This is a genomic window from Lentzea aerocolonigenes (assembly GCF_000955955.1).
GTDB classification, from domain to species: Bacteria; Actinomycetota; Actinomycetes; order Mycobacteriales; family Pseudonocardiaceae; genus Lentzea; species Lentzea aerocolonigenes_A.
This window is the reverse complement of record NZ_JYJG01000010.1, coordinates 1-48,638: the sequence shown is the minus strand read 5'-3', so window position 1 is coordinate 48,638 and position 48,638 is coordinate 1. Positions and strand designations below refer to the sequence as shown.

At 69.0% G+C, this 48,638-nt stretch carries 46 protein-coding genes; 8 read left to right on the top strand and 38 right to left on the bottom strand.

Annotated elements, in window-relative coordinates; all coding sequences use genetic code 11:
• The 8 genes from UK23_RS03535 to guaB all read right to left on the bottom strand — a co-directional run.
• A partial coding sequence (locus UK23_RS03535; RefSeq protein WP_052684325.1) for an FAD-binding oxidoreductase occupies positions 1 to 1,112 on the bottom strand: 1,112 nt, incomplete at its 3' end.
• 46 nt (positions 1,113 to 1,158) lie between these two features.
• Positions 1,159 to 2,412 (bottom strand): FAD-dependent monooxygenase, encoded by a 1,254-nt coding sequence (locus UK23_RS03530; RefSeq protein WP_045309874.1) that lies wholly within the window; start codon positions 2,410 to 2,412, stop codon positions 1,159 to 1,161.
• Complete coding sequence (locus UK23_RS03525; protein WP_045309873.1) at positions 2,409 to 3,380, bottom strand: MBL fold metallo-hydrolase; 972 nt, start codon at positions 3,378 to 3,380, stop codon at positions 2,409 to 2,411. Before UK23_RS03525 ends, UK23_RS03530 begins: the two co-directional genes overlap by 4 nt.
• A gap of 12 nt (positions 3,381 to 3,392) precedes the next feature.
• On the bottom strand, positions 3,393 to 5,069 hold the full coding sequence (locus tag UK23_RS03520) for an FAD-dependent oxidoreductase (RefSeq protein ID WP_045309872.1): 1,677 nt from the start codon (positions 5,067 to 5,069) through the stop codon (positions 3,393 to 3,395).
• Positions 5,070 to 5,224: 155 nt separating this feature from the next.
• Complete coding sequence (locus UK23_RS03515; RefSeq protein ID WP_045309871.1) at positions 5,225 to 5,470, bottom strand: hypothetical protein; 246 nt, start codon at positions 5,468 to 5,470, stop codon at positions 5,225 to 5,227.
• A 111-nt stretch (positions 5,471 to 5,581) separates the two neighbouring features.
• Complete coding sequence (locus UK23_RS03510; RefSeq protein WP_045309870.1) at positions 5,582 to 5,905, bottom strand: hypothetical protein; 324 nt, start codon at positions 5,903 to 5,905, stop codon at positions 5,582 to 5,584.
• Positions 5,906 to 5,964: 59 nt separating this feature from the next.
• Positions 5,965 to 7,098 (bottom strand): GuaB3 family IMP dehydrogenase-related protein, encoded by a 1,134-nt coding sequence (locus tag UK23_RS03505; RefSeq protein WP_045309869.1) that lies wholly within the window; start codon positions 7,096 to 7,098, stop codon positions 5,965 to 5,967.
• A 121-nt stretch (positions 7,099 to 7,219) separates the two neighbouring features.
• Entirely contained in the window at positions 7,220 to 8,731 is a 1,512-nt protein-coding gene (gene guaB / locus UK23_RS03500; RefSeq protein ID WP_045309868.1) for an IMP dehydrogenase, read from the bottom strand.
• 143 nt (positions 8,732 to 8,874) lie between these two features.
• Between guaB and UK23_RS03495 the strand changes: the two genes are divergently transcribed.
• From UK23_RS03495 to UK23_RS48200, 3 genes are all read left to right on the top strand, one after another.
• Positions 8,875 to 9,258, top strand: coding sequence for a DUF5319 domain-containing protein (locus UK23_RS03495; RefSeq protein ID WP_045309867.1), 384 nt, complete (start codon positions 8,875 to 8,877; stop codon positions 9,256 to 9,258).
• 51 nt (positions 9,259 to 9,309) lie between these two features.
• On the top strand, positions 9,310 to 10,032 hold the full coding sequence (locus UK23_RS48205) for a helix-turn-helix domain-containing protein (protein WP_052684324.1): 723 nt from the start codon (positions 9,310 to 9,312) through the stop codon (positions 10,030 to 10,032).
• Positions 10,033 to 10,100: 68 nt separating this feature from the next.
• Positions 10,101 to 10,838 (top strand): hypothetical protein, encoded by a 738-nt coding sequence (locus UK23_RS48200; protein ID WP_156212709.1) that lies wholly within the window; start codon positions 10,101 to 10,103, stop codon positions 10,836 to 10,838.
• Positions 10,839 to 10,906: 68 nt separating this feature from the next.
• Here UK23_RS48200 and UK23_RS03480 read toward each other — a convergent pair whose 3' ends face one another.
• From UK23_RS03480 to UK23_RS03460, 5 genes are all read right to left on the bottom strand, one after another.
• Positions 10,907 to 11,713, bottom strand: coding sequence for an anti-sigma-D factor RsdA (locus UK23_RS03480; protein WP_231114358.1), 807 nt, complete (start codon positions 11,711 to 11,713; stop codon positions 10,907 to 10,909).
• Between the two features lie 93 nt (positions 11,714 to 11,806).
• Positions 11,807 to 12,379: a sigma-70 family RNA polymerase sigma factor gene (locus tag UK23_RS03475; RefSeq protein WP_030471987.1), complete on the bottom strand. Its 573-nt coding sequence runs from the start codon at positions 12,377 to 12,379 to the stop codon at positions 11,807 to 11,809.
• Between the two features lie 307 nt (positions 12,380 to 12,686).
• Positions 12,687 to 13,283: a response regulator transcription factor gene (locus UK23_RS03470; protein WP_030471988.1), complete on the bottom strand. Its 597-nt coding sequence runs from the start codon at positions 13,281 to 13,283 to the stop codon at positions 12,687 to 12,689.
• A gap of 81 nt (positions 13,284 to 13,364) precedes the next feature.
• A complete protein-coding gene (locus tag UK23_RS03465) occupies positions 13,365 to 14,258 on the bottom strand; it encodes a tetratricopeptide repeat protein (RefSeq protein WP_045309866.1) in 894 nt (297 codons plus the stop codon).
• Positions 14,259 to 14,270: 12 nt separating this feature from the next.
• Entirely contained in the window at positions 14,271 to 15,209 is a 939-nt protein-coding gene (locus UK23_RS03460; RefSeq protein ID WP_045309881.1) for a MerR family transcriptional regulator, read from the bottom strand.
• A 180-nt stretch (positions 15,210 to 15,389) separates the two neighbouring features.
• Here UK23_RS03460 and UK23_RS03455 point away from each other — a divergent pair, with 180 nt between their 5' ends.
• Complete coding sequence (locus UK23_RS03455; protein WP_045309865.1) at positions 15,390 to 15,686, top strand: WhiB family transcriptional regulator; 297 nt, start codon at positions 15,390 to 15,392, stop codon at positions 15,684 to 15,686.
• Between the two features lie 54 nt (positions 15,687 to 15,740).
• On the opposite strand, the gene groL is transcribed toward UK23_RS03455, so the two are convergent.
• Together groL and groES are read right to left on the bottom strand one after the other, a co-directional pair.
• Positions 15,741 to 17,363: a chaperonin GroEL gene (groL, locus tag UK23_RS03450; RefSeq protein ID WP_045309864.1), complete on the bottom strand. Its 1,623-nt coding sequence runs from the start codon at positions 17,361 to 17,363 to the stop codon at positions 15,741 to 15,743.
• An 80-nt stretch (positions 17,364 to 17,443) separates the two neighbouring features.
• Entirely contained in the window at positions 17,444 to 17,737 is a 294-nt protein-coding gene (groES, locus tag UK23_RS03445) for a co-chaperone GroES (RefSeq protein WP_030478362.1), read from the bottom strand.
• Between the two features lie 172 nt (positions 17,738 to 17,909).
• Here groES and UK23_RS03440 point away from each other — a divergent pair, with 172 nt between their 5' ends.
• The gene (locus tag UK23_RS03440; RefSeq protein WP_045309863.1) at positions 17,910 to 19,415 is read left to right on the top strand and encodes an alkaline phosphatase D family protein; all 1,506 of its coding nucleotides are present in this window, start codon (positions 17,910 to 17,912) and stop codon (positions 19,413 to 19,415) included.
• A gap of 392 nt (positions 19,416 to 19,807) precedes the next feature.
• Here the strand turns inward: UK23_RS03440 and tsaD are convergent, their stop codons facing one another.
• The 3 genes from tsaD to tsaB are packed head-to-tail and all read right to left on the bottom strand — an operon-like array spanning position 19,808 to position 21,991.
• Positions 19,808 to 20,863, bottom strand: a complete 1,056-nt coding sequence (gene tsaD / locus UK23_RS03435) for a tRNA (adenosine(37)-N6)-threonylcarbamoyltransferase complex transferase subunit TsaD (protein WP_045309862.1) — start codon at positions 20,861 to 20,863, stop codon at positions 19,808 to 19,810.
• Positions 20,856 to 21,314: a ribosomal protein S18-alanine N-acetyltransferase gene (rimI, locus tag UK23_RS03430; RefSeq protein ID WP_045309861.1), complete on the bottom strand. Its 459-nt coding sequence runs from the start codon at positions 21,312 to 21,314 to the stop codon at positions 20,856 to 20,858. The genes tsaD and rimI overlap by 8 nt, the downstream gene beginning before the upstream one ends.
• Complete coding sequence (tsaB, locus tag UK23_RS03425; protein ID WP_045309860.1) at positions 21,311 to 21,991, bottom strand: tRNA (adenosine(37)-N6)-threonylcarbamoyltransferase complex dimerization subunit type 1 TsaB; 681 nt, start codon at positions 21,989 to 21,991, stop codon at positions 21,311 to 21,313. Before tsaB ends, rimI begins: the two co-directional genes overlap by 4 nt.
• A 74-nt stretch (positions 21,992 to 22,065) precedes the next feature.
• Between tsaB and UK23_RS03420 the strand changes: the two genes are divergently transcribed.
• Positions 22,066 to 23,415, top strand: coding sequence for an acyl-CoA synthetase (locus UK23_RS03420; RefSeq protein ID WP_045309859.1), 1,350 nt, complete (start codon positions 22,066 to 22,068; stop codon positions 23,413 to 23,415).
• A 56-nt stretch (positions 23,416 to 23,471) separates the two neighbouring features.
• Here the strand turns inward: UK23_RS03420 and UK23_RS03415 are convergent, their stop codons facing one another.
• From UK23_RS03415 to glmS, 6 genes are all read right to left on the bottom strand, one after another.
• On the bottom strand, positions 23,472 to 23,819 hold the full coding sequence (locus UK23_RS03415) for a hypothetical protein (RefSeq protein WP_045309858.1): 348 nt from the start codon (positions 23,817 to 23,819) through the stop codon (positions 23,472 to 23,474).
• 63 nt (positions 23,820 to 23,882) lie between these two features.
• On the bottom strand, positions 23,883 to 24,344 hold the full coding sequence (gene tsaE, locus UK23_RS03410) for a tRNA (adenosine(37)-N6)-threonylcarbamoyltransferase complex ATPase subunit type 1 TsaE (RefSeq protein ID WP_045309880.1): 462 nt from the start codon (positions 24,342 to 24,344) through the stop codon (positions 23,883 to 23,885).
• Entirely contained in the window at positions 24,341 to 25,438 is a 1,098-nt protein-coding gene (locus UK23_RS03405; RefSeq protein WP_045309857.1) for an alpha/beta fold hydrolase, read from the bottom strand. The genes tsaE and UK23_RS03405 overlap by 4 nt, the downstream gene beginning before the upstream one ends.
• Positions 25,435 to 26,520 (bottom strand): alanine racemase, encoded by a 1,086-nt coding sequence (alr, locus tag UK23_RS53560; RefSeq protein ID WP_045309856.1) that lies wholly within the window; start codon positions 26,518 to 26,520, stop codon positions 25,435 to 25,437. Before alr ends, UK23_RS03405 begins: the two co-directional genes overlap by 4 nt.
• 50 nt (positions 26,521 to 26,570) lie before the next feature.
• Positions 26,571 to 27,953: a bifunctional ADP-dependent NAD(P)H-hydrate dehydratase/NAD(P)H-hydrate epimerase gene (locus UK23_RS03395; protein WP_045309855.1), complete on the bottom strand. Its 1,383-nt coding sequence runs from the start codon at positions 27,951 to 27,953 to the stop codon at positions 26,571 to 26,573.
• Entirely contained in the window at positions 27,954 to 29,813 is a 1,860-nt protein-coding gene (gene glmS, locus UK23_RS03390) for a glutamine--fructose-6-phosphate transaminase (isomerizing) (protein WP_045309854.1), read from the bottom strand. It lies immediately after the preceding gene.
• A gap of 134 nt (positions 29,814 to 29,947) precedes the next feature.
• Here glmS and UK23_RS03385 point away from each other — a divergent pair, with 134 nt between their 5' ends.
• The gene (locus UK23_RS03385) at positions 29,948 to 30,775 is read left to right on the top strand and encodes a dienelactone hydrolase family protein (RefSeq protein ID WP_045309853.1); all 828 of its coding nucleotides are present in this window, start codon (positions 29,948 to 29,950) and stop codon (positions 30,773 to 30,775) included.
• A 10-nt stretch (positions 30,776 to 30,785) separates the two neighbouring features.
• Entirely contained in the window at positions 30,786 to 31,457 is a 672-nt protein-coding gene (locus tag UK23_RS51225; protein WP_156212703.1) for a hypothetical protein, read from the top strand.
• Positions 31,458 to 31,504: 47 nt separating this feature from the next.
• Here UK23_RS51225 and UK23_RS03375 read toward each other — a convergent pair whose 3' ends face one another.
• The 14 genes from UK23_RS03375 to UK23_RS03310 form a co-directional block, all read right to left on the bottom strand.
• Complete coding sequence (locus UK23_RS03375; RefSeq protein WP_045309851.1) at positions 31,505 to 31,993, bottom strand: hypothetical protein; 489 nt, start codon at positions 31,991 to 31,993, stop codon at positions 31,505 to 31,507.
• Complete coding sequence (locus UK23_RS03370) at positions 31,990 to 34,758, bottom strand: WXG100 family type VII secretion target (protein ID WP_045309850.1); 2,769 nt, start codon at positions 34,756 to 34,758, stop codon at positions 31,990 to 31,992. The genes UK23_RS03375 and UK23_RS03370 overlap by 4 nt, the downstream gene beginning before the upstream one ends.
• A gap of 2 nt (positions 34,759 to 34,760) precedes the next feature.
• Complete coding sequence (locus UK23_RS03365) at positions 34,761 to 35,054, bottom strand: type VII secretion target (protein WP_196777593.1); 294 nt, start codon at positions 35,052 to 35,054, stop codon at positions 34,761 to 34,763.
• A gap of 174 nt (positions 35,055 to 35,228) precedes the next feature.
• A complete protein-coding gene (locus UK23_RS03360) occupies positions 35,229 to 35,486 on the bottom strand; it encodes a hypothetical protein (protein ID WP_196777592.1) in 258 nt (85 codons plus the stop codon).
• Between the two features lie 22 nt (positions 35,487 to 35,508).
• Positions 35,509 to 36,843 (bottom strand): phosphoglucosamine mutase, encoded by a 1,335-nt coding sequence (glmM, locus tag UK23_RS03355; protein WP_045309848.1) that lies wholly within the window; start codon positions 36,841 to 36,843, stop codon positions 35,509 to 35,511.
• 110 nt (positions 36,844 to 36,953) lie between these two features.
• Positions 36,954 to 37,499, bottom strand: coding sequence for a 30S ribosomal protein S9 (gene rpsI, locus UK23_RS03350; RefSeq protein WP_052684326.1), 546 nt, complete (start codon positions 37,497 to 37,499; stop codon positions 36,954 to 36,956).
• Between the two features lie 26 nt (positions 37,500 to 37,525).
• On the bottom strand, positions 37,526 to 37,969 hold the full coding sequence (rplM, locus tag UK23_RS03345) for a 50S ribosomal protein L13 (protein ID WP_045309847.1): 444 nt from the start codon (positions 37,967 to 37,969) through the stop codon (positions 37,526 to 37,528).
• Positions 37,970 to 38,226: 257 nt separating this feature from the next.
• A complete protein-coding gene (locus UK23_RS03340) occupies positions 38,227 to 38,517 on the bottom strand; it encodes a WXG100 family type VII secretion target (protein WP_045309846.1) in 291 nt (96 codons plus the stop codon).
• A 51-nt stretch (positions 38,518 to 38,568) separates the two neighbouring features.
• Positions 38,569 to 38,880 (bottom strand): WXG100 family type VII secretion target, encoded by a 312-nt coding sequence (locus tag UK23_RS03335; protein ID WP_045309845.1) that lies wholly within the window; start codon positions 38,878 to 38,880, stop codon positions 38,569 to 38,571.
• Positions 38,881 to 39,026: 146 nt separating this feature from the next.
• Positions 39,027 to 39,425 carry a hypothetical protein gene (locus UK23_RS48195; protein ID WP_052684321.1) on the bottom strand — a complete coding sequence of 133 codons (399 nt, stop codon included), beginning with the start codon at positions 39,423 to 39,425 and terminating at the stop codon, positions 39,027 to 39,029.
• A gap of 21 nt (positions 39,426 to 39,446) precedes the next feature.
• On the bottom strand, positions 39,447 to 41,261 hold the full coding sequence (locus UK23_RS03325) for a type VII secretion-associated protein (protein WP_045309844.1): 1,815 nt from the start codon (positions 41,259 to 41,261) through the stop codon (positions 39,447 to 39,449).
• A gap of 87 nt (positions 41,262 to 41,348) precedes the next feature.
• A complete protein-coding gene (locus UK23_RS48190; protein ID WP_052684320.1) occupies positions 41,349 to 44,003 on the bottom strand; it encodes an AfsR/SARP family transcriptional regulator in 2,655 nt (884 codons plus the stop codon).
• 3 nt (positions 44,004 to 44,006) lie between these two features.
• The gene (locus UK23_RS03315; protein ID WP_052684319.1) at positions 44,007 to 46,835 is read right to left on the bottom strand and encodes an AfsR/SARP family transcriptional regulator; all 2,829 of its coding nucleotides are present in this window, start codon (positions 46,833 to 46,835) and stop codon (positions 44,007 to 44,009) included.
• A partial coding sequence (locus tag UK23_RS03310; protein ID WP_045309843.1) for a tetratricopeptide repeat protein occupies positions 46,832 to 48,638 on the bottom strand: 1,807 nt, incomplete at its 5' end. The genes UK23_RS03310 and UK23_RS03315, both read right to left, overlap by 4 nt.

Genomic DNA, 48,638 nt, shown 5'->3' with positions numbered 1-48,638 from the left:
ACCCTGCTGAGCGCGCCGCCCCACGAGTCGAGCTGCAGGAAACCGTCGCGCTGGCCGTCCACCAGTTCGGCGATCCGCTTGCCACGGACGCGGTGGCGCAGCATCCGGGACGACGCGACGAACGCCGTGCCGGGGTCGTCCGCAGGGCCCGCGAAGAAGCGCATGGCCTCCAGGTAGGTCATCTCCCGCACCGTCCGCTCACCGCCGGGCGGCATGCGGTCGAGCAGCCTGTGCAGGTCCTTCGCCTGGCCGACGTAGGTGCCGTCGAACCCGATCGTGGACAGCGCGCCCGTCGCCGTGATGCCGCAGCCGGACCACAGCTCGTCCGGGGTCGTGGCGATCCACTCCTGCCAGGCGTCGAACACGTCGGCCGTCGCGCCTGCCGGGTACTGGAGGCTGAACACCGCGAGGTCCGGCGCGGGATCGGTGCGGAACGTGAACGACGTGACGATGCCGAAGTTGCCGCCGCCGCCACCGCGCAGCGCCCAGAACAGGTCGGGCTCCTCATGCGCTGACACCGTGCGGTGGCAGCCGTCCGGCGTGACGATCCTGGCGCTGGTCAGGTGGTCGCAGGTCAGGCCGTACTTGCGGCCGATCACGCCGATGCCGCCGCCGAGCGTGAGCCCGCCGATGCCGACCGTGCCGCACGAGCCGGCGGGCAGTGCCCGGCCCGCGCCGCCGATCCCCTCGTAGACGTCGATCAGCCTGGCGCCGGCACCGACCCGCGCGGAACTGCCGTCGACCCGCACGTCCGCCATGCCTCCGAGGTCGGCGACAAGGCCGTGTTCCGGCACCGAGTAGCCCGCGTAGCTGTGCTTTCCGCTGCGCGCGGCGATCGGGATGCGTTCGTGCGACGCGAAGTCCAGGCACGCCTGGACGTCCTGAGGACTGACGCACCGCGCGATCGCGGCCGGCCTGCGGTTCGCGTAGACGTGGTTGTACGGCAACCGGAGCTGGTCGTAGCCCGCGTCCTGCGGCAGCACGAGCCGGTCACCGAGGCGTTTGCGCAGCTTGGCCCAGTTCGTGTCCGCGACGGCCGTGCCCGAGCTCATCCCCAGACCCGTGACGGCGAGCGCGGTCCCCTGCAAGAAAGTTCGCCTGTTGATCCCCATGGCAGAAACACCCCCGGCTCCGATCGTGGGTTGTCCTGCGCCGAGATCACCACCCGAGTGCGCGTCGCTTCACCCGATCGTCGCAACGCCGTGCGGCAACGTGCCCATCCGGTCTGATCAGCCGGCCGTCTCTGATCTGGAAGCCGGGACCGGCGGTGCGGGAGTTCGGGACGAGCTCGCCGCCGTCCGTGGTGAGCGGGGAGTTCTCGTACGTCGACGGCGTGAAGGGCTTGCCCGAGTCGATGCCTTCGCCGGACTCGAGCGCTTTCTGCCGGTGGATGCGCTCTTCTTCGTTGCCCGGCACCAGGAATCGCATGGTGTCGCCGGTGATGCGGAGGTTCTCGTCGGCGGCTCGCCCGCGTTCGGCGTCGTAGGAGTCGAGGAGATTCGGGCCCGCCTCGCCGTTGCGGTCGGCGGCGATCTTCCACGCGGCGTTGTCGGCGTCGCAGATCCCCGAGTTCAGGCCGCGGGCGCCGAACGGGCTCATCACGTGCGCGGCGTCGCCCGCGAGCAGGATCCTGCCCTTCCTGAACGTACCGGCGCGGCGCTGGTGGAAGCGGTAGGTCGACTGCCAGACCACCTCGTACGGCTTGTCGCCGACGATCGCGCGGATGCGGTCGTCGGTGAGCTCGACGTCCTCCGCGACCTGCCAGTCGATCCGCCAGACGCCGTTCGGTTGCGGGTGCAGGAGAACCTGACGGCCTGGGTTCCACGGCGGGTCGAAGTAGAAGCGGCGTTCCGGTGTCTCGAAGTCCAGGTCAACGCGAACGTCGGCGATGATGAACCTGTCGTCGAACGACAAGCCCTCGAACGGGATGTTCAGCAGCTGCCTGACCGTCGAGTGCACGCCGTCGGCCGCGATGCAGTGGCTGGCTTGCAGATCCTTTGTGGACACTCCTTCGTCGTCCTGGGTCAGGCTTTCGAGCGCGTGGCCGTAGCGGAGCTCGATGAGCGGTTCCTGGCGGACGCGTTCTTCCAGCAGCTGCTCGACGACGGTCTGCGGGGTGTTCACGAACGGCGGGAAACCCTCGGCCTCCGGGAAGGTCAGGGTCAGCACCTCGCGGTCGCGGTAGTAGGTGCGGCCGGTGTACCAGGTGACGCCCGCGTCGGCGACGGCCTGGCCGACGCCGATCCGTTCGAGGATCTCCAGGACGTCGCGCTGCACGCAGATCGATCGGCTGCCCTGTTGTTGCCTGCCGGTGGCTTTCTCCAGGATCACGCTCGGCACGCCGGCTTTCGCGAGGAACAGCGCGGCGGTCATCCCCACCGGCCCGGCGCCGACGACGAGCACCGGTTTCATTGCAGGGCGTCCCAGACCGCGCGGTCGCGTTCCGCGGTCCAGATGTCCGGCCAGTCCTTGCCGTCGCACTCGTCCCAGTAGCGCTTCACGTCGAACGGCAGGCAGTGCTCGAAGATCGGCCAGCGTCCGTAGCGGGGTTCGAGGGTCTCGTGCGCGAGTTCGAAGGCCTGCTTGAGCGTGCCTCCCTCGGCGTGCACTCCGCCGACCGTGCGGCGCAGCTCGTTGAGGAAGTGCCTGCTCTGCTCGATCGCGGCCTCGACCTCCAAGCGGTCACGGGCGACCTTGCCGCGTCCGCCGACGAGCACCTCCACGCCGAGGTCCGCGATCTCGTCCAAAGTGGACGTCGCCCACTCGTCGTGGAACGCGTCGCCGGTGTAGAGCGCGGCCTGCGACTCGACCAGATCACCGGCGAAGAGGATGCGTTGCTGCGGCAGCCACGCCACGATGTCGCCGGCCGTGTGCCCGCGGCCGAGGTGCTGCAGCAACAGGTCGCCGCGGTCCTCGCCGAGCGGGATGCTCATGCGGTCCGAGAACGTGAGCGTCGGCCAGGTCAGCCCCGGGATCTCCTCCGGCTGCTCGAAGAGCCGCGGCATGCGGCCGAACTCGCTCTCCCAGTCCTGCTGCCCGCGTTCGGCGATCAGCACCCGCGTCATCTCGTGCGCGACGATCTCCTGGGCGTCGAACGCGCTGGCACCGAGCGTGCGGACGGCGTGGTAGTGGCTGAGCACGAGATACCGGACGGGCTTGTCCGTGTGCTTTCTGAGCTGTGCGAGCCACCGTCGTGCTGCCGCCGGGGTGGCGCGGGCTTCGAAGCAGATCAGGAAGTCCTCGGCCTCGATCGCCCCGACGTTGGGGTCGCCTTCGGCGGTCAGGGTGTAGACGCCGTCGGCGAGCTCGACGAACACCTCGTCCTTCGGGGCGAGGTCGGCGCTGGAGGCGAAAGGCTTCTTCGGCGGCTTTTTGGCCATGCCTCCACCGTGTCAGGAGGCCTTCACGATCGGCAACCGCAATGCGGCTGGAGCTTGATCGGGAACCGCCGGGTTCTTCGGCTTCGCCGGGTTGATGCGCTTGTACTTCTGGCCCTGCTCCGGCCGTTCGTCCTGTTCGCCCTTGTTCGGCCACAGCGAGAACGCCCGCTCGGCCTGCGCGGCGATGGTGAGGCTCGGGTTCACGCCGAGGTTGGCACTGATCGCCGCACCGTCCACAACGGACAGTCCGGGGTAGTTGAAGACCCGGTGGTACGGGTCGATCACGCCTTCTTCTTCACTGGCCGCGATCGCACAGCCGCCGATGAAGTGCGCGGTCAGCGGGATGTTGAACAGCTCACCCCACGTACCACCCGCCATGCCGTCGATGTGCTTGGCGGCCAGCAGGTTCGCCTCGTGTCCGGCCGGGATGAACGCCGGGTTGGGCTCACCGTGCCCCTGCTTGCTGGTGAGCTTTCCGCGTTTGAGGAACGTGGTGATGGAGTTGTCGAGGCTCTGCATGACCAGCAGGATCACGGTCCGCTCGCTCCACCGGTGCACGCTCAGCAGCCTCAGCAACCTCAACGGGTGCCTGACCGCCTGCTTGATGAACTGCAGCCACCGCGGGGTGCTCATCGCGCCGTCCGTGGCGAGGGTTTGCAGCAGCCCCATGGCGTTGCTGCCCTTGCCGTACCGGACCGGCTCGATGTGCGTGATCTCGTCGGGGTGGATGGAGCTGGTGATCGCGACGCCCTTGGTGAAGTCGTTCTGCGGGTCGACGGTGTACCGCGCGGCCCCGATGATCGACTCGGAGTTGGTGCGGGTGAGCTCGCCGAGCTTGCCCGAGATCTTCGGCAAGGTGGTCGCCTTCGCCTTGTGCAGCAGCTGCTGGGTGCCCCAGGTGCCGGCGGCGATGACGACCTGGTCCGCGGTGAAGGTCCTGGTGGCCCGTCCACCGGTCATCTTGGTGTCGACGGTCCACTTGCCGTCTGTTTGCTGCAGCTGGGTGACCGTGGTGAGCGGGAAGACCTTCGCGCCGAGCTTCTCCGCGAGGTACAGGTAGTTCTTGACCAGCGTGTTCTTGGCTCCGACCCGGCAGCCGGACATGCAGCTGCCGCACTCGGTGCAGCCCGTGCGCTGCGGCCCGGCGCCACCGAAGTACGGGTCGTCGGCGGGCTTTCCCGGCTCGCCGAAGAACACCCCGACGGGCGTGGCGTGGTAGCTGTCCTCGACGCCCATGTCCTTCGCGACCTTCTGCATGACGACGTCGCTCGGGGTCGTCGTGGGGTTCGTGACGACACCCAGCATGCGGCTCGCCTGGTCGTAGAACGGCTCCAGCTCGTCCTGCCAGTCGGTGATGTGCGCCCACTGCCGGTCCTCGTAGAACGGCTTGAGCGGCCGGTACAGCGTGTTGGCGTAGACGAGGCTGCCCCCGCCGACGCCCGCGCCGGCCAGCACCATGACGTTGCGCAGGAGGTGGATGCGCTGGATGCCGAAGCACTTGAGCTGCGGCGCCCACAGGTACTTCCGCAGGTTCCAGCTGGTCTTGGCGAACTCGTCGTCGGCGAACCTGCGACCTGCCTCCAGGACAGCGACGCGGTAGCCCTTCTCGGTCAGGCGGAGCGCGGCCACGCTGCCACCGAACCCGGAGCCGACGATGACGACATCGAAGTTACCGGCGAGTTCACCCATGAACCGGAGAGTAGGCGTTACTTCCGGTAACGCCTAGTCCCGATTTGGTTCAGAGCTGATCAATGCGGTCCACAAGTCGACCGCCCGCTCCAGACTCAGCGCGCCGCCACTGTCCGAAGGCGGCCGGCACATCGTCGAAAGACGTGCGGCCTGACTCACAACACCAGGCCTTCGATCACCCAGACCATGAACGCGACGGCCAGCGCGGTGATCACCAGACCGCCGCAGACGAACAGCGCCAGCGCCTTCCAGCCGATGCCGCCAACGCCTTCCTCCGCCGCTTCGTCAGCCTCTTCCAGCTTCACGAGCTCTTCGACGTCCTGGACCTCGGCGTCCGTGTCGATCGTGTCCACATCCGTGCTGCTGGTGCTGTTGTCGCCGAACAGGGAGTCCAAGTCCATGCCTTTCAGGACGCGTGAGTGGCCGAGCCGGTTGCAAGATCATCTCTGAGCCCGGGCGGCTACCGGAAGGCTCAGGAAAACCCGATCCGACGAGCGGCACGACCCCCAACCCTAAGGGGACTCCAGCGTCTCGGTTCGCCGCGGTTGGGCGTTGAACCACAGGCGGGACTCCGGGAGGTACTGCAGCACGATCGCGGGGACGACGACCAGCAGTGGCCACAGGGCCAGGCAGAAGATGCCGCCCATCACGGACAGCACCAAGCGACGGTCGCGGCCGCGCTTCAGCTGGCGGTTGAAGAGCAGCAGCACGCCGCCGTAGATCGCGATCAGGATGTTGGCCAGGCGGATGTCCTGGTACAGCGAGCCCAGCACGATCACGAGGCCCAACGCGAGCCAGAGCACCCAGGCGATGGTGACGACGAGAGGACGCTTCATGCGCGCCACCGTGCACCGGCGGCCCTTGCACTTCGATTGCGGCAAGGGCCGTCGGTGGATCAGCCGCGGATGGTCAGGCCGACCTTCTGGAACTCCTTGAGGTCCGAGTAGCCGGTCTTGGCCATGGCCCGCTTGAGGGCGCCGAACAGGTTCGTCACGCCGCGCGGGTCCGAGGACGGGCCGAACAGCAGCTTGCGGAGGTCGAGCTCCTGGTCGACCGCGTCGGCGACGAGGCTGCGCGGCACGGACGGGTGCGCGGAGGACGCCGTCCAGTACAGGCCCTGGCCCGGTGCCTCGGTCGCGGCGGCGAGGGGCTCGCCCAGCATCACGGCGTCGGCACCGCAGGCGATGGACTTCGCCACGTCGCCAGAGGTCGTGATGCCACCGTCGGCGATGACGTGCACGTAGCGGCCGCCGGTCTCGTCGAGGTAGTCGCGGCGGGCGGCCGCGGCGTCGGCGATCGCGGTGGCCATCGGCACGCCGATGCCCAGGACCGAGTCGGTGGTGGTGACGCCCGGCGTGTAGCCGTACCCGACGATCACGCCCGCCGCGCCGGTGCGCATCAGGTGCATGGCGGTGCGGTAGTCGCCGACACCGCCGGCGATCACCGGGATGTCGAGGTCCGCGATGAACGACTTCAGGTTCAGCGGCTCGCCGTCGCGCGACACGTGCTCGGCCGAGATGATCGTGCCCTGCACGACCAGGATCTCGACGCCCGCGGCCAGCAGGTCCGGCGTGAGCTCGGCTGCGCGCTGCGGGCTGACGCGGACCGCCACGGTGACACCCGACTCGCGGACCTGCTTGATCGCCTCGGCGACCAGGTCCATCCGCAACGGGGCGGCGTGCAGCTCCTGCAGCACCTTCACGGCCGCGGCCGGGTCGTCGTTGTCCTCGGTGGCCTGGACCAGGCGGAACAGCGCCTCGTCCACGTCACCGTGCCGCGCCCAGAGACCCTCGGCGTTGAGCACGCCGAGACCGCCCAGCTCACCGACCGCGACCGCGACGCCCGGCGACACGATCGCGTCGGTCGGGTGGGTGATCAGCGGGATGTCGAAGCGGTAGGCATCGATCTGCCACGTCGTGGAGACGTCCTTCGACGACCTCGTGCGACGGGACGGGATGATCTCGATGTCGTCCAGCTCGTAGGCCCGCCTCGCGGTCCGGCCCATGCCGATCTCGACCAGATCGCGCACCTGTGGTTCCTCTCCTCGTTCGTCTGGGGGTCTGGGGCCGCCCCCAGAGACAACACGCGAGCGAACGTGGTCCGCGCTTTCCGCGGACACACCTCACCCCTGAGCGAGCAGCCCGAACACCCTAACGGGTGGTGTAGTTCGGGGCTTCGACGGTCATCGTGATGTCGTGCGGGTGGCTCTCCTTGAGGCCCGCCGCGGTGATGCGCACGAGTTGCGCGTCCTGCAGCTCGGCGATCGTGCGGGAACCCGTGTAGCCCATCGCCGCGCGCAGACCACCGTTGAGCTGGTGCACGACCTGCGACAACGGGCCGCGGAACGGCGTGCGGCCCTCGATGCCCTCGGGGACGAGCTTGTCCTCGTTGAGCACGTCGTCCTGGAAGTAGCGGTCCTTCGAGAACGACTTGTTCTCGCCGCGCGACTGCATCGCGGCCAGCGAGCCCATGCCGCGGTAGGTCTTGAACTGCTTGCCGTTGACCAGGATCAGGTCGCCGGGCGCCTCCTGGGTGCCCGCGAGCAGCGAGCCGAGCATCACGGCGGACGCGCCGGCCGCGATGGCCTTGGCGATGTCGCCGGAGTACTGGATGCCGCCGTCACCGATCACCGGCACACCGGCGGGACGGCAGGCGAGGGACGCCTCGTAGATCGCGGAGATCTGCGGCACACCGACACCCGCGACCACGCGCGTGGTGCAGATCGAGCCGGGGCCGACGCCGACCTTCACACCGTCCGCGCCCGCGTCGACCAGCGCCTGGGCGCCCGCGCGAGTCGCGACGTTGCCGCCGACGACGTCAGCCGAGTCGCCCAGCTCCTTCTTGATGCGCGCGACCATCTCCAGCACGCCGCGCGAGTGGCCGTGCGCCGTGTCGACCATCAGCACGTCCACACCGGCGTCCGCGAGCGTCATGGCGCGCACGAACGAGTCCTCGCCCACACCCACGGCGGCGGCGCAGAGCAGGCGGCCGTCCGGGTCCTTGGTGGCGTTCGGGTACTGCTCGGTCTTCACGAAGTCCTTGACCGTGATCAGGCCCTGCAGCTTGCCGTCACCGTCGACGATCGGCAGCTTCTCGACCTTGTGGCGGCGCAACAGCCCCAGCGCGGCGTCGGCGCTCACGCCGACCTGCGCGGTGACCAGCGGCCCCTTGGTCATGACCTCGCTGACCTTCTTGGTGTGGTCGAGCTCGAACCGCATGTCGCGGTTCGTGATGATGCCCACCAGCTTGTTGTTCGAGTCGGTCACCGGCACGCCGGAGATGCGGTAGCGGGCGCACAACGCGTCGACCTCGGCCAGCGTGGCGTCCGGCGAGCACGTGACCGGGTCGGTGACCATGCCGGCCTCTGACCGCTTGACGGTCTCCGCCTGCCGTGCCTGGTCCTCGACCGACAGGTTCCGGTGCAGCACGCCGATACCGCCCTGGCGCGCCATCGAGATCGCCATCCGCGCCTCGGTGACCGTGTCCATCGCGGCGCTGGCCAGCGGAATCCTCAGGGTGATGTTGCGCGAGATCCTGGTGCTCGTGTCGACGCCACTGGGAACGACGTCGGACTCGGCCGGCAGCAGGAGCACGTCGTCGAAGGTCAGTCCCAGCATGGCGAACTTGCTCGGGACTCCGTCAGCGTTGAGCTCGCTGGTCATAGCGGGTGACATGCCTTCCGTCGTGCGGTCTGCGCTCCGCTTGCTCTTTTTGGAGTCCTACGGGTCCAGTTTCCGCAGGCGGAGGCGGTGCTGCCCATGGTATCTGGACGGCTGTGGGGGTACGGCGGGTACCGTGCGGGGTCGTGCCGCACGACGCGTTGCCACCAGACCCCTTCGAGGGCGACCCCGAGGACCCCGCGCTGACCCTCGGCGAGCCGGACCACGACCATCCCGAGATGGACGAAGACGAACGAGCAGAGCTGGTCAGCGACCTGAGCGACCTCGCCGTCTACCAAGCGCTCCTCGAACACCGAGGCGTTCGCGGCATCGTCGTCGACTGCGGCGAGTGCCAGGAACCGCACTACCACGACTGGGCACTGTTGCGAGCCTCACTCGAACAGCTCCTGGCCGATGGCCGCATGCGCCCGCACGAGCCGGCCTTCGACCCGGACCCCGGCGCCTACGTGAGCTGGGAGTACTGCCGGGGCTACGCGGACGGCGTGACGGCTACGGAGTCGGCCCGCTGAACTGGGGATATTTACACAATACCCGGCACTGTCGGGGGTATTGTGCAGCCCATGTCCGGTGATCTGGTCCGCAGTGACGGGTGGATGACTGTCGCCGCCGCGGCGAAGCTGCTGGACGTCAGCAGCGAGCAGGTCAGAGACCTCGTCCGGGATGGAGTGCTGTTCGCCACCAAGCTCGAGGGCGGCGGCATGTTGCTGATCAACCAGGAGTCAGTGCTCCGGCGGCGGGCCGCTGCTCCTCACGCTGGTCGTCCACTCTCCGGCAAGAACGCGTGGGCGATGCTGTGGGTCGTCGGGGACCGCAAGCCGCACTGGGTCACCTCCGCAGAACGCGTGCGTGTCCACCGCTACGCCCGTCGTCCGTTGTCGCAATGGCCGCGGCTGTTGAGCCACCGGGCGAAGGTCCGCCACGCACGAGCACCTGGGTTCGTCGTCGACCGCATCACCCGAATGAGCGGAGTCGGAGTCGGCGGCACAGCGGCAGCGCTGGTTCACGGTGCACCACTGGTCTCCAACGACACGAGCGGACGCGAGCTCTACGTCACGCCTGCAGCGTTCGACGAGCTGCGCGGTATACCGGGCATCGGATGGAGCTCCAGCTCTCCCAACCTGATTCTGCGGGTACTTCCTGCGGAGCTCCCAGGCGACGTGGTCACCCTGTTGACCGAGCCTGGCGTGGTCCCCCTCGAAGTCGCCGCTGCCGACCTGCTCGACCAGGCCGATGACCGCGCCGGCCGCGTAGCCGCGGAACTCCTGCACCGCAGCAGTGATTAGGCTGCGCTCGCATGTCTTCTGACCGGTGGCCGGATCTTCCTGTGCTCGGCAGCGCCATTTTGCCGCCGATGACCGAAACCTCCTGCGAGTTGTGGCCCGGAGTGTTCGAGGTCGTCGTGAATCTGCCCGACGACCACGTGGTGATCGGCGGCGTCATGGTGTTTCTGCATGGTGCCGTCAGTGGACGACAGCCTGTCCGGGTCACCCGCGACGTCGACGTGCTGTGCGATGTCGAAGTCTCAACCAGCTCGATTCGCGAAACCGTCGCCGCACTCGAACAGCTCGGCTACGTGGTCGCAGCGGACGCGCCGAACGAGTCGACCCACCGTTACCGGGGGCCGAACGGGGAACAGGTCGACGTCCTCGCACCCAGCGGGGTGAAGCCCCCACCGGACCTCACCACGACACCGCCGGGCAAGACCATCGAGGTACCCGCCGGTCGCGAAGCGCTACGGCACCGCGTTGTCGTTCAAGCCACCTACGGGGATCGGTCTGCCGACCTCTTGATCCCGGACATGGCCAGGGCGCTGAAGCTCAAAGCGGCCGCCTACGGCCAGGAGTACGGCAAGTCCCCAGCCAAGGCCTGGAACTCCCGGCATCTGGAGGACCTCGCGTTTCTGACCTCGCTGCTCACCGATCCGGAACCGGTCATCGCAGGGCTGGGCGAGGCGGGCAGCAACCTCCACCTCGCAGATGTGCTGGACGATCCTGGTCACCACGCCTGGGTCGCCGCAGGTGATCTCGCCGAAGACGGCTACTTGACCTGGGAAGTGATTCGGCACGCAGCCCGATCACATTCCACCTGACGTGTGACCACCAAAAGCATGTGAACGGCCCCTGACCTCGAAAGATCAGGGGCCGTTCACACTGCGTCTCAGTTGGAGCCGGTCTGTCCCTGCTGTCCCTGCGACTCACCGTTGGCCGCACCGCTGGACCCAGGAGTCTCGCCAGTGCCGGGATCCACCGGCGGCGGAGGCGGCGGGTTGTTCTCGCCGGCCGAGGTGGGTGGCGGCGGAGTCACCGACGACGTCGACGGAGTCGGCACCGTGGTGGTGGGCGGCTCAGAAGAAGGCGTCGATGACGGCGTAGAAGGCTTCGTCGGCTCGGTCGGCTGCGTCACCGGCGGCGTGGTCGGCGAGGCCGAGGTGGCCGAGGTGTTCGTGGCGAGCTCCTTCTGGAGCTCCGCGTGCTTCTCCTCGAGCTGGGCCTTGCCGTCCGCGGTGGAGACGGAGCCGAGGCTGGCCTCCACCTTGTCCAGCTTCTCGCGGGCCTCGGTGACCTTGCCCTCACGAAGCGCCAGGCGGGCCGCGTCGAGGTCGGTGTTGATGATGGCCGCGGCCTCGATCGACTTGGCGTGCTCCGAGTACAGCACCTGGGTGAGGCTCCAGAGCGCGTCGCCCGGCTGGGCGTCGCGGGCGACCAGGCTCACGCCGGTGAAGGCGATGGCCAGGACGGCGGCGGCGCTCGCCAAGGGGATCAGGAAGCGGTGCCGCGACACCGGCTGCGGGCGGGCAGCCTGGATCGTGGCGATCGCGGTCTCGGTGTCGACCAGTTCGCCGAAGGGCTCGGTCTCCACCTCGTTGCGCCACGCGAGCAGCAACGCGTTCAGCTCGTCGTCCACCAAGGAGCCGCTCGGTGCCGCGGACCCCAGCGCGTCGAGCAGTCTGTCATCGGCCTGCACAGCCGAAAGATCATCTGCCACAACGGGTTCGTGCGGGGTTCTATCGTCCTGTCCTCGCACTTGCTCGTCGTCCTTCCCGTGCTCGTCGGCCACTCAGACCACCTCCTCCGCTGCCAGCGACTTGCGGAGCCGAGCCAGCGCACGGTGTTGCGCCACCCGGACCGCACCCGGCGTCGAACCGACCGCCTCGGCAGTTTCCTCGGCGGAAAGCCCGACCACCACCCTCAACAGCAGGATCTCCCGCTGCTTCTCCGGCAGGACGCGCAGTAGTACAGCCATCCGATCGGAGAGCTCTCCCTGCATCGCCCGCTGCTCCGGACCAGCTTCGGTCTCCGGCGCGTCGGGAACTTCGGGAACGGGCTCGGAGCGGTTCCTGGCGGCAGACCGATGTGCATCGGCAACCTTGTGCGCCGCGATCCCGTATACGAACGCGAGGAAGGGCCGACCCTGATCGCGGTAGCTGGGCAATGCCGTGAGCACCGCGAGACACACCTCCTGGGCCACATCGTCCGCCGAAGCGAAGCTTCGCTCCTGCCTGCCAACTCTGGCGCGGCAGTACCGCACCACAAGAGGACGAATGGAGGCCAGCAGGCGTTCGATCGCCTGGCGGTCGCCGTCGACGGCCGCGCCCACTTCGGCGTCCAGTCCGTCCCCCAAGTTGGTCATCGCAGACAACAGCCCTGGTGTTACTTGTTGGCGTACCGACATAGAACAGCACGAGTCACTCACCGCGACTCGTACCAGCAGATCTCACCGTACCGGTCTTCGCGCCTTCTGTTCATCAGTGGGGTATGGACACCCCGCGTGAGCAGCCGACACGCCGAACGACTCCAGCCCGGCGACATTGTCACCGGGCTGGGCTAATTCCGCGACCCGAAGGATCACCCCGTGCAGCAGGTGAGCCGTCTCACGCCACCGGCCCCGCTTCCCCACATGCGGCATATGAGGACGCGGGGCCGGTGCGGCGAGTGAACTACTGGACGAGACCGCGCCGGAAGCCGTGCGCGACCGCCTGAGCGCGGTCACGGACACCGAGCTTGCGGAAGAGACGGCGGGCGTGCGTCTTGACCGTGTCCTCCGACAGGTAGAGCTCGCGGCCGATCTGGCCGTTGCTCTTGCCCTGGCTCATCCCGCGCAGCACCTGGAGCTCGCGCTCCGTGAGCTGCACGCCGGGGTCGGAGGGCTGGCGCGGCGCCGGCACGGAGGTGCTGGCGAGCGTGTGCGCGAGGGCTGCCACAAGCTCGGGACGCGACGCGTCCCACCTCAGGTAACCCCGAGCACCACCGGCGATCGCGGCAGCGATGCTGCCCGCGTCGTCGGGTGCGCCGAAGACGATGACGTTTGCCTGCGGATTTGCGGAGACGAGCCGACGGGTAGCTTCAACCCCGGTCGGGACGGCGCGCTGGGTTCCCACCAGCACAACGTCGACCGGCTGCCTTGAAAAGCGAGCCAACAACTCGTCACCGTGCGCTACGCAGTCGATGCGGCTAACCCCGGGGACAGCCGACATCACGCGGGTGAGACCCTCCCGCACACTGCGCCGGTCGTCGCAAATAAGGACCGTGGTCACGGGGACTCCTTTCCTGCAGCCGAGTGACGTTCCATCTCCCCTATCGGACGCTCGGAGCCCAACCTTGACACGATCCGGTGCTTAATCCGTCAAGAAGTTCGTCTGAGGGTCTGCGTTCGGGGGTTCCCCGGAACGGAGCAGCCCACTCGGCACCCACGGGGAATCAAGGGCGACCTGACGGCTGACGGGATCAGCTCTCCGTAACACGCAGCTCAGAGCATCCGTCGCCCGGTCGATGGCGACTGCGCCCACCGTGGGGGCATGGCCCACCAGGACAAGAGCGCTCGGCCAGATCAACGGATGAAGCCCCATCGTGACGCTGTGATTTAGCTCACACTCGACTAGTTCAACCCCTCTTGTCGACCCGTCGGGTGTCCCCCACACGACCAACGCGGTGCCCAGGACGAGTGCCGACTTGAGCTCGTGGCGGAGAGCCTTTCTGCTCGTCGCTACGCCGTACGCCTCCTCGGCCGGCGCCACCGCGGCGTGCGCGTGACCGGACGCGAGCTCAACCTCGGCGGTTACCCATCCCTTCCGAACCTCACTCCTCCACGAACCCGTCTCAACTCGTGCGAGCAACCTGCGGGCGTCGTCGAGCCTCCCGGCGCCCAGCGAATCGGCGGCGAGACCCAGCAGGGCGTCCGTTCTGGCGCCGTCCGCGTCGATCCCGTCCGGATCGCCACCACCGGTCGTCCGAACGCGCGCGAGGGCGGCTCCATCAAGAGGACGGGCGAGGTGATGCGCCCCGAGCTGACGGTGGTGCGAGGCGCGCGTGGAAAGAGAAAGGGACGCGATCACCGGGTCGGGGTCGTGACGGAGCGCATCCAGGACGGTCGCTGCCGCCGCGTAGTGGCCCTGCCCCCCGAGGACGACCGCGGCGAGCCAGCGAACCCGCGAGCTGGAAGACGACAGCGCGGCCCAGACGTCGCGATCGGGTGAGTCACCGAAGGCGGCCCTGCGCAGCTCCTCTTCCACGAGCGAAGTCTGTCAGGTGACAGCTGCCTCGACGGCGGCCACGGCACTCGCCAGGTCGTCCACCCGCTCGGCCGGAGTCGTCACCACACCACGCCGCCAGCCGGGCCCGCCCACGAACAGCCGGACCTGCTGCCGGGTCCGCGGCAGGGCCGTCAGCACCCCGGGATCGGCATACCTGGGCAGTTGCGCCCACAGCACGACGGCGGACGGAGCGGTCCGGCGCACAGCGGCAGCCAACGCGTCCATGGGCAGAGCTGCTCCGAACTGCCGGACCACCACTCCGCGATGCGCGAGCTCCGCAGCCAACGGATAGAGAGGAAGGTTGTGCCTCTCCTCCGGCATGCACGCGAGCAGCACGGGCCGATGGTTGCGCCCAAGAGTGACGAGCGGCGTCGCGCGTACGAACGCCGCGAGCACGCACTCGTTCAGCAGGTGCTCCACCTCGACACCGACCCCGGACAGCTGCCACCGGGCCGCGACGGCCGTCATGACCGGGCGCACGACCTCGTTCCACGTCGCGATCACCCCGTCGGACGCGAGCGAGTCGGCGAGCATTCCCTGGACGGCGATGGAATCCATCGCGACCGCCGCGCGCCCCAGTCCGCGCGCCAATCGAGACGCTCCCGGCAGTTTCAGCCCACGACCACCCGATGGTGCGACAGGCACCTCGCCGTGCGTCATCGAAGATTTGGAGTCGAGCGCGAAACGGGCCGCTTCCGCCGACGACGCGCCACGAAGAAGAGCGCGTTGCATCAATTCCAGGCGGGCGACATCGCGAGGCCCGTATTTCCGGTGCCGCCCAACGGTGTGGCCGCTCGGGCCGAGCCCGTAGCGGCGGTCCCAGGTGCGCAGGGTGGCAGGCGCCACGCCGAGTCGCCTGGCCACCGCGGCCACTGAGAGCAGGGGCTCACTCGTGTGACTACCGGCAGATCTCTGGTCCGGATGTGTCATCACGAGAGCCATGTTCCGTTCACCTCATCGGCGCGGCAACTCCGGGCGGTGAGTGATCGAACACGCGTGCCGTCACCCATCAGTTGATAAGGGTCTTCAGCCTCTTGAACAAGTTTTGAAGCGGTTCTACGGTGGATCATCGTTAAGCCGAATGGAGCAGTCGTCACGGAGGCGGTCTCGATGGCGGACACCCGAAGGCTCCCCGGTCCCAACGCAGATCTCTGGGACTGGCAGATGCGCGGTTCGTGCCGGGGCATGGACAGCGCGTTCTTCTTCCACCCCGACGGTGAACGGGGTCCTGCGAGATCCCGCCGGGAAGCTCGAGCCAAGGCAGTCTGCCTCGCCTGCCCGGTGCTGGAGATGTGCCGCAAACACGCCCTGGCCGTGCAGGAGCCGTACGGAATTTGGGGTGGGTTGTCAGAATCGGAGCGCGACAACATCATCAAGGCGCGCAAGCGCCAGCTCGCAATCGTCTAAAAGGAAACGGGCGGCACCTCGGAGGCGCCGCCCGTTTCCTTTTGAGTTCAAAACTCAGTGGCCGTGCCCATGACCGTGGCCGTGGCCACCGGCAGCGGGCTCGTCCGCCTTCTTCTCGACGATGGCGCTCTCGGTCGTGAGCACCATGCGCGCGATCGAGGCGGCGTTGGCGACAGCCGAACGCGTGACCTTGACCGGGTCGATGATGCCCTGCTCCAGCAGGTCGCCGTACTCGAGCTTGGCGGCGTTGATGCCGAAGCCCCACTCGCCCTCGCGGACCTTGTTCACCACGACGGCGCCTTCGAGGCCGGCGTTCGCGGCGATCCAGAACAGCGGCGCGGACAGGGCCTTCGCGACGAGCGCGACACCCGTGGCCTCGTCACCGGTCAGGCCGAGGCCACCGTCGAGCACCTTGGCGCCGTGCACGAGCGCGGAGCCACCGCCGGGGACGATGCCCTCCTCGACCGCGGCCTTGGTGGCGGCGACCGCGTCCTCGATGCGGTGCTTGCGCTCCTTGAGCTCGGTCTCGGTGGCGGCGCCGACCTTGATCACGGCGATGCCGCCGGAGAGCTTCGCGAGACGCTCCTGGAGCTTCTCGCGGTCCCAGTCGGAGTCCGAGGCCTCGATCTCGCGGCGCAGCTGCTCCGCGCGGCCGGCGATGTCGGCCTTGGTGCCGCCGCCGTCCACGATCGTGGTGTCGTCCTTGGTCACGACGACGCGGCGGGCGGAACCCAGCTGCTCCAGCGTGGTCTCGGACAGCTTCAGGCCGATCTCCGAGGAGATCACCTCGCCACCGGTGACGACCGCGAGGTCGTCCAGGAACGCCTTGCGGCGGTCACCGAAGAACGGCGCCTTCACGGCGACGACCTTCAGCGTCTTGCGCACGGCGTTGACCACCAGCGTGGACAGGGCCTCGCCCTCGACGTCCTCGGCGACGATCAGCAGCGGCTTGCCGGACTCCGCGACCTTCTCGAGGATCGGGAGGACGTCGGCCAGGGCCGAGATCTTCTCGCGGTGCAGCAGGATGCGGACGTCCTCGTAGACGGCCTCCTGCGCCTCGAGGTCGGTCGAGAAGTGCGTCGACACGTAGCCCTTGTCGAACTGCACACCCTCGGTGATGACCAGCTCGGTGGCGAGCGTCGAGGACTCCTCGACGGTGATCACGCCGTCCTCGCCGACCCGCTCGATGGCCTCGCCGAGCAGCGCGCCGATCGACTCGTCCCGCGAGGAGACGGTGCCGACCTGCGCGATGTTCTCGCGGCCCTTGACCGGGGTGGCCTTGCCCTTGAGCGCGTCCACGACGGCGTCGGCGGCGGCCTGGATGCCACGGCCGAGCGCGGTCGGGTTCGCACCCGCGGCGATGTTGCGCAGGCCTTCCTTGACCAGCGCCTGCGCCAGCACGGTGGCGGTGGTGGTGCCGTCACCCGCGACGTCGTTGGTCTTGGTGGCGACCGACTTGGCGAGCTGCGCGCCGAGGTTCTCGAACGGGTCGTCCAGCTCGATCTCGCGAGCGATGGTGACACCGTCGTTGGTGACCGTCGGGCCACCGAACTTCTTGTCGAGGACGACGTGGCGCCCGCGCGGGCCAAGGGTGACCTTGACCGTGTCGGCGAGCTTGTTCACGCCGCGCTCGAGAGCCCGACGAGCGTCCTCGTCGAAGCTGATCTGCTTGGGCATTGCTTGAAGCCTCTCTGGATGGCGAAACGCCCCGGAAACCCCGGATGGGGCGCCGGGGCGTCACATGACAGCCGAGCGTCTTAGTTGACGACGGCCAGCACGTCGCGAGCGGAGAGGATGAGGTACTCCTCGCCGTTGTACTTGACCTCGGTGCCGCCGTACTTCGAGTAGATGACGACGTCACCGACAGCCACGTCCAGCGGGACGCGGTTGCCCTTGTCGTCGATGCGGCCGGGGCCAACCGCGAGGACCTTGCCCTCCTGGGGCTTCTCCTTCGCGGTGTCCGGGATCACGAGGCCGGAGGCAGTGGTCGTCTCGGCCTCCGAGGCCTGAACGACGATCTTGTCCTCGAGCGGCTTGATGTTCACGCTCACCGGGATGACCTCCACGGGTCGTTGGCAGGTTCGAATAAACGGCTCCTGCCACCCCGCCGTCGCGGGGGTCGGGGCGGTGCTGGTGCCGTGCACTTGGCACTCTACCCATGAGAGTGCCAACGCTTCAACGAGACCCCCGAACCACTCACCGGGTGGGAGCCGTATTCCAGTCATGCCCACCTTCACCCGCCGCACGCTGCTGCTCGCCGGCGTGGCGGGAGTCACAGCGTTCTCGGTCGCCGCGTCCGCCCGGCCCGCCGACCCTTTCACACTCGGCGTGGCCTCGGGCGACCCGACACCCGACGGGGTGGTGCTGTGGACCCGCCTGGCCCGTGAACCCCTCGCCGACGACGGTCTGGGCGGCATGTCAGCACGCCCGACCGAGGTCCTCTGGCAGGTCGCCCACGACGACCGGTTCGCCAGGATCGTCCAGCAGGGCTCTGCCACGGCTCGACCAGAGCAGGGGCACAGCGTCCACGTCGAACTGGCCGGGTTGGAGCCGGGGCGCGAGTACTTCTACCGGTTCTCGGCGCTCGGGTACCTGTCGCGGACCGGTCGCACCCGCACCGCGCCTGCTCCGGGTGCGCTGCAGGTGCCGCTCACGATGGCCTTCGCGTCGTGCGCGCAGTTCGAGCACGGCTACTTCACCGCGTACCGGCGCATGGCCGAAGACCAACCGGACCTGGTGCTGCACCTCGGCGACTACACCTACGAGTACGAAGCCGGCATCCACAAGTCGCCGAGCGGCATCGCCCGGCACGTCGAGGGCCCGACGACCGTGACGCTCGCCGGCTACCGCCGCCGTCAGGCCCAGTACAAGGCGGACCCGGACCTGCAGGAAGCACACGCCGCCGCGCCGTGGGCCGTCGTGTGGGACGACCACGACATCGCCAACAACTGGGCGGGGCTGCAGCCGGACACCCCGCAGGCGAACTTCGCCAAGCGCAGGGCGGCGGCGTTCCAGGCGTACTACGAGAACATGCCCATCCGCAGGTCACCAAGGCTCTACCGGCGGATCAGGTGGGGCTCGCTGGCCACGTTCCACATGCTCGACACCCGGCAGTACCGGACCGACCAGGCCTGCGGGGACGGGCTGCAACTGTGCCCAGAACGGCTCGCTCCCGACCGCACGATGCTCGGCGACGAGCAGGAGGCGTGGCTGTTCGACGGGTTCCGCGGCTCCCAGGCACGTTGGGACGTGCTCGGGCAGCAGGTGTTCTTCTCGCAGTACGACTACATCCCCGGCCACGTCGACAAGTTCCTGCTCGATGCCTGGGACGGCTACGTCGCCGATCGGGACCGGGTGGTGGCCCGGTTCGCCGACGTGCGGAACCCCGTCGTGCTCACCGGTGACGTGCATGCGGCGTGGGGGGCGGAGGTGAAGCAGCGCTGGGACGACCCGTCGTCGAAGACGCTTGCGACCGAACTGGTGACCACGTCGATCTCCGCGGGTGGCGACGGCTCGGAGGAGTACGAGGACACCGGGGCGTGGCTGCGCGAGAACCCGCACGTGAAGTACTTCAACAACCGGCGCGGCTACACCCTGACCAGGTTCACGCCCGGTGAGCTGCGGTCGGACTTCCGCGGGCTCGACTACGTGACGCGGCCCGGTTCGCCCATTCACACGAAAGCGTCGTTCGCGGTGGAGGACCGCGTTCCAGGGCTTCACAGGCTTTAGGAGAAGCGCTTGAAGCCACCCAGGCGCGTGAGGGTCTCACCATGACTCGAGTGACCCGACGCGCACTCCTCATCGTGGGACTTGCGCCAGGTGAATCCAACAACATGGACGCGTGGGACGGCTACGCGGCGAACTGCGACCGGGTGGCCGCAGGGTTCTGCCACACGCGCAACACCGTTGTGCGGAAACCGGCAGGAGACGCCCGCGATCCTGGCCGAGAACCCGCACGTGAAGTACTTCAACAACAGGCGCGGGTACGTGCGGACTCGCATCACCCCGCGCGAAGTCCGGGCTGGCTTCCGCGGTCTGGACTACGTGCGCACGCCCGGAGCGCCGGTCTCGACGAAGGTCTCCTTCGTGATCGAGCACCGGAACCCCGGGCTGAACAAGGCTCAGAGGATCTGCACGGTCCCGACCGGAAGGCCGGGGGTCGTGCTGATGTCCATCGAGGACGGCTTGGCGCCCGCATGAACCAGGTGCGCGCCGAGTGCCGCGATCATCGCGCCGTTGTCCGTGCACAGCCGTGGCCGCGGCACGCGCAGCTCGATGCCGTTCTCGGCACAGCGCTCGGCGGCGAGACCGCTCAGGCGCGAGTTCGCCGCGACACCACCGGAGATCACCAGGGTGTCGACGTCGAGGTCCTTCGCGGCCCGGATCGCCTTGGCGGTCAGCACGTCCGCGACAGCCTCCTGGAACGACGCGGCGACGTCGGCCAGTGGAATCTCCTCACCGGCCTGCTCGGCGCGCTCGACCCAGCGGGCGACCGAGGTCTTCAGGCCGGAGAACGAGAAGTCGTACTTCGCGTCGCGCGGACCGGTGAGGCCGCGCGGGAACGCGATCGCGCAGCCGTTTCCGGTCTTGGCGAGCTTGTCGATGGGCGGGCCACCGGGGTACGGCAGGTCGAGCAGCCGCGCGACCTTGTCGTACGCCTCGCCGGCCGCGTCGTCCACAGTGGACCCGATCTCGGTGATCGAGTTCGCCAGGCCGCCCTCGATCAGCAACAGCTGCGAGTGGCCGCCGGAGACGAGCAGCGCGAGGCAGCGCTGCGGCAACGGGCCGTGCTGCAACGTGTCCGCGGCGACGTGGCCTGCCAGGTGGTTCACGCCGTAGAGCGGCTTGCCGAGCGCGGCCGCGTAGGCCTTCGCCGCTGAGACGCCGACGAGCAGCGCGCCCGCGAGGCCAGGACCCGCGGTGACGGCGATCGAGTGGATCTGGGAGAGCTCGACACCGGACGCGTCGAGTGCTCGGCGCATCGTCGGGACCAGCGCTTCGAGGTGGGCGCGCGAGGCGACCTCCGGCACGACGCCGCCGAAGCGGGCGTGCTCCTCGACGGATGACGCGACCTCGTCGGCGAGCAGTTCGAGCGAGCCGTCCGGACCGAGCCGGACGATGCCGAAGCCCGTCTCGTCGCACGAGCTCTCGATGCCGAGAATCAAGCGATCAGACACTTTGAGCTGGCCTTCCCATCGTGTACGCGTCGGCACCCGACGGCTGGTAGTAGCGGCGGCGCACGCCGAGGTGCTCGAAACCGTGCGCCAGGTACATGGCGATCGCGGGCTCGTTGTCCGTGCGGACTTCGAGGTACACCGGGACGCCGATCTCGTCCACGCGGGCGAGGAGGTCTTTGAGCAGCTTCTTGCCGATGCCCTTGCCCTGCCAGTGCCTGACCACCGCGATCGTGTGGATGCTCGCCTCGTGCGGGCTGGCGGCGAGCCCGGCGTACCCGATGAGCTCGTCGTCGGCGTAGGCGCCGAGGTAGTAGTGGCCGTTGTTCAGCTCGCTGTGGAACGCGTTCTCGCTCCACGGGTCCTCGCCGGGGAACAACGCCAGCTCGATCTCGTGACACCTGGGCACGTCGGCGTGCTGCAGCGGCCCGAACGTGACGGTGCCGGTGGTCATGCCCTGGTCACCCGCTTGCGCCCGGTGGGCTCGACCGCGTCCGGACGCCGCAGGTAGAGCGGGGTGAGCGCGGCCGGGCGGGCCTTGGCGAGCACCTCGGCGGCCGCGGCGGCGACCAGGCCCTCCGGCGACGGATGCTTCACGCCCAGGAGGTCGAGCCCCAGGATCTCCTGGTAGATCTCGGCGCCCTCACCCGTCGCGTGGTGCACGCCCAGCTTCGGCAGCTTCTCGGCGAGGTCCTGCGGGCGCTCGACGTGCGGGCCGTCGGTGCGGCGGCCGGCGGCGTCGTACGCGGCCCAGTAGACCTCCTTGCGGCGCGCGTCGGTCGCGACGAGCAGCGGGCGGCCGCTGGCGGCGTCCTTGGCGATCGCGTCCGTGGTGGCGACCGGGTAGACCGGGCGGTTGAGCGCCTGGCCGAGCGCGGCGGCGGTGGCGAGGCCGACCCGCAGCCCGGTGAAGGGGCCAGGACCTGCGCCGACGACGATGGCGTCGAGGTCGGCGTAGGTCTTGCCGGCTTCTTCGAGCGAGTCGCTGATGTGCGGGGTGAGCAGCTCGCCGTGCGCCTTGGCGTTGAGCGTCACCCTCTTCGCGAGCAGGCGCGGCGGGGAGTCAGGCGCGAGTTCGACCACACCGGCGGTGACTGCGGGGGTGGCCGTGTCGACGGCGAGCACTAGCACGATTGTCCAGAGTAGTACGTGTGCAGAACCACACTTCCGATGCGTCCTCAAGGCACTCGGACCACCCTGGATCCATGTTCGCTGAACCGAGTGACCGCGAGGCTTTGCGCTTCGGATCCGAGTCCCTGACGTACGCCGAGCTGCACCAGGCCGCGGGCACTCTGGCCGAGCGACTCGCGGGCAGGACTCGGGTAGCCGTTTGGGCGACTTCGACGCTCGAAACCTGCGTGGCGGTCGTCGCCGGATTGCTGGCGGGCGTCGCGATCGTGCCGCTCAACCCGAAGCTCGGTGAGCGCGAACTGGAGCACATCCTCGGCGACAGCGAGCCCGACTTGGTGCTTCGCGACGAACCGATCGTGTTCGGCACGCCCGGCGAGTTCGACGAACCCGGTCCGGAGACGCCCGCACTGGTCATCTACACCTCGGGCACGACCGGGCCGCCCAAGGGCGTGGTGCTGCCCCGCCGAGCGTTGACGTCGAACATCGACTCGCTGGCCAAGGCCTGGCAGTGGACCGGCGACGACGTCCTGGTGCACGGACTGCCGCTGTTCCACGTGCACGGCCTGGGCATCGGCATCCTCGGCCCGCTGCGGCTCGGCGGCTCGGTGCGGCACGTGAAGTTCTCGCCGGAAGCGATCGGCCACGAGCTGGCGACCGGCGCCACGATGATGTTCGGCGTCCCGACGATGTACCACCGGATCGCCGAGGCGGTGGAGAACAGCCCGGCGTTGGCCGACCAGTTCCGCACGGCCCGGCTGCTCGTCTCTGGATCGGCGGCTCTGCCCGCCAGCGACCATGAGCGGATCGCCAAGGCGACCGGGCAAGGGATCGTCGAGCGGTACGGCATGAGCGAGACGCTGATGAACGTCAGCGTGCGGTTCGACGGTGACCGCAGGCCCGGCGCGGTCGGGCTGCCGGTGGACGGCGTCGACGTGCAGGTGGTGGACGAGCAGGGCGACGACGTCGGCGAAGGCGCCATCGGCGAGATCGAGGTGCGCGGGCCGAACCTGTTCCTGGAGTACCTGAACCGGCCGGACGCGACGGAGAAGGCGTTCCGCGACGGGTGGTTCAGGACCGGCGACATGGCGGTGCGCGACCCCGACGGGTACATCCGCATCGTCGGGCGCAGGGCCACCGACCTCATCAAGAGCGGTGGCTACAAGATCGGCGCGGGCGAGATCGAGAACGCCCTGCTCGAACATCCGTCGGTGGCCGAGGTGGCGGTGACGGGCGAGCCGGACGACGACCTGGGCGAGCGGATCGTCGCCTGGGTGGTGCCGGCGGGCGAAGCACCGACACCGGGAGAGTTGAGCGACCACGTGGCGAGGCTGTTGTCACCGCACAAGAGGCCGCGCGTGGTGCGTTATCTGGAAGCCTTGCCGCGCAACGAGATGGGCAAGGTGCTCAAGCGGGAGTTGTCCTGAGAGGACTGTCGCGGGGATGGCCGATGGGCTCGTCCGGCCATCCCCGGCGACGTCGATCAGCCAGCCGAGTTGCCGTTGCAGGCCACGTAGGACGGCGCGTGGTCGACCGTGAAGATCTCCAGCGGGCCGTTCCACTGCCACGGCAGCAGGCAGGCGTTGTTGGCGATGCTGATGTCCGAGCCACCGCCTGCGTGGTTGTCGTTGCACGCGGCGTACGCGGGGGCGTGGCCCTCGTGCAGCAGCGAGAACGGGCCGTTCCACTGCCACGGAGCGGCGCAGAGGTTGTCGGCGATGCTGATGCCGTGACCGGAGCGCTCGTGGCCCTCGCCAGCGGAAGCGGGGGACGCGGCGACCAGCATGGCGCCACCGATGACAGCAGTCGCGATAAGCGTCTTCTTGATCATGCGGATGTCATCGGCTCGTCACGCTCTGTCCTTAATGGACATCACCCGATCCGTTGGACAACGTCACACAGGCAGGGCACGCGAGCGCCACTCGCCATGCGGAACCAGTTGAGCTGTGCGAACGTCGTCGATTCCGCGCTCGAGCCGAATCAGAAGATGATCTTCGTTCAGGCGTTCGGCGACACCCTCGCCCCATTCGACGGCAACGACGGCGTCTACCAGATCCGTGTCCAGATCAAGATCGTCTAGCTCGTCCAGGTGACCCCCGAGCCGGTATGCGTCGACGTGCACCAGCCGCACGCCCCGGCCGCCCTCCGCGGGCTCGTGGACGCGGGCCACGACGAACGTCGGCGACGACACCCGGCCCTGCACGCCGAGGCCGCGCGCGAGCCCGCGCACCAGGGCGGTCTTCCCCGCGCCCAACGGCCCGGCGAGCAGCAGCAGGTCGCCCGCCCGCACCAGTTCCCCAAGCTTTCGGCCGAACTCCTCGGTGTCGGTCACCAGGGGCAGTTCGACGGTCTTCACGCTCGGCGCCACCACTTCTTCCGACTCTCTCCGCGATCGGCCGCGCACCGTTCGATCAGCGCGACCAGGTGGTCGTTGACGAGGTCAGCCTGCTCCATCATCACCATGTGCCCGGCACCGGGGGCCCGGACGAGGGTGCCGTGCGGCATCTCCTCGGCCATCCGCTCGGCGTGCGAGAACGGCGTGAGCTTGTCCGCGTCGCCGCCCAGGATCAGCACCTCGCAGTGCCGCAGTCCGGCGAGCGCCTTGTAGCGGTCGTGCGTGCCGAGGGTCTCCAGGAACTCGGTGAGCACCTTCACCGTGGTCCCGTTGATCATCTTCTCCATCAGGTCCACAAGGGACGGAGCCACCTTGCGGTCGCCGAACGCCAACGCGCGGATGCCGCTCCAGGTGAGGGTTTTCGTGCCCTTGCGGACCCACTCGACGAACGCGGGCTGCACCCCGGCGAGCCGGCCGATGCCGAGCGTCACCGGGTTGTAGCGCGACAGCACGGACTTCGGCAGCCCCGCACCGCCCACGGCTCCGGCGGCCGTGCCGATCAGCGCGACACCCCTGACCCGTTCCGCGAAGAGCTCTGGTTCCTTCTCGGCCAGCGCCATGATCGTCATGCCGCCCATCGAGTGGCCGACGAGCACGAGCGGTCCGTTCGGCACGACCGAGCGGATCACCGCGTCGAGGTCGAGCGCGAGCTGGTCGATGGTGCTGTTCTCGACGGACGAACGGCCGGAGCGGCCGTGGCTTCGCTGGTCGTAGAGCACCTGGTGGACGCGCGGGTCGATCAGCTCCGCCAGGTCCTTGCGCTGGAAGTGCCAGCAGCGGCGGTCGAGCGCGAACCCGTGCACCAGCACGACCGTGATGTCGGCCTCGCCACCGTCACCGGGGTCGACCTCCTCGACGGAGATCGGCACCCCGTCGTCCGCGGCCACGGTCGACTCGCGATCGGGCCGCAGCTGGCCTAACGGCTCGTCGGCGAGGCTGTCGGTGACGGTCTTGCGCTCGTGCGACACCTTCGCGGTCTGCGCCACGGCAGCACCGGCGACGGCGGCACCGAGCGCGCCGCCGACCCACCCGACGACCTTCCACACCGGCTTCACGTGTAGATCCTCCGCACCCGCGGCCGGTACATCCCGCAGACGATCTCGTAGTCGATCGTCCCGGTCAGCTCCGCCCACTCCGTCGCCGTCGGCTCCCCCCGGCGCCCGTCGCCGAACAGGACAACTTCCGCACCCTCGTCGATCCGGTCGTCTCCGCAGTCCACGACGATCTGGTCCATGCAGACACGCCCGACCACCGGGCGGCGCTTCCCGCTGAGGAGCACCTCCATCCGGCCGGAGAGTGCCCTCGGAACGCCGTCCGCATACCCGGCCGGCACCAGTGCCAGCGTCGTGTCCTTCTGCGCGGTCCATGTCATCCCGTAGGAGACCGACTCCCCGGCGGGGATACGTTTCGTGAGCGCCACGTGCGAGCGGTAGCTCATCACCGGGCGCAGGTCGTGCTCGGTCGGCACCGGGTTCAGCCCGTACATGGCGATGCCGGGCCGGACGATGTCGAAGTGCAGGTCCGGGCGCGTGAGGAGGGCGGCGGAGTTCGCGATGTGCCGCCGCGGGTCGAGGCCGTGGGACCTGGCCACGTCGTACGCGTCGTCGAACCGCTTGGCCTGCAGGTCGACCGACGGGTGGCCGATCTCGTCAGCGCACGCGAGGTGCGACCAGATGGCGACGACCTCGTGCTTCTTGGCCTGTTCGACCAGTTCCGGCCAGTCGTGCGGCTGGCAGCCGTTCCGGCTCAGACCGGTGTCGATCTTCAGGTGGATCCGGGGCCTGGCGTCGGCCTCCTCGGCCGCCTCCGCGACCCTGCGCAGGTCGGACAGCGACGACACGGACAGGTCGACGTCGGCGGCGATACCGGCGGCGAGATCCTCGTCCGGTGCGTCGAGCCAGGCCAGGATCGGTGCGCGGAGGCCCGCTGCCCTGAGCGCGAGAGCTTCCTGCGTGGAACACGAACCGAGCCAGGTCGCGCCGGCTTCGAGTGCCGCACGCGCCACTTCGACCGCGCCGTGGCCGTAGCCGTCCGCCTTGACGACGGCCATCGTCTCCGAGCTCGGGGCAAGGCTCGCGAGCAGTGCGACGTTGTGCCGCAACGCACCGAGGTCGACAACCACTTCTGAACGGGCCATAACCTGTTCATCGTGCCATGACTTCGCAGCTCACAAGTGTGAGCGAGCGCTCAGGTCCGTCGAATCGATCGAATCGCCGCGGGGATCGCTTCCATGAGCCCCGACGACGGCACCGGCGCACCCTCCGCCGCCAACTCCGCCGCCAGCACGTGCGCATATGCGGCATAACCCGCGGCCAGGAACGGATCCACGCCCGCGGCCAGCAGTGCGCCGATGATCCCGGACAGCACGTCACCGGATCCGGCCGTCGCGGGCCAGGACGACGTCGCCGAGTTCACCAGCGCCCGTCCGTCCGGTGCCGCAACCACGGTCCGATGACCCTTCAACAGCACCACGGCGTTGAAGCGCTGAGCGGCCTTGCGAGCCGCCGCGACGCGGTCCGCGCCCACCGGTCCGGCCAGCCGCTCGAACTCCCTGTCGTGCGGCGTGAGGACCAGCGGAGCGTCGGGATCGCGGGCGTCCCACAGTTCGGAGTGCGAGGCCAGCAACGTGATCGCGTCCGCGTCGGCGATCACAGGCACCCCGGCGTCCAGCACGAACCGCAGCACGTCGGCGGACGACGACCCGGTGCCCATGCCAGGACCGACCACCCAGGCCTGCACGCGGCCGGCGTCGGTGATCGAGCCGGTGCAGATGGTCTCGGGCCAGCGCGCGCGGATGGCGTCGGCGGCGGGGCCGGCGTACCGGACCATGCCCGAGGTCGCCAGCACCGCCGCACCCGTGGAAAGCACTGCGGCGCCTGGATAAGTGGCACTGCCGGCGGCCACGCCCGTGACGCCCTGGGTGTACTTGTCGTCGGGCGGGCCCGGCACCGGCCAGGCGACGTCCGCCCGGTCGAGCAGGACGAAGTCGGGATCCGAGGGCCGCAGTCCGATGTCAACCAGGTGCACGTCACCGCAGTCGGCCAGCGCGTGCACGGGTTTCAGGCAGCCGAAGGTGATCGTGGTGTGCGCCTGGACATGAGGACCGGCGATCTCACCGGTGTCCGGGTCGATGCCGGAAGGCAGGTCCACGGCCAGGATCGGCGCCCGCACCGACGCCACGAGCTCGGCCGCGGCAGGCCTCAACGGACCTCGCGCGGAGAGGCCGACGATGCCGTCGATCACCAGGTCCGGCGTGCCGACGTCGTTGACGATCCGGCCACCGGCACGGCGAAATGCCGCGAGGCCTTCGACGTGTGCCTTCTCAGGCGACAGCAGAACGGCGGACACCGCGACTCCGCGGCGGCGCAGGAAATAGCCGGCCCAGAGCGCGTCGCCGCCGTTGTTGCCCGCCCCCACGAGCAACGTGACGCGGCGACGTCCCTGCAAGAGCCTGAGGGCGTGGGTGGCCACACCGAACGCGGCTTTTCGCATCAACGAGCCCGGCGGGACCACCGCCATGAGCTCTTCTTCAGCGGACTTGACGCGTTCGGTGTGCCAGACGCCTCTCACTCACTCGACGGTAACGGACTTCGCCAGGTTGCGAGGCTTGTCGACGTCGTAGCCGCGGGCGGTCGCGATCTCGGCCGCGAGCACCTGCAACGGGATCGTCGAGATGAGCGGCTGCAGCAGCGTCGGGACGGCCGGGATCTCGATCAGGTGGTCGGCGAACGGACGGACCGTCTCGTCACCCTCCTCCGCGATCACGATCGTGCGGGCGCCACGGGCCTGGATCTCGCTGATGTTCGACACCAGCTTCGAGTGCAGGACGGCGCGGCCCTTCGGCGACGGCATGACCACGACGACCGGGAGGCCCTCCTCGATCAGCGCGATCGGACCGTGCTTGAGCTCACCGGCCGCGAAGCCCTCGGCGTGCATGTACGCGAGTTCCTTGAGCTTCAAAGCGCCTTCGAGGGCCACCGGGTAGCCGACGTGGCGGCCGAGGAACAGCACCGCCTTCGAGTCCGCGAGCTCCCGACCGAGGGCCTTGACCTGGTCGATGGTGCCGAGCACGCGCCGCACGGCCTCGGGCATGGCCTCCAGCTCGTGGAACTCGCGGGCGACCTCGTCCGGGTACTTGGTGCCGCGGGCCTGCGCCAACGCCAGGCCGACGAGGTAGTTCGCGGCGATCTGGGCGAGGAACGCCTTCGTCGACGCGACACCGATCTCCGGACCGGCGTGCGTGTAGAGGACGGCGTCGGACTCGCGCGGGATCTGCGCGCCGTTGGTGTTGCAGACCGCCAGCACGCGGGCCTTCTGCGCACGGGCGTGGCGCACGGCCTCCAGCGTGTCCGCGGTCTCGCCGGACTGCGACACGGCGACGACGAGCGTGTCGCGGTCGAGCACCGGGTCGCGGTAGCGGAACTCGGACGCGAGCTCGACCTCGACGGGCAGGCGGGTCCAGTGCTCGATCGCGTACTTCGCGACGAGACCGGAGTGGTAGGCGGAACCGCAGGCGACGACGAACACCTTGTCGACGTCACGCAGGTCCTGGTCGGAGAGGCGCTGCTCGTCGAGGACGATCCGGCCGTTCGAGAAGTGGCCGCGCAGCGTGTTCGCCAGCGCCTCCGGCTGCTCCTCGATCTCCTTGAGCATGAAGTACTCGTGGCCGCCCTTCTCGGCGGCGCTGAGGTCCCAGTTGACCGTGAACGGCTTGGCCTCGGCGGGCTCGCCGTCGAAGTCGGTGACCTCGTAACCGGAGCGGGTGAGCACGACCATCTGGTCCTGGCCCAGCTCGACGGCTTCCTTGGTGTGCGCGATGAACGCGGCCACGTCGCTCGCGACGAAGTACTCGTTCTCACCGACGCCGACGACCAGCGGGGAGTTGCGACGCGCGGCGACGACCGTGTCCGGCTCGTCGGCGTGCGTGAAGACGAGCGTGAACGCGCCCTCGAGGCGGCTCACGACCTTGCGCACGCTGGCAGGCAGGTCACCCTTCGTGTCACCGTCGCTGTAGGCGAAGGACACGAGGTGCGCGACCGTCTCGGTGTCGGTGTCGGACGCCATCTCGACGCCGAGGGCTTCGAGCTCCGCGCGCAACGCGAGGAAGTTCTCGATGATGCCGTTGTGCACCACGGCGACGCGGTTCGTCGCGTCGCGGTGCGGGTGCGAGTTGCGGTCGATCGGCGCGCCGTGTGTCGCCCACCGCGTGTGGCCCATGCCGACGGTGCCCGCGAAGTTGTCGCGGCCCACCTCGTCGAGCCTCGTCTCCAGGTTCTGGAGCCGTCCTGCCTTGCGTTCGACGGCGAGATCCTCACCGGCTACGACCGCGACGCCTGCCGAGTCGTAACCCCGGTACTCGAGCCGCCTCAGCCCGTCCAGCACGACGTCGAGCGCCGACTGGTGACCCACGTATCCCACGATTCCGCACACGGGAAACAGACTAGCTAGACCACGCCGCTAACCCTAATGAGTGAGAGGCCCCCATCCGTGCAGGTCAGAGGCCCATGTGGTGTAGACCAATCTCGGGTGTGGTGTGCACGACAGGATCGACTACGGTTCACCCCATGGCTCGCCGCGTGATCACGCTGACCGCGAAACAGGCCCTTGAGCAGCTGAGCAGGCCAGGTCCGCACCCGGTGCTGCGCGGCGACCTCGCGCTCGTCGGCCTGCCAGGAGTGATCTTCACGCCCACCGCCGGCCTGGGCCTGCCCGCCGTCGCGTTCGGACACGGCTGGATGCAGCCCGTGCGCCGCTACCACGGGCTTTTGCGGCATCTCGCCTCCTGGGGAGTGGTCGCCGCGGCACCGGCCGTCGAGCGCGGCCCGCTGCTGTCGTCGCGGGTGCTGGCGGCGAACCTGCTGACCACTTTGGACATCTGCACCGGTGTGCGGCTCGGAACCGGCGACATCAGCGTGGACCCGGCGCGGCTCGCCCTCGCCGGGCACTCGATGGGTGGCGGCGCCGCGGTGCTCGCCGCGGCGGAACGTGATCGCGTGCGCGCCGTTGTGACTTTGGCCGCAACGGAGACGCGCCCGTCCGCACTGGACGCGGCGCGCGACGTCCGCGCGCCCGGCCTGCACCTCGCGGCGGGCGAGGACAGGATCGCGCCACCCGTCGGGCACGCCGAGGCGATCGCCCAGGCGTGGGGCGGGCCCGTGCAGCTGCGGTTGCTGCCCAAGGCCTCGCACCTCGGGTTCACCGAGGGGCGGCACTGGAGCGAGCTCATGCTCGACGGCCGTGCCGAGCGCGGGTCGCACAAGCTCGGCCGGGCGTTCGTGACGGCGTTCCTGCTGCGGGTGCTGACCGGGGAGCGCATGTACGACGAGCTGCTCGACAGCGATGTGAAGAACGCGAACCTCGTCTTCCAGCGGGAAGCCCTGCGTCAGCGGTAGCTTGCTGTCCGTGATGCCAGGAGGACAGAACCAGGGCTGGCACCAGCAGCAGCCCCCGCCAGGACAACCGCCTCAGCAGTTCCCGGGACAGCAGCCGTTCCAGGGGCAGCAGTTCCAGGGACCACCACCACCGGGCTACGGCCCGAAGCCGGACAACAAGGGGCTGCGCATCGGCCTGGTCGTGGCCGTCGGTGTCCTCGCGCTGGCGTGCAGCGGAGGTGTGGTGGTCAAGGCCGTCGACCGGCTGCTGACCGGCATCTCCAAGGGCGACGTCATGCGGATCGCGACGGGCGGAACGCTCGCGATCGGTGCGCTGACGCTGCTGGTGGGTGCGGTGATGGTCGCGATCGGCACGGCGGCGAGCAGGTTCGTCGTGGGTGCGGCCGCCGCGCTCTACCTGATCGGGTTCCTGCTCAGGTCGTTCAACGGCTCGTTCGACGGTGAGCTGCTGGCCGTGCTGGTCGGCGTGCTGATCGCGGCCGGGATCACCTGGTTGCCACCGCTCGCCCCGCACTTCCAGGCGAAGCAGCCCGCTGGGCCACAACCCGGCTGGGGTCCGCCGCCACCCGGTTACGGCCAGCAGCAGATGCCGCAACAGCAGCCACCGCCACCCGGCTACGGCCCACCGCCACAAGGACCGCCGCAGGGTCCGCCTCCGCCCGGCTACGGCCCGCAGCACTGACCGACGAGAACGCCCCCAGGCCGTCGGACCTGGGGGCGTTCGTCGTTTCAGGACAGCCAGCTCTGGTTGCTCAGATCGTCGTCATCGTCGACGACCGGGCGCTGCGGCCGCCGGACTGCCGGGGGCTGCCGGACCGGTGGTGCCGGTGGCGCAGGAGGAGGCGACGGCGCCTGGTACACGGGCGCAACGGGCTCCGGGGTGGGAGCCGGGGACGACGGAGGCGCCCAGCCGCCCGGACGGAAGCCGGGCATGTCGTCCTGCTCCTCGTCCTCCTCGGTGCCGAACGCGAACTCGCCCGACTTCTTGTCCGTGGCCGCCGCGGTGCCCCAGCCGCCGGCCGCCTTCTGGCGACCGGCCATCTCGTGCAGCCTCGTCGCGACCTTGGCCGCGTTGGCGAGGTTCTGCTCGTTCTTCTCCTTGGCCTCGGCCAGCGTCTGGTCGACCTTGCGACCGGCCAGCTCCGCACGCTCGGAGTGTTCGCGGTTCGTGGCTTCGAACCGCGCTTCCAGAGCTCTGACTTCGTCCTGGACGCTCACGTCCGCGAGTCCTCCCCGAGCACGCCAACCGGACGGTTGAGCGGGTTGTTGTCGTCGTCGAACAACGAACCGGTGGTGCGCCACTGGCTCGCGCCGCGCTCGGTGTCACCGCCCTGCTGACCGCCGGCGCCACCGCCACCCATCATGCCGCCACCGCCCATCATCCCGCCGCCCATCATGCCGCCGGACGCGGGACCGGACGTGGGCTGGCCGTGCCCGTCCTGCATGGACGGCAGGTTCGCGGAACCCGCCTGACCGGCCTCGGACGCGTTGGTGTCGGCACCGATGCCGCTGTTGCTGTGGTCGCTCTGGGACGGCGTGCTCCAGGCGCTCTCCGCCGGTGCCGACCCGCCGAGCACGGACTCGCTGCCGTGCGAACCGCCACCGGTGAACGAGACACCGGACGTCGACGTGGTGTCCGAGGACGCGGCGTGGGCGAACTGCGGGCCCTCGCCGGAGATCCTGGGCTCGCCGACGCTCGGCATGATGCCGTTGTCCTGGATGTAGTTGCGCCCCATCGACTCCTGGAAGCGCTCGCCCACGTTCGGGTTCTCCTGCCCCGGCGGGCTCCACACCTGGTCGCCCTGTGCGGGCATGGTCTGGAAATCGGCCTGAGCCGGCATCGGCTGGAATCCGCCCTCGGCAGGCGCGGGCATCGTCTGGAACTGCCCGTCGGAAGCCTGCGGGAAGGCCTGGTCCGGCAGCGTCAACGGCTCGCCGATCCCCAGGTCACCGCTCATGCCGCCGCCACCACCTCGGCCCGTGTCACCCGCCGGATCGGTGCCCGCGGCGGGGTTGTCGTCCTCGCCGAAGCTCACGCCGATCTGGTCGGGCGTGCCGTCGCCGTTGTCCGCGCTGAGGTTGATCTCGCCGGTCTTGGCGTCGACCTCGGCGGTGAAGTTGACGCCGTCCTGCTCGATGTGGATCTTGCCGTCGGCGCCCACCTCGACCGGGATCGGGTTCGACTCCGAACCGGGCGCGCCCATGCCCGTGCCACCGGGGCCACCGGGGGTGCCGCCGCCGGGCGCAGGCGTGTTGCCCGTGGCGGGAGCACCCGGCGTCTGCGAGCCCTGGGCAGGCGTGCCGGTCAGCTGGTTGGCCATGCTGGTGATGGCCTGCGTGCCGTTCTGGCCCATCAGCGCCTTGGCGGCCTCGGGGTTCTTGCTGAAGTCGAGGTCGTAGGTCTTCGGGTCGCCCTTCGGCGTGTCGATCGTCATCTTCACGTGCCCGTTCGAGTCGGGCTCCGTGACCTTGATCGTGTTGTCACCGGCCTTGACCGTGACGGACTCGAGCTTCTCCTCGGGCTTCGGCTGGTCCGGCTTGCCGTCGCCGTCCTTGTCGTCGGGCTTGCCGTCGCCGTCGAGATCGTCGATCTTGCCGTCACCGTCGGTGTCGCCGGGCAGGTCCGGCTTGCCGTCGCCGTTCTTGTCGAGGGGGTTCTCCGGCTTGGGGATCTCCGGCATGCCGCCGCCACCACCGGAACCCGTGCCACCACCACCGCCACCACCGGTGCCGGTGCCGCCGCCACCGCCGGTCTTGCCCCCGCCGCCGGTCTTGTCGCCACCACCCTTGCCGTTACCGGTGCCCTGGGTCTGGCCGAGCACCTTGAACGGGTCCTCGTCCCTCTCGGCGAGGAACTTGTTCATGTTGGCCCAGTGCTCGTCGACGGCCTTCTTGGTGTCCTCGCACATCTTCTTGAACTGGTCGAGGATGCCGCCGCGGAACGCGTCGCAGAAACCCTTGCACCACTCGACGGCCTGCCGGGCGGCGTAGTCCTTGGTCTCGTCGTTCAGGTCGCAGTTGTCGTCGCCGACCATGTCCGCGACGGACTGCTGGCCCGGCTGGGTCGGCAGGAACGACGCGATCGTCTGGATGTCCTCGTCGCTCGCACCGCGGCCCTGCTTGGCCACCCGGATGATGACCTCGATCTCGGCGGGCGTGCGGTCGCAGATGCGGTCCTGGTACTTGTCCTGCAACCACTGCGTCTTCACCCGGACCGCCTGGGCGACCTTCGAGGACGCCATGCCCACGGCCTGCTCGGAGCCGGTCAGCGAGTCGGTGACGACGCGGACCTGCGCCTGGAACTTCCCGAAGAAGTCGCTCGACTTCTCCGAGGCCTTACCGGTCCAGTGGCTGTACAGACCGTTCATGTCGGTCTGCATCTTGTTCGCGGCGTCGGTGATCGCGCTGCGCGCCGTCGCCCACTCCTGGACCTCGGCCTCGAGCTTGGAGAACAGGATCCCCCGCTGCTCGTTCCACATGTCGATGACCTTGTCGTGCGTGTAGTCGCCGTTGCCCTTGCCGGCGACGCCGCACGCTTCCAGGTACTTGGGGATGAAGTTGTCGAACATCTTCAACGCGGGGTTGCCCTTGTCGATGATGTCGTCCGACTTCGCCACACCCGCGCTGTACGGACCGCCCTTGGACTGGTCGCGCAGCTGCTGCTTGCCCGCCTCGACCGCCGACTTGTCCGCGGCCGGGTCGCCGTTCTTCTCCTTGTCCGCCTTGGCGGACGCACGCGCGGCGTCGAGGGAGTCCTGGAGGTTGTCGTCCTCGTCGTCGGCCCAGCCGCGGTCCCAGTCGCCGAGCGAGAACTTCTTGTCGTACTCCTCGACGACCTTGTTCGCCTCGTCCTCGGTGAGGCCGGGCATGTCCTCGTCCTCTGCCCGGTCGAAGTACCGGAGGGCGAGTTCCTTGCGCTGCTCGAACGGGATGTTCGGGTTGTCGAGGAGCGCCTTGACTTCCTGCCAGGTGGGCTGCTCCACGACTAGCTCACCTTCTGCTTGTTCTCGGACTCGACCCACTCGTAGCCGCCCTTGCTCGCTTCGAGCCGGGCAGCGAGGTCAGCGCTCGCGGTGACGAAGCTCTGCGCGCACTTGGCGAGCTTCTGAATGCCGGTCTGGTACGCGGTGAACGCGGGATCGTGGACCTTCCCGAAGTCGAGCTTCTGCATGTCGGTCTGGGCGATCTTGTCGCTGGAGGCCTTGGTGCCCTCACCGGCACCGCGCACCTTCCCGGCGACCGCGCCCATCTCCTCCGGGCTAGTACCGAAGCCGGCCACCCGAACTCCCCTCCGTGGCCTCGCGCCACACCCCGTAGAACATCCGCCGGTGTGAACCGGCATTCCCCAGTCCGACGTAACAGCGTTGCATCCGGTTCCCATGTTCGCAGGCCACGGGCCTCACGCGCGGGGGAACAGCGGCGTCGCTTGCACTTGCGAACGCGCGATCGGTGATCACCACTGGTTGGGCGGCGGAGGCTGCTGGCCAGGCGGTTGCGTCGGCCACTGCTGACCTTGCGGTGGCTGCTGGGGCCACGGCTGACCGGGCGGCGGCCCCTGCAGCGGGTACGGACCCTGAGGATGCGGCGGATAGCCCTGCTGGGGCGGGTACGGCGGCTTCTTGCGCCTCGACAGCACGACCGCGAGCACGACACCGCCCGCGGCCAGGACGAACAGGATGATCAGCAGTTCGATCGGTCCGATGTTGCCCACGGCCGGGCACCTCCCAGATCCTCTAGTGGACCGAGGAAACCACACCCGCCAGACGCTGCGCTGCCGACTCCGCCTGTTCGTGACTCGTCGCCTCGACCATCACCCGCACGAGCTGCTCGGTTCCGGACGGGCGCAGCAGCACCCGGCCGGTGTCGCCCAGTTCGGCCTCGACGGCGGCGACGGCCTCGCTGACCGAGGTGGCCTTCGCCACCGCGGCCTTGTCCGAGACCTTCACGTTGATCAGGACCTGCGGCAGGCGGCGCATCACCGAGGCGAGGTCGGCGAGCGACTTGCCGGTCTCGGCCATGCGGGCCATCAGGCGCAGCGCGGTGAGCAGGCCGTCGCCGGTGGTGGCGTGCGCGGGCAGCACGACGTGGCCGGACTGCTCGCCGCCGAGCGAGTAACCGCCGGCCTTGAGGTCCTGCAGCACGTACCGGTCGCCGACCGCGGTGGTGCGCAGGCGGATCTTCTCCGCCTTCATGGCGAGGTGCAGGCCGAGGTTGCTCATCACCGTGGCGACGAGGGTGTCCTCGTACAGCTCGCCGGCGTCGCGCATGGCGAGCGCGAGGATCGCCAGGATCTGGTCGCCGTCGACGCTGTTGCCCTCGGCGTCCACGGCGAGGCAGCGGTCGGCGTCACCGTCGTGCGCGATGCCGAGGTCGGCACCGTGCTCGCGGACCGCGGCGGCCACGACGTCGATGTGCGTCGAGCCACAGCCGTCGTTGATGTTGAGGCCGTCCGGGCTCGCGTGGATCGCGATCACCTCGGCGCCGGCGCGGCGGTAGGCGTCCGGTGCGGCCACCGACGCGGCACCGTTCGCGCAGTCCACCACGACCTTGAGGCCGTCGAGGCGGTGCGGAGTGACCTTGAGCAGGTGCTCGACGTACTGGGTCTCGGCGTCGACGACGTCGCGCACCCTGCCGATCGCGGCACCGGTCGGCCGCTCGAAGCCCGTGCCCATGTGCTGCTCGATCTCGTCCTCGACCTCGTCGGGCAGCTTGTGGCCACCCGCGGCGAAGAGCTTGATCCCGTTGTCCGGCATCGCGTTGTGCGACGCGGAGATCATCACGCCGATGTCGGCACCGAGCGCGGCGACCAGGTGCGCGACGGCCGGGGTGGGCAGCGCGCCGACCCGCAGGACGTCCGCGCCGGCCGAGGTGAGGCCCGCGGTGACGGCGGCGTCGAGCATCTCGCTGCTCGCCCTGGGGTCGCGGCCGACGACGGCGACCGGGCGGTGGGAACGGTCGTGCTCGGCGAGCACGCGTGCCGCTGCGGCGGCGACGGACATCGCGAGCTCGGGGGTGAGATCGGCGTTGGCGAGACCGCGCACTCCGTCGGTGCCGAACAGGCGGGCCATGAATCCTCCGATATGGACACTGCAAGGCGGCGGGAAAGACCCGGAAAACACTGCGGGAGCAGCAGTTCGAGTTGAACTGCTGCTCCCGCAGGTACAGCTGACGCGTTAGATCAACGCTTGGAGTACTGAGGCGCCTTGCGGGCCTTCTTCAGACCGTACTTCTTGCGCTCCTTGACCCTCGGGTCACGGGTGAGGAAGCCGGCCTTCTTCAGGACCGGGCGGTCCTCGGAGTCGACGGCGATCAGCGCACGCGCGATGGCGAGACGCAGCGCACCGGCCTGGCCGGTGATGCCGCCGCCACGCAGGTTCGCGATGACGTCGAAGGTCTCGGGCTTCTCCGTGGTGACGAGCGGCTCCTTGATGAGCTGCTGGTGCACCTTGTTCGGGAAGTAGTCCTCGAGGGCCTTGCCGTTGAGGGTGAACTTGCCGGTGCCGGGCACGAGGCGGACGCGGACGACAGCCTCCTTGCGGCGGCCGACGGTCTGGGCGAGGTGCGCGGCGCCGTTCAGCGAGGGCGCGACCACCGGCGCGGAGGTCTCCACGACCTCAGCCTCGGCGGCCTCGGCCTCGGGAGCCTCGACGACCTCGGCCTCGACCTCGACAGCCTCGACCTCAGGGGTCTCGACCTCGGGGGTCTCGTTCTCAGGGGTGGTCACAGGAACTTCCTCGGTGTACTCGTCGCTCACTGGGCGATCTTCTTGATCTCGAAGGCCTGCGGCTGCTGGGCCGCGTGCGGGTGGTTCGGTCCGCTGTAGACCTTGAGCTTGTTCGCGATCTGACGGCCCAGGCGGTTCTTGGGCAGCATGCCCTTGATCGCCTTCTCGACCAGCCGGTCAGAGCGGGTGTCCAGCAGCTCGCCGAAGGACTGCTTGCGCAGACCACCGGGGAAGCCGGAGTGGCGGTACTGGAACGCCTGGTCGCGCTTCGCACCGGTCAGGGCGACCTTGTCAGCGTTGATGACGATGACGAAGTCACCGGTGTCAACGTGAGGGGCGTAAGTCGGCTTGTGCTTGCCGCGCAGCAGCGTCGCGGCCTGGGTGGCGAGCCGGCCGAGCACCACGTCCTGGGCGTCGATCACGTGCCAGGTGCGGGTCACCTCACCGGGCTTCGGGCTGTACGTGCGCACGGATCTACCTCGTCGTCACTAGCGTCTGGGGTCACTGGCGGCGGTTGCCCCAGACCGATCTTGGACGAACCAAGCGGTGGTTCCGAGACAGGCGCGGCACACACAGGCGCCAGCTACCGCACAACAACGTAAGAAGATACCGGATGGGTGGTGCGGGGACCAAAACGGCCCCTCCGAACACCCCTTCTCCGGACGTACGCGAGCCCCGGACCACGTGGTTCCGGGGCTCGCGAGGGGTCTAGCTGAACCGCAGCGTCTTACCAGCGGTTGACGTTCTGCTGCTCGGCCGCCTGATAGGCGTCGGCGGCGTCACGGACGGCGATACCGATGGACGAGAGGACTGCCTGCAGGTCGGCGGCTGCGGCATCCCACGCGCGCTGCTTCTCGGCGTAGGCCTCCTTCGCGGCACCTTCGTAGTTCGCGGTGACCTTCGCGACTGCGGACTTGAGGTCCTCCAGCTGCGTCTGGACCTGCTGCGCTGAGCTGCTGATGGTGCCCGCGACGTTCTGAAGCTCGGCGAAAGTGACCTTGACCTGACCACTACTCATTTTGATTTCTCCCCTAAAAGTTTATGACGCGAAAGCGAAAGCCGAGCAGAATCAGAGACGGTTCGAAATCTGCGTGGAGAGCTGGGTCGCTTCCTCTTCCTGCTTGATGTAGGTCTGAGCACTGCCGCTCATCTGCTCAGCAATGCCGCGCAGCGCCTCCTGGAGCTTCGACGCGTCCTCGTGGAAGCGCCCCATCAGGCTGGCGAAGGCCTGCGCGGCGCCACCCTGCCAGCTGGACGCGATGCCATCGACAGCGTTCGAGACGGTGCGCAGCGTGGCCTGCGTGTCGCCATCCACAGAGATGATCTGCTTCGCCAGTGCGTCAAGCTCTTCAGCAGACGCGCCATATCCACCAGCACCCATTGGGAGATCCCCCTTTAGAGAACTTCAGGTCGTACTTCTTGGTTCGTACGCCTCTTCCGACGAGGACCCTGCCACGTCGGTTCCGCCCTGTCGCGACTTCATCGGAAGTAGTTGCTCTAGTAAACGGCTCCGGGTGAAACCCGGTGTCAGTAGAGGATTCGCGACTGCGAAAAGTCCTCGTCATCGTCACCCACACGGGGAAGCTGGCCACTCGGACCGGCGACGGCGGCAGAACCGAGAGTGGCCGAAGACGCAGTCTCAACTGGTGCGGGAGCCTGCGGAGCGGTCAACTCGGCGGCGTCAGGCGTCTGCTCGACAGGCAGCCCGCGGTCGCCGCGGAACCCGGTGGCCGCCTCTCGAACGTCGAGAGAAGTGGCCTGCGCACCGGGTTCGACGCTGCGTTCACGGGCCTGCCTGGCCAGGTCACGCGTGCGTTCCCGCAGCTTGGCGTTGCGTTCACCGATCTCACCGGCGGCGCGACGGGCGCGAGTGGCGGCTTCGCCAACCTCGGCACGGAACCGGGCGAGGACCTCGTTGGCGGACATCGGCAACTCCCCTGACGGTGCTTACTGCGGCCTGATGACGAGCGAGCGGACGATCTGCTCGCAGGCGGCGCCGACCTGCGCCTTGCCCGCGTGGGTGGCCTGGCAGCCCACGCTCACCTGGGCCTTGCCGGCGAACTGGATGTACCAGTCCACAGCGGCGCCGCTCACTTCTTCGCGATAGTGAACAACAGACTTGCCCGCGAATGTGGTCGCTTCAGCAAATCCGGAGACCTTGTCGCCGTCCGCCACGCGCTTGTCGTATTGGTCGTGCAGTTCTTTCAACGCGCGCGGATGATCCGCGTCACTGTTGTAGACAAGTGTTTGCTCTTGCACAGCAATGCGATCCACTGGCGAATCCGGACCAGACGTTTTGCGGTCGATCGGTTGCAAAAGCACCTGCCGGTCGTTCGCGGCTCCGCCCGTCTGCTCCCATCCATCAGGACGGGTGAACTTGTAGTCGTAAACAGCGATCTGATTGACCGGCGGATTCGTCTGCTGCTGCGCCTTCTCGCGGTTCAGCCAGTAGTAACCACCGGCTCCGGCCGCGGCGAGCACAACGACCACGCCGATCGTGACGAACAGCGGCGCCTTGCTCTTCTTCTTCGACGGCTGCGGGGCCGCGGGGAAGGCGGTGGGGAACTGTGAGGCGGGCGGCGGCGTGATCCGACGGGTGATCTTGCGGGTGGCGTCGTCCGTCACCCGGAGGTTGTGGGTTACGTCACCAGGGTTGCCCTGCGGCGCCTTCTGCTGGGCGACGCCCCCGGTCCGCTCCGGGTCGAGGCTAACGGCCCGCAGCGCGCCGCGGGCGACGACGGTCTCCGGCTGATCGATGCTCGTCGGCACCACACGGATGTGCTCGTGGACCAGCCGCGCGACGAGCGGGATCCGGCTCGACCCGCCGACCAGGAACACCCCGGCCAGCTGCTGCGGTGCGAGACCTGCGTCACGCACCGCGGCACCGACCAGCGCAGCCGCCCTGTTCAACGGCGCGGTGATCAGCTGTTCCAGATCCGATCGGGTGACGTGGGCGTCCGGGAACGGCGGCGGCATCGGCACGTCGGTGTAGGCGTGCCGGGACAGCGTCTCCTTCGCACCCCGGACGTCCTGCCGCAGTACCCGCCGCTTGCGCCGGTCGGCCATCTCCCGGCCTTCGACGAGCTGCCGCCACGCCTCGGGGTCCTTGGCCGCGACCAGCCCGCCGACGTGCTCCAGCAACGCCTGGTCGACATCCGCACCGCCGAAGCTCGGGTCGCCCTTGGCCGACAGCACCCGGAAGCTCTTGCCCGTGCGCGTCACCACACTCGCGTCGACCGTTCCGCCACCGAGGTCGAGCACGGCCAGTGAGGCACCGTCCGGAACGGAGTGGCTCGCGGAGTGGAAGACGGCGGCCGCGACGGGCTCCGGCACGAGCACCAGCTCACGGCCGAGCCCCCGCGCCGCCTGAATCAGCACTCGGGTGCGGACGGTTCCCCAGTCCGCGGGGTGGGTCAGCACGAGAAGGTCGACCGGCGCCCCGCCACCGACCCGGCGCGCTTCGCCGACCGCACGGGTCAGCACCGCGCGCACAACGTCGACCACGGGCAGAACAGTGCTGCCCAGCAGCAACTCGCCCTCGTCGACACGGCGCTTCGGGTGCGGCTCGTAGCGGGCGGGGTCGACTGCGGCCTGGCGTTCGGCCTCCTGACCGACGAACAACGTCCCGTCGGCGGCGGCGAAAACGGCGGACGGCACCAGCGGCTGGCCGTCGAACACGACGACCTGCGGCTCCCGGCCGTGGGCCGAAACGGCTACGCAGGTGCTCGACGTGCCGAAGTCGACCGCGACGTGCAGGCTCATGCACCTTCCCCTCTTCCGGGCACATGCTTACCCGATGAGGCAGGCCGGGACGACACGGATGGCAAACCTCGCCTCACTCCGTCGCGTTCACTTCAGCGCCGCCAGCCGCGCGGACAGCTCATCTGCGCGACGATCGTTCACAGCACGCCTGATATCGATGGCCCGCTTCCATTCCAGCGCGGCTTCGTCAACCCGGCCCTGACCTATCAGCACCTCACCTATCAGCACCAGTCCTTCGGTCATGCCCGCGGTGTCACCAACCCGCTCCAGCTCTTCCACGACTGCGCGCAGCTCCGGCTCAGCTTCGACATACCTGCCAAGGCCGGCGAGTGCCTGGGCTCGATAGCCACGCATACGGGTGATGAGGTACTCGTCGCCGTGCCGCGCGGCGAGGACGGCTGCTCGATCGGCTGCTCGCAGCGCCTCTGACCACCGTCCGTCACGGTTGAACCGACTGGCGAAGTTGCCGTGGAAAATGATCTGCCGGTAGACGTCATCGATCTCGATCGCAACGGCGAGCGCCTCGCGGAGGGTGGCGTCTGCCTCGTCGTGTCGTCCAAGAAGAGCGTAGAGCGTGGAAATGTTGCCCAGTGCACGGGAGAGCGTGACTCGATCGTCCTCATCCCGGGCGAGCTGCAGCCCCACCTCATAGCTGCGGAGTGCGTCGTCATGACGACCGAGGTAGGTGTAAACCACAGCAAGCTTGATGTGGAGGTCCGCCTGCTCGACCGCAGAGCCGAAGCCGCGCACCGCCTCGAAGAGATCGATCGCGTCGTGCCAGTGCGTGTTGTCGACGACGATGTAGCTGTGCAGGAAGACGGCGATCAACAGGGCTTGCCGCTCCCAGCGCCGCGTGATCGCCGAGAACGCGATGGCTTTGAGATTGGCCCACTCCTGGCGACGCCAGCTGAGCGCGTCGAACCACGAGGAGAAGCCTTGCGGCAGTACACCGGATGTCAGCTCTCCGGCGCTCACGGCCATCCGTGAAGCGTCGTGTGACGTTGCGTTCTCGAGGGTGTGGACGTACCACTCGGTCACCCGCAGCGCCGCTTCCTCGTCATCACCGCAGAGCTCAGCCGAGTACGCGCGCAACAGGTCGTGCAGGTCGTACCGGCCGGGAGCGCGCGACTGGACCAGGTGATCGGCGACCAGCCGCTCCAGCAGCCGACGGGCCTGGGCGACGGAGACACCGGCGAGCGCGGCCACCGCGCTGACGTCGAACTCCGGGCCAGGATGCACTGACAGCAGCCGGAACAAGCGCTGCGACTCGGGATCGAGCGCCCGGTACGACCACGAGAACACTGTCCGCACGTCGACGTCGTCGTAGTCGGTCAGTGCATCGAGCCGCGCGCTTTCCAGCTCTGCCACGAACTCCCGCAGCGCGACGTCCGGGAATCGCGCGACCCGTTCCGCGAACACCCGCAGTGCCAACGGCAAACCGGTGCAGCGCTCGACGATCTCGCGCGCGGCCACTGGCGCGGCATCGACCCGTTCCTCACCCAGCACGGCGGCGAGCAGCGTCCGTGCCGCGTCGAAGTCCAGCTGGCGCAAGCTGATCGCGGTGGCGTCGTGCTGAGAAACGAGCCCCCGCAGCTGGTTGCGGCTCGTGACCACCGCCCGTACGCCGACGGCTCCCGGCAGCAGCGGCAGCACCTGGCGTGGCGAGGAGGCGTTGTCGAGGACGAGCAGCAGGCGCCGGTCGACGAGCGTGGTGCGCAGCAACGCGAACCGCGCTTCCGCGCTCGCGGGGATGTCCCGCACGCCCAGGCCGACCAGCATCGCCTCGGCCGCGGTCGCGGGGTCCACGGGCTGCGCGTCGGCGTCGAAGCCTCGCAGGTTCACGTACAGGTCGCCGTCCGGGAACTGGTCCCGCCTCTGGCGTCCCCAGTGCAGCACCAGCGCGGTCTTGCCCACTCCGCCCACACCGTGCACGACCGAGACACCGCCGGCCTCGTCGAGCGACCTGAGCTCCGCCTCACGGCCGACGAAGTTGCGCACACCGGCGGGCAGCTGGCGGGGCACCTGCCGTCCGCCGGCCGGCACCTCCGCACGCAGGATCTGCTGGTGCAGCTCCTGCAGCGGCTGACCGGGGTCGACACCCAGCTCGTCCGCGAACTTCTCCCGCACCTTTTGGTAGACCGTGAGCGCCTCGGCCTGCTGACCCGCTCGGTACAGGGCGAGCATCAGGTGCCGCCAGAACGACTCGCGCAACGGGTGATCCGCGACAAGCGACCGCAGCTCGGCCACCAGCTCGCGGCCGAGGCCTCGGTCGAGGTCGGCCTCCACGCGCAGTTCCAGAGCGTGCAGCCGTTCGTGGGCCAGCCGTGGCACGTCCTCGCGGTGCAGCGCGTCGGACTTGACGTTGGCCAGCAGCGGGCCGCGCCACAACGCCATTGCCGCACCGAGGTCGCCAGAACCCACCAGCGCCCGGAACCTCGACAGGTCGAGGTCGTCGGGTTCGACCACGGCCAGATAGCCGCCGGAACGGGTCTGCACGCGGTCCGCCGCCCCTAGCGCGGACCTCAACCGCGCCACCACCATCTGCAACGACTTGCGCCCGCGACGACCGGGCGGCGGCGCACCGTCCCAGACCCGTTCGACCAGCTCGTCGACCGGCACGAACTGGTTGGCGCGCAACAACAGCGTGGCGAGCAGTACCCGGCCGCGACCGGCCGGCACCGCGACCGGCTCGCCGTCGAGCAGCACCTCCAGCGGGCCCAGGACCCGGAACTCGACGCTCACCGATCACGCCCCTCGACGGGCCTCCGCCAGTGCGACCCGCAGTCGTTCTTCCGCATCAGCGTCGCCAGCATCTCCGTAATCCTCCAGGCCCGCAGTGGCAACGTCGATCACCCTGCCGTGCAGGCCGAGTGCGAGTGTCGCCTCGGCGAGCACGGCCACAGCACGCAGCGCGCCGCGCCGCTCGCCGAGGTTCTCGAACATGGAAAGGGCTTTCTCCGCATCGACCAGAGCGGCGGCGGCATCGCCCTGGGCGAGGTCGACCTGCGCCACACTGGTCGTGCAGTAGGCGACACCGCGGTTGTCGCCGAGTTTCGTCGCCAGCTCCAGCGCCTCCCGGAAGGCCGCACTCGCCCGCTCCAGATCGCCGTTGACCATCGCGTCCGACGCGATCCGGTGGAGCACCAGCGCGATTTCCGACGGGTTTCCGCTGCTCCGGCTGATCGCCAGGGCCTCGTCCATGATCACCGCAGACTCCGCGTGACGGCCTTCGGTTGCGAGCATCGTGCCGAGTTCGCGCAGGGAGCTCGACAGCACGCTTGCGCGACCACTCGCCTGGGCCGCGACCACCGCGCGTTCCGCGAGCGCCACCTGCGGCTTTCCGGTGTGAACCATTCGGTAATAGGCCAACGCCCCCAACGAGACCGCCAGCTCGGCCTGAGCATCCATGGCTTCAAAGGCGTCGACACAGCGCGAGTACCGGGTGAGGATTTCTTCGGTGATACCGCGCATCACCAACTGGCCCGTCAGGTCGAGCTCGCAACGCCACGCCACCAGCTCGTCGCCGTCCGCGAACGCGGCCTCCTGCACCAGTTCCCGCAGCTGCACCACCCGGTCGTACGAGTAGCAGACGTCGAGGAGCGAAAGCGCCCGGTCGGTGAGGTTGGCGGCGTCGGAGATCCAGTTCCTCCGCAGGCAGTACATGATCGCGCGGTCGATGTTGACCATCTCGGCGACCAGGAAGTTGTCGTCGCGGCCGGCCAGCCGTTCAATCTCCGCGCGGTCCAGCAGCGCGGAGTGGGCGATGGGCTGCGGCGGCACCTCGTCGCCCCCATTCCAGTCGTCACTCGCCACGTCGACGAGGGTCAGCAGGAGGCCGACGTAGTCACGCATGGCCGCATCGACAACCTGCTCGTCCTCGGCGCGCACGAGTTCGGCGGCGTACACCGCGAGCAGGTCGTGCAGGCGGTACCGGGGCTCACCGGTCACGTCGAGACCGACCTCGTCGAGCAGGTTGGCCTCTACCAGCCGTTCGACGAGCCGCTCGCCGTCGCCACCTGCCAGCACGCCGATCGTCCACGAGGCCACGTCTGTCGCACCCAGGAGTCCGAGCCTGCGGAACGCCGTCGCCGCGTCGCCGGGCAGTGCCTCGTAGCTGGGACCGAATGTCGCACGAACCTCCAGATCACCCATAGTCAGCTCGTCCAGACGATGGCGTTCATCGGACAACCTGCGTGCCAGCGACCCCAACGGCAATGATTCGCGCGCGGCGAGACGTGCACCCGCGACCCGCAAGGCCAGCGGGAGGCCGCCGCACGCACCCACGATCGCACCCACCGCGGCGTGGTCCGTGCCGGCCCTTTCGACGCCAAGGATCGACGCCAACAGCTCAATCCCGTCCGCGGCGGCGAGTGGAGGCACTCGCAGGGTCTGCGCGCCTTCGACCTGGACGAGCTGCTGGCGGCTGCTGATCAGAACTGCGCAGCTGGCCGTTCCTGGCAACAATGGCCTGACCTGGTCTGGCCCCGCCGCGTCGTCCAGCACCACGAGCATCGCGCGATCTGCCAGCCGAGCCCGGAACGCAGCACTGCGGGCCTCCACACCGTCCGGAATGGTCGAGACGTGCGCATCCAGGGCCAGCAGCAGCTCGGCGAGCACCTCAGCCGGTTCGCGAGGACTGCCACCGGCACCGTTGAGGCGGACGAACAGCTGGCCGTCCGGGAAGCGGTCACGCAGCCGATGAGCAGCCTTGATCGTGAACGCGCTCTTGCCAACCCCTGGTGCTCCGGTCAGGACGACGACCGGCATGCCCGGAGCAACAAGCCGTTCCTCGACCTCGCGGAACATCTCCGTGCGGCCCACGAACCCGGCCGTGTCGGGTGGGAGCTGGCACAACGCCTTCCGCGGGCCAGGCGCCTCGCCGTTGAGCAGTGCGAGGTGCAGCCGACTTAGTTCCGGAGACGGGTCAACGCCCAGCTCGTCGCTCAGCAGCGCGGTGATCTCGCGGTAGCTCTCCAGCGCCTCCGCCTGCCGTCCTGAGCGGTAAAGCGCCACCATCCGCTGTGCCCAGAACCGTTCGCGCAACGGGTGCCGCCGCGTCAGCTCGATCAGCTCGGCCACCAGACCGCTCGTCCGGCCGCCGTCCAAATCGGCTTGGATCCGGTGTTCGAGTGCGTCGAGGCGCTCGGCTTCGAGGCGCGGCACGTCGTCGCGGTGCAACGTCTCCGAGGCGACGTCGGCCAGCGCGGGACCACGCCAGAGCCGTGAGGCGGCGGCGAAGTCACCCGCCTTCACCAGCGCCCGGAACCGCAGCAGGTCCAGCTCCTCCTGCCGCACCTCGACCAGGTAACCACCTGGAGTCGTGCGCACACGGTTGGCGTCGCCGAGCGCCTGTCTGAGCCGCAGCACCGTCGTCTGCAAGGTCTTGTGTGCACGATCCGGGGTTGGCGGTTCGCCTTCCCACAGGCGGTCGATCAGCTCGTGCATCGACACAAACTGGTTGGGGCGCAACAACAGCGTGGCCAGCAGCGCACGACCGCGTCCACCGGGGACGGTCATGGGCTCGCCGTCGAGCAGCACTTCGAGGGACCCGAGCACGCGGAACTCGACAGTCACCGTCCAGCCTCCAGCTCCCGCAGCCGCTCGACCAGCTCGACCACCCTCGAGTCGTCGAGAGCTCGCCACAGTTCCACCGCGCGCCGCCACGCCGTCACGGCGGCGTCGCGCTGGTCCAGCCGCAGCAGCACGTGACCGAGGTGACGCAACGCCTCGCCCTCGTTCTCCCGGTCGCCGAACTTCACCGTCACCTCGATCGCGAACTCCAGCGCGCTCACCGCCTCGTCGAGCCTCCCGACTCCGGCCAGTGCTTCGCCGTGCATGGTGTGGATGCGCCCGTGGGTGAACTCGTCTCCGAAGTTCGCGGCGATGGCGACGGCCGCAGTGCTGTGGTCGACCGCTTCGGCGTAGCGCCCGAGACGGCTCAGGATGAGGCTCGTGTTGGCACGCGCGACACACTCCAGGTACGGCTCGTCGAACTCGGCGAGCATCGCGAAACCGTCAAGAGACCTGGCGAGCGCATCCTCCAGCCGGCCCAGACGTTCGTAGGCACCGACCATGTTCAGCGTGGCGACCACCTCAGCGCGCCGGTCGCCGGACTCGCGGGCGAACAGCAATGCCTTCTCGTAGACGCCCAGTGCCTCCTCGAGGCGGCCGCAGTGTCCGTACAGGGCGGCCAGTTTGACCTGCAGCACCGCCTGTTCCTGGGCCGTGCCGAAGGTGATCACCCGCTCGAACAGCTCGACGGCCTCCGGACGGCGTCCCGTGTCGATGTTGAGGTACCGGGACAGGTGGGCAGGAACCAGCATGGCGAGCCTGGTCCAGCCGCGCGTGATCGCCGCCCGCGTCACGGCCTTGAGGTTGTCCCACTCGTTGCGGACCCAGGACATCGAGTCGAACGCCGAGCAGAACCTCTGCGGCACCACGCCGGAGGTGATCTCGCCCGCGTCCACCCGTTGCTTGACGCCCTTCACCTGCTCGGAAGCCTTCACCAGGGTGTGGACGTACCATTCGGTGAGCTGCAGCGCCGCCGTCTCGTCGTCGTGGCACAGTTCGTTCGAGTAGGCGCGCAACAGGTCGTGCAGGTCGTATCGGCCAGGAGACCGTGACTGCACGAGGTGATCGGCCACAAGCCGTTCAAGCAGCCGACGTGCCTGAGCGATCGGGACTCCGGCCAACGCTGCCGCGGCACCGACGTCGAAGTCCTGTCCCGGGTGGACGGACAGCAACCGGAACATCCGGGCCGACTCGTCGTCCAGGGCCTGGTAAGACCAGCTGAACACCGAGCGCACGTCCACGTCGCCGAAGTCGCTCAACATGTCCAGCCGCGCAGCGTCCAGTTCCGCGACGAACTCCCGCAACGAGGTGTCCGGAAAACGCGCAACCCGCTCGGCGACCACGCGCAACGCGATCGGCAGCCCGGCACAGCGCTCGACGAGCGCGTGCGCGCCCTCGGGCTCGGCGTCGAGACGTGACTCGCCGGTCACCGCGGCGAGCAACAACCGTGCAGCGGTGAAGTCCAGCTGCCGCAGTCCGATCGCCGTCGCATCGTGCTGGGACACCAACGCGCGCAGCTGGTTGCGGCTCGTCACGACCACCCGTACACCCGCCGCACCAGGCAGCAGCGGCACGACCTGGCGGCTGGATGCGGCGTTGTCCAGCACAAGCAACAAGCGGCGCTCGGCCATCGTGGTGCGCAGAAGTGCGAATCGCGCGTCCGGATCCGCTGGGACCTCGTCCACCCCCATGCCGACCAGCAACACCTCCGCCGCAGCGGCGGGTTCGAGCGGGGCCACCTCCGGATCGAACCCGCGCAGGTTCACGTAGAGGTCGCCGTCCGGGAAACGATCACGAACCTCCCGC

Excerpts from the sequence above, each read along its gene's own strand:
- UK23_RS48195 (WP_052684321.1), bottom strand. The coding sequence starts at position 39,425 with ATGTCCGCCAACGAGGTCCTCGCCCGGTTCCGTGCCGAGGTTGGCGAA.
- guaB (WP_045309868.1), bottom strand. The coding sequence starts at position 8,731 with ATGACCAGCGAGCTCAACGCTGACGGAGTCCCGAGCAAGTTCGCCATG.
- UK23_RS03440 (WP_045309863.1), top strand. The coding sequence starts at position 17,910 with ATGCCCACCTTCACCCGCCGCACGCTGCTGCTCGCCGGCGTGGCGGGA.
- UK23_RS03515 (WP_045309871.1), bottom strand. The coding sequence starts at position 5,470 with ATGGACTTGGACTCCCTGTTCGGCGACAACAGCACCAGCAGCACGGAT.
- UK23_RS48200 (WP_156212709.1), top strand. The coding sequence starts at position 10,101 with ATGACCGAAACCTCCTGCGAGTTGTGGCCCGGAGTGTTCGAGGTCGTC.
- UK23_RS03325 (WP_045309844.1), bottom strand. The coding sequence starts at position 41,261 with ATGAGCCTGCACGTCGCGGTCGACTTCGGCACGTCGAGCACCTGCGTA.
- UK23_RS48205 (WP_052684324.1), top strand. The coding sequence starts at position 9,310 with ATGTCCGGTGATCTGGTCCGCAGTGACGGGTGGATGACTGTCGCCGCC.
- UK23_RS03510 (WP_045309870.1), bottom strand. The coding sequence starts at position 5,905 with ATGAAGCGTCCTCTCGTCGTCACCATCGCCTGGGTGCTCTGGCTCGCG.
- UK23_RS03525 (WP_045309873.1), bottom strand. The coding sequence starts at position 3,380 with ATGGCCAAAAAGCCGCCGAAGAAGCCTTTCGCCTCCAGCGCCGACCTC.
- UK23_RS03335 (WP_045309845.1), bottom strand. The coding sequence starts at position 38,880 with ATGGGTGCTGGTGGATATGGCGCGTCTGCTGAAGAGCTTGACGCACTG.
- UK23_RS03385 (WP_045309853.1), top strand. The coding sequence starts at position 29,948 with ATGGCTCGCCGCGTGATCACGCTGACCGCGAAACAGGCCCTTGAGCAG.
- UK23_RS03415 (WP_045309858.1), bottom strand. The coding sequence starts at position 23,819 with ATGATCAAGAAGACGCTTATCGCGACTGCTGTCATCGGTGGCGCCATG.
- UK23_RS03420 (WP_045309859.1), top strand. The coding sequence starts at position 22,066 with ATGTTCGCTGAACCGAGTGACCGCGAGGCTTTGCGCTTCGGATCCGAG.
- groL (WP_045309864.1), bottom strand. The coding sequence starts at position 17,363 with ATGCCCAAGCAGATCAGCTTCGACGAGGACGCTCGTCGGGCTCTCGAG.
- UK23_RS03455 (WP_045309865.1), top strand. The coding sequence starts at position 15,390 with ATGGCGGACACCCGAAGGCTCCCCGGTCCCAACGCAGATCTCTGGGAC.
- UK23_RS03340 (WP_045309846.1), bottom strand. The coding sequence starts at position 38,517 with ATGAGTAGTGGTCAGGTCAAGGTCACTTTCGCCGAGCTTCAGAACGTC.
- UK23_RS03460 (WP_045309881.1), bottom strand. The coding sequence starts at position 15,209 with ATGACACATCCGGACCAGAGATCTGCCGGTAGTCACACGAGTGAGCCC.
- rimI (WP_045309861.1), bottom strand. The coding sequence starts at position 21,314 with ATGACCACCGGCACCGTCACGTTCGGGCCGCTGCAGCACGCCGACGTG.
- UK23_RS03520 (WP_045309872.1), bottom strand. The coding sequence starts at position 5,069 with ATGGGTGAACTCGCCGGTAACTTCGATGTCGTCATCGTCGGCTCCGGG.
- UK23_RS03530 (WP_045309874.1), bottom strand. The coding sequence starts at position 2,412 with ATGAAACCGGTGCTCGTCGTCGGCGCCGGGCCGGTGGGGATGACCGCC.
- glmM (WP_045309848.1), bottom strand. The coding sequence starts at position 36,843 with ATGGCCCGCCTGTTCGGCACCGACGGAGTGCGCGGTCTCGCCAACGCC.
- alr (WP_045309856.1), bottom strand. The coding sequence starts at position 26,520 with ATGGCCCGTTCAGAAGTGGTTGTCGACCTCGGTGCGTTGCGGCACAAC.
- UK23_RS03475 (WP_030471987.1), bottom strand. The coding sequence starts at position 12,379 with ATGACCAACTTGGGGGACGGACTGGACGCCGAAGTGGGCGCGGCCGTC.